Origin of the sequence: Chromatium okenii, assembly GCF_016583745.1 — a bacterium.
Classification (GTDB): Bacteria; Pseudomonadota; Gammaproteobacteria; order Chromatiales; family Chromatiaceae; genus Chromatium; species Chromatium okenii.
Genome location: NZ_NRRQ01000026.1, coordinates 1 through 45,621, shown reverse-complemented (window position 1 = coordinate 45,621; position 45,621 = coordinate 1). Strand labels below are relative to the sequence as shown.

Sequence of the window (45,621 nt, the reverse complement as noted above, 5' to 3'; positions counted from 1 at the left end):
TGTGTTTAGCCGCGCAGGGCGAATCATACCGCGAAGCTCGCAAGCAACTGGATAGTCAAATTGATAGCTATGTGTTTGATGCAGTTGAAGGTGAAGATCAACAAGATGCAGACCAATTGCTTCACCGCCAAGCACCATTAAAACAACAGCTCAAATATCATCTGATTCGGTTACGCTTATCTGGTTTGCTATTTCGACATAAAATGTGTAATTTTATGCGCTTAACGCCGCGTATTCATGTCGCATGAGTCGTTGGCCGCCGCTCACTTGCGATGATGTGAAACGCGCTTTGAAGGTGTTGGGATTTAGTTCACGCCCACAGCATTCTGGAACATCGCATGAATACTGGGAAAAGCGCGTTAATGGTCGTTTGTTAAAAGTCACGGTGGACTGTCCAAAAGCGCCATTTAGTTTAACTTTATTGGATTCAATGAGCGCACAAGCTGGAATTAGTCGGAGCGATCTGTATCGCGCTATAGATAAAAAACGCAAATGGCACTGGCTTTGGTAACGCTATAGCGCCGCCTGAACTGTATAAAAACGATCAATTTGATCATCCGTTTTCTTTTTTGCTGGTCGGGAGTTTGGTAAATACAACACCGGTGCAAATCGGAAATAACCATGCGGTACCTGTAGCCGTCTGACCCTCCCGACCGGCATCATCATTACTGTGTTTATAGCGCAGATCATTGTCCTTTCAATTCGCTGTCTCATCGCCATCAGCAATCGCACTTGACACCGCAGCAGCATTCGTGTTTTTATCCACTTTAAGAGGTGTCAGACCCTCTGTTACAGGCGGAAATGCCCCCGACAGACAGGCAATTTTTAATACCCATCAGTTCTAACTTTTTTGAATTGCTGGTCGGGAGTTTGGTAAATACAAAACCGGTGCAAATCGGAAATAACCATACGGTGCCTGTAGCCGTCTGACCCTCCCGACCGGCGTCGTCTTGACGCTAACAGTCAGAAAAGCAGGTGGTTTATGAATCCCATCGTTCCATCCCTCAGCATGACTTCCCGCGAGATTGCTGATATCACCGATAAACGTCACGATCACGTTTTGCGTGACATCCGCACCATGATCTCCAGCCTAGAATCTGTAAAATCAGCCGATTCAACTTTGGATTGGCATTGTAAATCAGAGACTTACAGTGACGCACAAGGTAAATCGCGTAAACAATACCGTCTCAACGAATTTTCCTACAATTTAATGTTAGAGCGTTACAAAGGGTTGCAGCGTGTTCCCAATAGACTGCAAGAGGAGGCTGCATTAAAAACGATAGAGCAGCTTTTGAAAATAAAACTCATAAGACAATATAAAGTGTTGTCTTATCGTATTGATGGTTATGATCCTATCAATAACATTGCTTATGAAATAGACGAGCCAGATCATAAGCACAACAGATCAAAGGACAACGATAGACAAAAGCATATAGAAAAAATACTAGGCTGTTCCTTTGTTCGTATTCAACTGTAATTGCAACATCGCAATGGCGTTCCGAAGGGTTATTTATCTCGCTCGCAGGCGCATGGTTTATACGGAGTGGGATTATCGGAGAAGGTTTTTCATCTCGCTTTACAGCGTCTTGAAGTGCCAACCACGCCTTATATTCATCATGCTGAAGATGGCAATGAAGTCGCCACCTATGGTTATCTTGAGAGTGATATTGCTGCCGCAGTGCAGGTATTCCTTGATGATGCCATTCAAGCCACGCGCTATATGTGTGAATCGCCGTTATTGGAAGGCAAACGCTTTCGTTATAACAAATCTACAGTAACGCGCCGAACCCCACCGCAGCAATAATTCAATACGACTTGCGCTGTTATGAAAATATCAGCGCAATCTTTCCGCCAGATCAAGTGAATAAATGACAATGAAACATGCGATTGATCCTAAAATTGATAGTGTTTCCGACGATACTGCACCAGCAGATACTGAAATAGTGCCGTCATGGACAGAAACAACTGAGATGAGGCAAGCGACGCCTACTTTAAGAGGCTTTTCTGAAAAGGAAAAGGCTTATCATGAGTATCAAGCGCGTCAAAATTATTTGCGGGTACAGCACAGCATTCAAAGTGAACTGGATAAATTGCGTACTGGTGAGATGAGGCAAGCGATGACTACTTTAAGAACCTTTTCTGAAAAGGAACAGGCTTATTATGTTTATCAAGCCCGTCAAAATTATTTGCGGGTACAGCGCAGTATTCAAATTGAAATGGATAAATTGCGTACTGGACAAGAATTGGCGTTAGCGCGTGAGGAATCGGCGTTACAGCGTGAAGAATCGGCATTACAACGTGAGGCAGCAGCATTGGCTGAGAGTGAACGGGAACGACTGGCTAAAGAATCGGCATTGGCTGAGAGTGAACGGGAACGTTTGAAAGCTGAACAGGAACGCTTGGCTAAAGAAGCAGCATTGGCTGAACTGGCGCAACTCAAAGCGCAATTAGCTGGCAACTCTCAAAAAGAATGACCTGCGACTGCGCTGTTATAAACTAGCAGCGCAATTGTTATGATCACAACATGCAGTTGTGAATTCTAAAAGAGAACCATACAGCAACGCTTTAATGCACTGTTTTCTAAACTCTCACAATAAAGCGGTGAAACGCAAGCGGCGCTAAAATGCGCAATCTTTTTTATGGCTGACAAATAGCTTGCAAATGCACAGCAATACTAGATACACTATTACTGTGCCAATTGATGGAAGCGTTAATCAAAGCACTGCTGAAAACCCATCAAGGTGAAATGAACGCGAACGGCTTGATTTGAGGATGCTCCAAAATGCCTATTTATGAATATCGCTGTGAACAATGCGGTCACACGTTAGAAAAATTGCAAAAAATCAGTGATCCGCTATTAACGGATTGTCCCGTCTGCAATCAGCCCGCACTCAAAAAACAACTCTCCGCCGCTGGTTTTCGGCTCAAAGGCGGTGGCTGGTATGAAACCGATTTCAAAAAAGAGAATCAGAAAAATCTGCACGATAGCGGCGAAAAACCATCCAAACCGGCTGATGCTGGCGGTGCGAGTGCGACTAGCGGCAGTGAAGCAGCCAAGCCAGCCGCGACCGCCCCGGCAGCTCCCAAACCAGCCGCGTCATAACGCCATCTGCTTGCCACTCACCGCCCTCAATTGCGCCGGATGTCGCCATGACCGTTCAATTTGCTGACTTTTCTTTCCCCGAAGCGTTGCTGCGCGGACTCGCCAGTGAAGGCTATGAACAGCCATCGCCAGTGCAGGCGCAGGTCATTCCGCTGGCACAACAGGGGCACGATCTCCTCGTGTCGGCCGCCACCGGCTCCGGCAAAACCGCCGCTTTTTTGCTGCCGATGTTGCAACGGTTCCTCGCCATTCCTGCTCACGCCGGCGGCACACGGGCGTTGATTCTGGTGCCGACCCGCGAATTGGCGCGACAAATTTATATTCATTTCATGCGGTTAGGGAGTTTTACCCGCCTGCGAGCGGCCGTCATCACCGGCGGCGATCCCAAAACGCGGCAAGTTGCGGCGCTGCGCAAAAACCCCGAAATCGTGATTGCTACGCCGGGGCGGGCGCTGGAATTGTTGCAACAGGGACAGCTTGATCTGCGCGATCTGGAAGTGCTGGTGTTGGATGAAGCGGATCGGATGCTCGACATGGGTTTTGCCGACGACGTGCTTCTCATCATTCAGCACTGCCGTCCGCAGCGACAAACACTTTTATTTTCAGCGACTTTGCAGCAGCGCGGGCTGGAAACGTTCATCGCGCAGATTTTGCGCGAGCCGCAGGTTGTCACCGTCAATCCGGTGCGCGAGCAGCATCCGCACATCACGCATCAACTATTGTTGAGCGACGGTTTGGCGCATAAACAACAGCAAGTGCTGCGCCTGTTGCAACAGGAAACCTTTGATAAAGCACTGGTTTTCACCAACACCCGCGACGGCGCAGTCGCGCTCGGCAACTTTTTGATGGGCGCACAACAACGGGTCGCGGTCTTGCACGGCGAACTCGAACAGCGCGAACGCAATCGCGTCATGGGTTTGCTGCACAGCGGGCGCGTCAACATCCTGATTGCCACCGATCTTGCCGCTCGCGGACTCGACGTGCCGGGCATCCAGCGCGTGATTCATTTTGATTTACCGCGCTCCGGCGACGACTATTTACATCGCAGCGGGCGCACCGGACGCGCTGGCGAGGTGGGCGTCGCCCTGTCATTGGTGGCTAAAAACGAATGGAATCGTTTAGAAAGTATTGCCCGCTACTTAAATATCACCTTTGAAACGCGCAGTTTAGACGGATTAAAAGCGACATTTAATGGCGTAGTAAAGTCCAAAAGTAAAGCGCCGTTAGCAGTGCGTAAAGCCCGCGCCACCGCCGATAAACCTGATGCGCCTAAAGTGAAAGAACGCTGGCGCGACCGTAAAAACATCGGCAAACGGCGGCAGCCCAGCACTCCCGCAGTGCCAGCAGGTCATACCCCGCTGGCAAAGCGCCCGCCTAAAACGCCAAAACCTTCTGCTTAAACAAAGGTTTTGAGAATCGCCTGCGTCTCGGCAGTCGCCAAGCGCGGGCCAAATTGCGTCACCAACTGCGCCGCAGCCGTCACCGCTAACGCGCCAGCGCGTTCATAATTCCAACCCTGACTTAATCCGAATAAAAACGCTCCCGCGAATAGATCACCAGCTCCGAGCGTATCAATTGCCGTCACTGGCACCGCTGGAATTTCAAGCAATTGTTGTCCATCCCACACCAGCGCCCCTTGCGCTCCGCGAGTAATAGCAAAGGTCGTGCTGATGTGTTTTAACGCCGCCACCGTCGTTGTTAAATCATCACTGCCTGCCATGCCCATTGCCTCGAATTCATTGGCAAATAATAAATCAACGCCACTGCCAATCATCTCCAATAAACCCGCTTTGAAAAACTTCACCATATTCGGATCAGATAATGACAGCGCCGTTTTGACTCCGGCTGCATCCGCTACCTGTTTGGCAGCAATTGCCGCTTGCCGCGCCGTATCGGAAGTGACTAAATAACCTTCGCTATAAAACCAATCAGAATCGCGCAGCGAATCAAATAACAATTCATGCGCTGATAACTGGCTACTCACGCCCAAAAAGGTACACATGGTGCGCTCGCCATCGGGAGTCACTAATACCACGCAACGTCCGGTATGTCCTTGATCTTTCACCGTATGATGATTGGTATCCACGCCACCAGCGCGGAGATCATCCATATAAAAATGTCCCAATTCATCATCCGCTACTTTGCACGAATAAAAGCCTTTGCCGCCGAATTGACTACACGCAATAATCGAATTGGCTGCCGAGCCACCTGCATTGCGGTGATGCGGACGATCATTGAAATACTCCATGATGCTCGTTTGTTGCTGGTCATCAACGAGCGTCATCACGCCTTTATCAATACCCAGCGCATCTAAATCATGCTGCGTGACGGTATATTCCAAATCAACCAGTGCATTGCCGATGCTATAAACGTGATAGTGTGCTGTCATGTGTTGTGCTGCCATACAGTCTTATGAAGGTGAAAAAAACCGCACCTGAATTGGTGCGGTGCGTATCGTACACAATTGCGGCGCTGGTGGCGCTGCCGGGTGTCAGTTAATAACGAACGCGCAAAATTTGCATAGCAACGCCGCGCTGTTCAAATAAAAATTCAATAATACCTGTTTGGGAAGTTGGTTGCTGTTGCGCGGTATGATAACGGACTTGATATAACGCAACGGCGGCGCAGTGATGACCGGTTTGTTTAATATGCAGTTTGGTGAATTGAATCTGGCGCTGGCTGGTTGTGCGAAACCAATCTGTATAGGTTTGGCGAATACTTTCCCAATTCGCTAAATCGTTTTCACGCGCTGCCGGGCTATACAACGTCATTAACTGTTCCACTGCGCCTGCGTTATAGGCGTGTTGGAATTGTTGCAATTGCGCGGGCACCACGCGGCAATCCAGCGCGGTAGTGGTGAGCGTCGGCGGTGGTGGCGGCGCAACGGTCGCTGCCGCCAGCGGGGCGGTGAATTCCGGTTGTGCCGGAGCTGTGGGCGGAATGGGCGTTGGGATCGTCACTGCCGGAGCGGCAGGTGGCGATTCTTCAGCAGCGTGGGGTGGCAATTCCGCTGGCGGCGCGGGCAATGCCGGTGCTGTGGACACGGGCGCGGCGACGTTTTCGGCGGGAGCGAGTGCCGCAGGTGGTGCGATCACTGCCGGTGGTGGCGGTGCCGGTTCAGGTTCCGCAGCGGCGATGATGGGTGGCGCAGCAGGCGGCGCGATCACGGGCACTTCCGGTGGCGCAGTGACAATGAGCGGCATATTTAACGGCGGCGGTCGCGGCGGAGTGGTTGCGGTGAGCAATAACACGCTGCTGATGAGCACGACGCTGGTGGTTGCCAATCCCAAGCCGATGATTTTCCAGCGGCGGGGCAAGCGCAGGCTGCGCCAATGCCAAGCGCGTAACGCTGGCGCGGCAACTGGTGACGGTGCGGTGCTTGCCGGCGATGTCCAGCCGTGCGTGCCGCGCCGATGCGCCTGAAATGCCAGATTGATGCGTTCGGTGCGTTGCGTTGCCCACAGTGGGCGGGTGGCGTGACGGTCGGGGTGATAGACCTGTAGCAGCCGCCGATAGCGTTGTTTCACCAACGCGGGCGCGGTGTGCGGCGCTACTCCGAGCGTCGTCGGCGCTTGTGCCAGACCAGAAAATAACAGTTGATCGAGGAGGAGATAGGCTTGCCGCGCTGCGGTGGGGCGCGTCAAACCGGCGCGTTCCAGCGCCAGCGCGAGCGTCGCCACCTGCGGATGATCGGGATGACTGAGCCACAGCAACAGCGGATCGAGGTGGGCGGTGAGGACGGGGGTCAACTGCCCGCTGACCAAGGTCTGCGCGAGTTGCTGTGGCCAGCGGTTCAGCATGGCGATGGATTATGGGTTTACTTGGTCAAATTCATCTTTCCCCACGCCACATTCGGGGCATTTCCAATCTTCTGGCACCTCTTCCCAGCGCGTCCCGGGCGCGATGCCTGCTTCGGGAAGACCTTTGGCTTCGTCATAAACCAAACCACACACGAGACATTCATACAGATTCATCTGGCACTCCTGATGACACATGACAACGACATTGATATTGAGCACTGATTTTGGCAAAAAATCCTGCTCGGTGGATAGCGTCCTAACGTGAAGTTGGCAACTGAGTTTAACAAAATCAAGCAGTTATCAATTCAGCGCCGAGAAAGTCAACGCTCGGTTTATGATCTGCTGCCCGGCAGCGCAATTGTTGAGCAACTGTGAAGCGGTGCGCACCGCTAATCAATATCTCATTAGTGGATTTGAAAACTGTTGGGTAATTTTATGCTGCATCGCGTATTTGGATGTCAACGTGCAAACCAGCCGCTGCTGCCATATTGACCAAAGCATCTAAATCAAAGAGATTGATTTTGCCACTTAAAAGATCGGAAACACGCGGCAATGTTACAGCAAATAACTGCGCGGCTTGCAGTTGAGTGAGACCTTGATGCGTCATGTGGTTTTTCAATGCCATCATTAGCGCCGACCGAAGCCGCATCATTTCGGCTTCTTGAGGCGTGTCTTCAATTGCATCCCAAACGCTGATAAATTGTTGATGACTCATTAACTGTGCTCCTGAATCAAATCTCGATAGCGTTTTTTAGCGATACTCAAATCAGAGATACTTGTTTTTTGCGTTTTCTTTTGAAAGCAATGGAGAACATAAATGGCGTTTGCAAATTTCGCCACATAAATAATGCGAAATCCACCGGAAGCATCCCGAATCCGAATCTCTCGTACACTTTGTCCAACCGTTACCATTGGTTTCCAATCGTCCGGTTCATGACCGTGCTGCACTTGGTCAAGTTGATAACCAGCTTCACGCCGTGCTGACACAGGAAAAGAACGTAGATCATCAAGAGAAGTGCCGAGAAATTGAATGGGTTTCAAATCAGACATTGCTATAAAATATAACTCTTAATTTAGACTAAAAAACCAAATATAAAACAAGCAGCAAACGAAAATCCAATTGACTGGATTTGATGACGCAATGCGCATAAAGCATAATTGTAGGTTGGGTTGCTGCTGTTGGCAACCCAACAACTGACACCAACATGACTGGAATCAAATTGAACCCTCATCATAGCAAGATCAACCATGCGCAGTAGCGTGATCACAAATCCTGTAATATGTAAAAATCTAAGCAATTTTATTGAGACCATCAATGCCAGATTCCTACGTTGATCGAATTCTGAAAGCGCGAGTATACGACGTTGCGCATGAAACCCCACTCACTCGCGCTCCGCAATTATCGGCGCGGCTGGGCAATACTGTATTCTTAAAACGCGAAGATTTGCAGCCAGTTTTTTCATTCAAATTGCGCGGCGCGTACAATAAACTCATCAATTTAGATGTTGAGATTCGTGCTCGCGGTGTCATTGCAGCCAGCGCCGGTAATCATGCGCAAGGTGTCGCACTCAGTGCGAAAAAACTCGGTATTCCGGCATTGATTGTCATGCCGCGCACCACGCCCGCAATTAAAGTGCGTTCGGTGCGAGCGCATGGCGGTAAAGTGATTTTGCACGGCGATTCGTATGATGACGCCTATGCTCACGCAATGGAATTAGTGACTGAAAAACAATTAACCTTTATTCATCCGTTTGATGATCCTGATGTCATTGCCGGGCAAGGCACCATCGGTATGGAAATCCTGCGCCAGCATCCCGAACCACCAGCGGCAATCTTCGTGCCGGTTGGCGGCGGCGGCTTGATCGCTGGCATCGCTGCGTATGTCAAGTGGCTGTATCCGCAAGTAAAAATCATCGGTGTCGAACCCGCAGAAGCGCCCACGCTCCACGCTGCGCTGGCGGTCGGTCGCCGCATTACGCTGCCGCGAGTGGGATTATTTGCTGATGGTGTGGCGGTGCGTTTAATTGGTGCGGAGACTTTTCGTATTGCCCGCGAGCGCGTCGATGAAGTGGTTTTAGTGAGCACCGATGAAATCTGCGCAGCAATTAAAGACATCTTTGATGATACTCGCGGCATTGCCGAACCAGCAGGCGCATTAGCGGTTGCGGGATTAAAACGCTGGGTAGAAACGACCGGCATTCGTGACGCGCATTTGATCGCCATTGAAAGCGGTGCGAATATCAATTTTGATCGCTTGCGCCATGTCGCCGAACGCGCTGAATTGGGCGAACATCGGGAAGCATTATTAGCGGTGGAAATTCCCGAACGTCCGGGCAGCTTTTTGAGCTTTTGTAAAACCATCGGCAAGCGTCAAATTACCGAATTTAATTATCGTTATGCCGATACGCAGCGGGCGCAAGTTTTCGTTGGCATTGAATTGACGCGAGGCGATGAAGAACGCGCCGAGTTAATTGAAAAATTGATCGAAAAGCATTTCAAAGTATTGGATATGACTGATAATGAAACCGCCAAGCAGCATATTCGCTTTATGGTGGGTGGTCATGCACCGACGATTGAACACGAGACGCTCATTCGGTTTGAATTCCCAGAACGCCCCGGCGCATTATTGGACTTTTTAACCGGTTTGGGAAAACGCTGGAATATCAGTTTATTTCATTATCGCAATCACGGCGCAGCCTATGGGCGCGTGTTGATGGGCGCACAAATTCCACCACTTGAACAACAGGATTTTCATCACGCTTTGGATGCGCTCGGTTATCGTTATTTTGATGAAACCGGCAATCCCGCTTATCAGATTTTTGCTGGCGGCAATGAGCCAGAGTCTGCGCTATGAATTCACGGCAGTGTTCAATTGATTGAATACGCAATTGACACTGATAACTGATAACTGATAACTGACAACTTAAAAACAATGGATAAACTTCTCATCAGCGGCGGTGCGCAATTGCAAGGCTCCGTCAGCGCATCCGGCGCAAAAAACGCTGCGCTCCCGATTCTGGCGGCGACCTTGTTGGCCAGCGCCCCGGTGACGCTCACCAACGTCCCGCGTCTGCGCGACATCACCACCACGTTGGAATTATTGCGGCGCTTAGGTGCTGATTTATCACGCGAAAATGCCGCCGACGGCAGCACCCAGATCGTCACCCAACCGACGTCGCTGACCAATTTTGCTGCGCCTTATGAACTCGTCAAAACGATGCGGGCGTCGATTCTCGTGCTCGGCCCGCTGGTCGCTCGCTACGGCAAGGCCGATGTGTCGCTGCCCGGCGGTTGCGCGATTGGGGCGCGACCGGTGACGGTGCATCTTGACGGACTGCGGGCGCTGGGCGCGAACATCAGCGTTGACGGTGGTTACATCCGAGCTCGCGCCGAGCGGCTGCGCGGGACGCGGCTGGTGATGGAGATGGTGTCGGTCACGGGCACCGAAAATCTGCTGATGGCGGCGGCGCTGGCGCAGGGTGAAACGGTGATTGAAAATGCGGCGCGTGAGCCAGAAATCGTTGATTTAGCGGAATTTTTAACCACGCTCGGCGCAAAAATCAGCGGCGCAGGCACGGCACAAATTCAGATTCAGGGCGTGAACCAGCTCGGCGGTGGAACCCATCGCGTGATGCCGGATCGCATTGAAACCGGAACCTTTTTAGTCGCAGCGGCGATGACCGGCGGGCGGGTGCGGGTGACGCAGATTTGCCCCGATTGTTTGGACGCGGTGCTGCGCAAATTGCGCGATGCCGGCGCGGTCATTACCACCGGCGCGGATTGGATTGAATTGGACATGCAGGGGCAGCGACCGCGAGCGGTGGATATTCACACTGCGCCACATCCGGCGTTTCCCACTGATATGCAAGCACAATTTTGTGCGCTCAACGCGATTGCGGACGGCGTGGGCACGGTGACGGAGGCGATTTTTGAGAATCGGTTTATGCACGTTCCCGAATTGCAGCGCATGGGCGCGGATATTCGCGTGGAGGGCAATATCGCCATTTGTCGCGGCATCAAACAGTTGACCGCTGCGCCGGTGATGGCGACCGATTTACGCGCTTCGGCTGGACTGGTGCTGGCGGGATTGGTGGCGAAGGGCGAGACGTTGATTGATCGCGTCTATCACCTAGATCGCGGCTACGACAACATTGAAGCGAAATTGCGCGGACTTGGTGCGCAAATTCAACGGGTTAAGTGAGGAATTGCGCGATGAATCTCAACGCTCCATTAACGATTGCGCTGTCGAAAGGGCGCATTTTTGAGCAGACGCTGCCGCTGCTCGCGCACGCGGGAATTGCGCCGCTCGACGATCCTGAAACCAGCCGCAAATTGATTTTAGAAACGACCAATCCGCAGGTGCGTTTCGTCATCATCCGCGCCAGCGATGTGCCGACGTATGTCGAATATGGCGCGGCTGATCTCGGCGTGGCGGGGAAGGATGTGCTGCTCGAACACGGCGGCGACGGGCTGTACGAACCGCTTGATCTCGGCATCGCCCGCTGTCGGCTGATGGTCGCCGGTCGCCCCGACCAGCCAGAACCGAGCAATCGTCGCCTGCGCATCGCCACCAAATACGTTCACAGCGCCGAGCGTTATTTCGCCGCCAAAGGGCAACAAGTTGAAATCATTAAACTTTACGGGTCGATGGAACTCGCGCCGCTGGTGGGGCTGGCGGATGTGATCGTCGATTTGGTGGAGAGCGGCAGCACGTTGAAAGCCAACGGACTGGTGCCGCTCGAACACATCGCCGACATCAGCTCGCGGCTGGTGGTGAATAAAGCGAGTTGGAAAATGAAACATGAAGCGGTGACAGCATTGCTGGCGCTGCTGCGCGAGGCGGTCGGTTAAATCGGATTGTTGGGTTGCTAACTGCGGCAACCCAACCTACGGTGCTCATCAATTTCTTTCTATAGGATGTTGACATGGCTTCTATTATTTCCACCATGAGTCCCACCAGAATTGCTGCGCTCAAAAGCAGTCAAATCGCTGGTTTCCAAACCGCAGACGTCGCCGCGTTGACTGCCGCGATGATCGATGCGATGGATTTGAATCCCAGTGACGGTCAATTTGAAGCATTTTCCGCTACGCAAATCACTGGGTTGACCAATGTCGCAGTAGCGGCGTTAAGTTCAACCCAGTTAAATCAGTTGGCAACCGCGACTTTTGCAGCATTAACCAGTGTACAAATCAGTTTTATTGCAACCAGTGAAATTGCTGGTATTGATAACGCCCACATCAAAGCTCTGACTTCGACACAAATATCTGGATTAACGACTGCTGAAATTGCACAACTAACCGCAACACAAATTCCGGCAATTTCTATTGAAGTTATTCCCAGTCTGACCACGACGCAGATTTCCGCACTGAATTTTCCTGCGATTCAAAGTCTAACCGTAGCGCAAGTTGATACGCTGTCTGACGAACAATTCGCGGCATTGAATTTCACAGGCGGCGGTGGAACTTCAGACAATCACGCGCCTACTGCCAGCAATCAAACGCTCACCGCCAGCGCCAATACCGCCACGATCCTGACGCTTGCCGACTTTGGATTTGGTGACGCTGATCCCAGCGATACCCTGCAATCCGTCACCATCACCAGTTTGCCAGCGACCGGCAGCCTTACGTTGGATGGCGCAGCAGTCACCCGCAATCAAGAAATCACCGCCACTGATATTGCTGCCGATGGTTTGGTCTTTACTGCTCCGCCCAGCGGCAAGGTAAATTTCAGTTTCAAAGTCAGTGATGGCGTCGCGCTATCTACTTCGGCCGCCACGCTCACTTTCAACATTGAAGCGGCGCTTGAGAATTTGATCATCGGCACGACTGGCAATGACACGCTGAAAAGCGATGTCAACGTCGCTAGTAACGATCTATTAAGCGGTCTGGATGGCAACGATCAATTATCCAGTTTTGCCGGCAACGACACGCTCGATGGCGGGGCAGGCAATGACATTCTCGCCGGTGGTGCAGGTGCCGACAGCATGATTGGCGGGGCAGGTAATGACATCTATTTCGTTGATAACATTGGCGATGTGGTGGTCGAAACCGGCGCGGGTGGCATCGATATAGTTGCCAGCAGTCTGCCCAGCTACACCTTGGCTGCCAATGTTGAAAACGGACGCATTGTCAGAATTGGACCCTCTGATCTCACCGGCAATGCGCTTAATAATTTTTTGACTGTGAGCGCAGGCAACAACGTCATTGACGGCGGTGCGGGCATTGATACGGTTGTTTACAACACGGCAATGAAAGCCGTTACTGTTAGCCTCGCTATCACTGCAACACAAATCACTGGCGGTTCTGGAAATGATCGCTTGATTGCAATTGAAAACCTCACTGGCTCACATTTCGATGACACATTAACTGGTAGCAATGGCGCGAATATGCTGGCTGGCAATGGTGGCAATGATAAGCTGACCGGTGGTGCAGAAATTGACACCTTCCGTTTTGATAGTGTGCTCAAAGCCGGCAACGTTGATACCATTACTGATTTCAGTCATGCTTATGATGTAATCGAATTAGATAACGCGATTTTTACCCGATTAAAAACGACTGGCGGGCTTGATGCAGACAATTTCTATGCCAATACCACCGGCATTGCTAAAGACGCTAATGATTTTATTGTGTATGACACTGATAATGGCAATCTTTGGTATGACGCCGACGGTTCTGGCAGTACTGCTGCAATTCAATTTGCCATCATTTCTGGTGCTCCAAAGTTAGATGCTGCTGATTTTATTATCATGTAAGAATTAGAATTGATGCAGTTGAAAAAAGCTGGGTTGCCAACAGCGGCAACCCAACCTACGCTTTTAATAAATATGAAATAACCGTTGATAATTTTCCCGCACAACGGCAGCAAATTCCGGCAATGTCATTTGATGAATATCTGCTAAACACTGGGCAATGAGCGGTATAAAATGTGGTGAATTGGGTTTGCCGCGATGGGGTGTTGGTGCTAAATAAGGTGCGTCGGTTTCCATTAAAATCCGCTCTAATGGAACCCGCCGCGCTACTTCGCGCAAAGCCTCAGCAGTTTTGAATGTCACCACGCCAGAAAATGAAATATAAAACCCTAATTCCAATCCCAGCTCGGCAATCTCCCAACTGTCTGTAAAGCAATGAATCACGCCGCCAATCGCATTGGCGCGTTCCTCAGTTAATACGCGAATAATGTCAGCGCCCGCCTCGCGGTTATGAATAATCAACGGTTTACCGCAAGCCCGCGCTGCGGCAATATGAATGCGAAACCGTTCATGCTGCCAAGTTAAATCGCCGCTGCTGCGATAATAATCCAATCCGGTTTCACCAATTGCCACACAACGCGCATCAGTCGCTAATACAACTAATTCTGCAACTGTCACTTGAAAAGTGCTGTCGTGATTGGGATGAACGCCAACGGAAACTGCAATCTGCGGAAATGGATCAATCAATTGTCGCATCGCTGGATAATGCTCAAGGTCAATCGCAACGCAGAGCATTTGTGTTACGTCAGCAGCAGTGCATTGTGCAATAAAACGCGCAAAATCGCCGTTATAGGGCGTTAAATCAATGCGGTCTAAATGGCAGTGGGAGTCGATTAACATGGCAGTTCTAAAACCTGAAATTACATCGTGTGCGTGGGACGATCAGAATTACTGGTGCCAGCTAAATAAGCCTCAATTTTACGTCGTGCGCCACCTTTATCTTGTTCACTAAATTGCACCCCAACGCCGATAGAACGATTCCCTTCTGCGCCCGGCGGCGTCACCCAGATCACTTTGCCTGCAACAGGTAAACGGTCAACTTCTTCCATCAATTGCAGCAACAAAAAAATTTCATCGCCGAGTTGATAGTTTTTAGTTGTCGGAATAAACAACCCGCCATTTTTAATATATGGCATGTAAGATAAATACAGCGCACTTTTATCTTTAATCGCAAAGCTGAGAATGCGTTGCTGACCGCCTAATGAACTTGGAGTTGACATGCTGTTAATTTCTCCGCTGTCGCACTGCGTGATTGCAACGTGCCCAATCAAGCGCCAGCGCTTCTAATAACAATTGTGGATTGATATTCGCCGCTAATTGTTGACGTGCAGTGAAAATTTGCTGCAAAAAACGATGCGCATCTGCCGCATTAAAGCGCGTCGCTAATGACGCAAATTCATCGCGCCGATCTGGATTATTTAAGCGCGGCGGCGCGACGCTCACATGCAGCCGCAATAAATCGCACAGCCAGCCCGCCAGCCAATCCAATAGCTGCGCTGCGCCCACCGTGTGCCACGCGGCGGCCTCGCGCACCGGATCGCGGGTGCCGGCCGCCAGCGCCAAAAATCCATTCAAGCAGTCGCGGCGCTGCGCCAGCAGTGCGTCGTCATAACCACTCAGCGCCAGCAGCGGCGCTCCGTGCGCCAGCCGCAGGCGCAGTGCCAGATCGCGCTGTTGACTGTGGCGCTGTAACCACGCCAGCGCCTCCGCCTCCGCCGGCAGCGGCACCTTGAGTTGTTGGCAGCGACTGCGGATCGTCGCCGGTAACTGTCCGCTGCGCTCGCCGATCAAGCACAAAATCGTGCGCCCCGCCGGTTCCTCCAGCGTTTTGAGTAGCGCATTGGCGGCGGCGGTGTTGAGGCGATCCGCCGGATCAATCAACGCAATTTTCCACGCCGCCCGACTCGGCGTCAGCGCCTCGCGCCCGGTAAAAACACGAATGGTATCAATCGTGATCGTGTCGGATTTGCTGTCTGGATCGGGGCCAATTTGGATCAAATCAGGATGATTGCCCGCCGCGAGCAGTTGGCAATCCGCGCAGCGTCCGCAGGCAAACCCATCCGCCAGCCGCGCTGTACACAGCAGCGAGTGGGCGAAATGGGCGGCCAGCTGGCGCTTGCCCACGCCGCGAGCGCCGGTAATCAGCAAGCCGTGCACGAGGCGCTCGGCAGCGCGGGCTGCTTGCAGCCGTGCCCAAATCTCATGCAACCACGGTGGTAAGGGTTCAAGGCGCATTTTGTGATTCGCTTTTAGCAATAAAATCAGTGAGATAATCGTTGATTTGCGCGGTGACGACAGCGGGCGCGGCGCTGGCGTCGATGAGGCGATACCGCGCTGGCTCTGCCTGCGCTCGTGCCAGATAAGCGGCGCGGACGGCAGCAAAAAAGATTTCCGCTTCCTGTTCAAACCGATCCGCCGCACCCACTCGTCGGGCTCGTGCTCGCGCCAAACCGACGGCGGGTGCGACATCAAACAGCAGCGTTAAATCTGGGCGCAAGTCGCCCTGCACCAGCGTTTCCAAAGCTGCGATCTGCGCGGGTGCGACGCCGCGTCCGCCGCCTTGATAGGCGTAGGTGGCGTCAGTGAAACGGTCGCAAATTACCCATTGCCCCGCCGCCAGCGCCGGGCAAATCGTGTGCGCGAGGTGTTCGGCGCGGGCTGCAAACATCAGGAGCAATTCCGCCGTCGCCGTCATGCCGCTGTTGCGCGGATCAAGCAGCACCTCGCGGATGCGCTCGGCATTGGCTGAACCGCCCGGCTCGCGGGTGGTCACGCAACGATAGCCGCGCTGTTCCAAAAACTGCGCGAGCGGGGCGACCTGCGTGGATTTGCCCGCACCTTCAATCCCTTCGAGGGTGATGAAGCGCCCGGGGGCGCTTAAATCCCCCCAACCCCCCTTTTTCAAAGGGGGGCTTTTAAGGTGTTTTTTTTTCAGTGGGGGATTTTTGATGCAATCCTTCTCCAACGGGGAATTTTCAACGCAGTTCTCCCCCCTTTGAAAAAGGGGGGCGGGGGGGATTTGTGAGATAGAACTCATTGTTTTTTATCCAAAATGTAGCGCCGCACCGCTTGATTGTGTTCGTCGAGCGTCCGCGAAAAGACATGGCCACCCGCGCCGGTCGCCACAAAATACAGGCTATCGTCAGCACTGGGATGCAGCGCAGCATGAATCGCAGCGCGTCCCGGCAACGCAATCGGCGTCGGCGGTAAGCCATTGATGACATAAGTGTTATATGGATTGACATCGCGCAAATCGGCGCGGCTGATGTTGCCGTCATAACGCTCGCCCAGCCCATAAATCACGGTCGGATCCGTTTGCAGCCGCATTCCCAGCCGCAGCCGCCGCTGAAATACGCCGCTGATGCGGGCGCGTTCCGACGCCTTGCCGGTTTCCTTTTCGATAATTGACGCCAAAATCAGCGCCTCGTCCGGCGTGGTCAGCGCCAGCTCCGGGTGACGTTGCGCCCATTCTGCCGCCAAAATCTGCTCCATCCGCGCCAGCGCCCGCCGCACCACCGCCAGCCGCTCGGTCTGCGCGGGAAAGCGATAAGTATCTGGAAATAAACGCCCTTCCAGCGGCATCTCCGCTCGTCCCAACTGGCGCAGCACCTCGGCGTCGCTCTGCGGTGCCAGCGGTGCGCCGCGCAGTTGCGGATGCGCGTCAATGGCGGCGAGCGCCTGCCGCACCGTGCGCCCTTCAATCAAAGTCACCGTATATTCAATCACTTGCCCGCCAGTCAGCCGCGTGAGCAAGTGCGCCGGCGTCAGCTCCGGTGTCAACGCAAATTCACCAGCTTTGATGCGGGTTTGATCGCCCTGCCAATACGCTAACAGCATGAAATAATAGGGATGTTTGAGCACACCCAGCGCCGTCAACTGCGCTGCGACCGCGTGCAGTGACTGCCCGCGCTCGATGTCAATACGCGAGACGGGCGTCGGCAGCGGCGTGGCGAGAAATTGGCGATAGTCGTTGATGACGATACTGATGAGCAGATTCAGCGCCAGCACCGCCGCTGCAATCTTGAGCCAGCGGCGGTTCATGTCGGTGACTGCGCGGCGAGGCGCACGGCAGTCAACAGCGCGACGGGCAAGGCGCTGCGGTCGTACTGCCGTCCGGCGAGTTCGCGCACTGGCCAAACGCCGATGATGGCGTTGGTGAAAAATAAGCCGCTGGCGCTGGTCAGCGCGGTCAGCGTGAGCGGTGCTTCTGCGCAGGTGATGCCGAATTGTGCTGCAAATTCAAGCGTTACAGCGCGACAGGTTCCAGCAATACCGCTGTGCGTCACCGGCGGCGTGAGCAAGCGTTCATCCGTCCAGACGAACAAATTGCTCATGGTGCCGCCGACCACTGCGCCCTGCGGATCACACATCACGCCCTCGCTGATTGCCGGATCGTCCCATTCGCGTCGCGCCAGCACGGCATCTAAACGGTTGAGATGTTTGAGACCGGCAAGCGCGGGATTGCTGGAAGCTGGCGTGTGACAGTGGCGAGCGACGATGCCATCTGACCACGCGGCTGCTGGCGCGGGTGGCAACGGATAGAGCAACAGAATCCGGTGCGGTGTGGGTTGCTGCGGGGGGCGATAACCGCGTCCACCGCTGCCGCGAGTCAGGATCAGCTTCACCACGCCGCTGTTGATATTCTGTGTGAATTCAAACAGTTCAGCGGTCAGTTGCGCCACGTCCGGCAGTGGAATGCCGAGCCGCGCTGCGCCAACGCTGAGACGGTGCAGATGCCGCGTCCATTGACACAGTTGGCCGTTGTGAAGCAGGAGGGTTTCAAACAGCCCATCGCCGTAGTGCAGCCCGCGCTCGGTGACGGGGAGCTGGTGTTGCGGCTGACCATCAATAAAAACCCGCAGCGGGTCAGTGCCTGCTGCGGGAGTGTTGTGCATTGAAACCATTGGGTTAGGTTTCAACCAAGCGATAACTGCTGGCGCTCAGAGCCGCCGAAACACGAGGGTGCCGTTGGTGCCGCCGAAGCCAAACGAGTTCGACATGGCGATGGTGATTGGCATTTCTCGCGCCGTGTTGGGCACGCAGTCGAGATCGCAAGCCGGGTCGGGCGTGTGGTAATTGATCGTCGGCGGTGCGGTTTGATCGCGGATCGCCAACACCGTGAAAATCGCCTCAGCGCCGCCCGCTGCGCCCAGCATGTGCCCGGTCATCGACTTGGTGGAACTGACCGCCAGTTTGTAAGCGTGGTCGCCAAAAGCGCGTTTAATCGCCATCGTTTCGGCGATGTCGCCCGCAACGGTGGAGGTGCCATGCGCGTTGATGTAATCCACCTGATCGGTGTTGAAACCGGCATCGTTAAGCGCCAGCAACATGCAGTCGCACGCACCAGCGCCATCTTCAGAAGGGGCGGTCATGTGATAAGCATCAGAATTCATGCCCACGCCAGCGAGTTCGGCGTAAATGGTCGCGCCCCGTGCTTTGGCGTGTTCGTACTCTTCCAACACCATCACGCCTGCACCGTCGCTCAATACAAAACCATCGCGGTCTTTATCAAACGGACGGCTGGCACCTTCGGGATCATCGTTGCGACTCGATAACGCCCGCGCTGCCGCAAAACCGCCGAGTCCGACTGGTGAAGTGGCCATTTCTGCGCCGCCAGCAACCATGACATCGACATAGCCATGACGAATCATAATGGCCGCTTCGCCGATATTGTGGGAACCGGTGCTACACGCCGAGACGATGGAATAATTCGGCCCTTTTAAGCCAAATTTAATTGATAAATTACCGGCGACCATATTGATGATATTTGCCGGTACAAAGAATGGTGAAATTCGGCGCGGCCCTTTGTCTTGATAGGCTTGGTAATTGTTTTCAATGCCGGTAATACCGCCAATTCCTGATCCAATCGCAACCCCAATCCGCCGCCGATTAGAATCATCAATCACTAATCCAGAATCAGCAATCGCCCGACAGCCAGCAACCATGCCGTAATGAATAAACTTATCCATTTTTTTCGCTTCTTTTTCCGAGATAAATTCCCCCGGATCAAAGCCATAAATCGGCCCGCCGAAGCGGGTGCTGAACGGTGCGATATCGAAGTGGGTAATCGGTTTAATCCCACTCCTGCCGGCCAAGATGCTGTCCCATGCAGACTTCACGTCCAGACCAACCGGAGCTACAAGGCCCAACCCAGTGACGACTACCCTTCTGCCTGTCATTACGTACCTCTATCGTTCAGAACGCCACCATCGACGCGCCCAGACTGCGCGGCAGGTGATGCCTTATGAAAAGGCATCCTCTGGCGCATTTCGACATAAGAAACTGTTATGCCTTATGTGCGTTGATGTAGTTAATAGCCTGTTGAACCGTCGTGATCTTCTCAGCATCTTCGTCTGGAATCTCGGTTTCAAACGCTTCTTCCAGCGCCATCACCAATTCAACGGTATCAAGAGAATCCGCGCCCAGATCGTCAACGAAAGACGCTTCTGGAGTCACTTCTTCTTCTTTGACGCTTAATTGCTCAATAACGATTTTGCGCACCCGCTCTTCAACGCTACTCATAAAAATGACTTCTCCAAGTGAAAAAAATGATCCTCACGGGATCACGCTGCATTCTAGTGACAAACGACAAGCGATGAAAGCTGCGATCAATATCACCGCGCCCGCCCGCTCAACCCATGTGCATTCCGCCATTCACATGCAAGGTCTCGCCCGTGATATACGCCGCCGCCGCTGACGCCAAAAACACCACCGCGCCAGCAATTTCTTCCGGTTGTCCCAACCGCCCCAACGGAATCGAACCCAGCAACCCCTCGCGCTGCGCCTCCGGCAAAGCGCGGGTCATATCGGTATCAATAAAGCCCGGCGCAACGCAATTCACCGTAATTGCCCGCGAACCGACCTCCCGCGCCAGCGCCTTGGTAAAACCGATCATGCCCGCTTTCGCCGCCGCATAATTGGTCTGACCGGCGTTGCCCGTCGCGCCAATCACCGACGTGATGTTGATAATCCGCCCTTTCCGCGCCTTGGTCATCCCGCGCAGACAGGCTTTTGATAACCGATAAACCGACGTGAGATTGGTATCAATCACCGCATCCCACTCATCATTTTTCATCCGCATCAATAAGTTATCACGAGTAATGCCCGCGTTATTGACCAGAATCGTAGGCGCACCAAACTGCGCAGTCATCTGCGCGAGCAGCGCATCCACCGACGCCTGCTCGCCAACATTCAGCACCAGCCCGCCGCCGATATAACCCGCATCGCTCAACGCCTGCGTAATTCCCGCAGCACCAGCATCTGTCGTCGCCGTGCCCACCACCGTCGCACCTTGCGCTGCCAGCGCCAGCAACAGCGCCCGCCCGATGCCCCGCGACGCGCCCGTCACCAATGCAATTTCACCGTTCAACATGAGCCATCATCTCCAGCGCCACATCCAGCGTCTTCGGATCGAAGACCGGCAGCGTCGTCAAGTTGTCATCAATGCGTTTACACAAACCCGTCAACACCTTACCGGGACCGCATTCCAGCGCCAGCGTCACGCCCTGCGCCGTCACCGCTCGCACCGTCTCCACCCAGCGCACCGGACGATACAACTGCTGCACCAGCAACTCGCGCAGCGCGTTCACGTCGGCAGCGGCAGTCACGCTGACATTGTGCAACACCGGCACCGTCGGCAGCGTCAGCGGCACTGCGGCCAGCCGCTCGGCTAACCGCTCGGCTGCCGGACGCATCAGATCGCAATGCGATGGCACACTCACCGGCAGCAGCATCGCCTTCTTCGCGCCAGCACCCTTGGCGGCTGCGACGGCACGATTCACTGCCGCCGTTGCGCCAGCAATCACGACCTGACCGATGGAATTGAAATTGACCGCTGCCAGTACCGCGCCTTGTGCCTGTTCTGCGCAGAGCGCGATCACCTGTTCATCGCTCAAACCCAGCACCGCCGCCATCGCACCCTCACCAGCCGGCACTGCTTCCTGCATGAATTGCGCTCGCTCGGCAGCCAAGCGCACCGCATCAGCAAAGGCTAACGCGCCCGCAGCAACCAGCGCCGAGTATTCGCCCAAACTGTGTCCCGCCATGAGCGCGACGGGTTGCGCGGTCTGCGCTTGCCACACCCGCCACACCGCCACACCCGCCGTCAACATCACCGGCTGCGTGTTTGCGGTTTGGTCGATCTCCTCTTTGGAGCCTTGAGTGACGAGGTGCCACAGATTCCGACTCAGCGCATCAGACGCCTCTTCAAAGGTGTGCTGCACACTGGGATAAACGGCGGCGAGGGCATCAAGCATTCCGACGGTTTGCGAGCCTTGCCCGGGGAAAAAAATTGCAGGTGGGTGAGCCATGAACAATGTGCTGTCTGTATAAAAATCAAAAAGTTAATAACGGAGCAACACCGAGCCCCAAGTAAAGCCGCCGCCAAATGCTTCCATTAACACCGTCTGACCGCGCTGAATGCGCCCATCGCGCACCGCTTGATCGAACGCCAGCGGAATCGATGCCGACGACGTATTGCCGTGTTCAGCGACGGTGATGATCACGCGCTCCAGCGGCAAATCCAGCTTGCGGGCAGTGGCTTGAATGATGCGGATATTGGCCTGATGCGGAATCAGCCAATCAATGTCGTCGCGGGTCAAGCCGTTAGCTTCCAGTGTTTCCTCCACAATCCGCCCCAGCGTGGTGACGGCGATCCGAAACACCTCGTTGCCCTTCATTTCCATAAACGCAGCTTCGGGACGACCGTTGCCGTGCCCGCCGGGAATTTGCAGCAACTCTTTATAAGCACCGTCGGCGTGTAAATGGCTGGAAATAATGCCCGGCTCATCCGCCGCGCCGAGAACGACTGCGCCCGCGCCATCGCCGAATAACACGCAGGTGGTGCGATCCGTCCAATCCAGCACCCGTGAAATGGTTTCTGCGCCGACGACGAGAACGTGTTTTGCCGCGCCCGTGCGGATGAATTTATCCGCCACATCCAGCGCATACACGAAACCGGCGCACACGGCCTGCAAATCAAACGCCGCGCAGCCGTGAACATCAAGCCGTTGCTGCAATAAACAGGCGGTGCTAGGGAAAAACTGATCGGGCGTGGTGGTCGCCACCAGAATCAAATCAAGCTCAGTTGCCGCAATCCCCGCTGCATCCAACGCATTCCGCGCTGCCGCCTCAGCAAGATCGCAGCACGTCTCGGTGTCGCCAACGAGATGGCGCTTCTCAATGCCGGTGCGCTCCAGAATCCAACTGGCGCTGGTGTCAACAATCGACTCCAAATCCGCGTTAGTCATCACCCGCGATGGCAGATAGCTCCCCGTACCAAGCACCCGTGAATACTGCATCAGGCGATTTCCCTGTGTTGTGCGCTGCCGAGATGACGACCGACCTGCTCGCTGATGCGCTGCGGGATGTTGGCGCGGATTTCTTTTTCGGCAATATAAATGGCGTTTTCAAAGGCGAGCACGTCGGCACCGCCATGACTTTTAATCACGATGCCGCGCAGCCCGAGCAGGCTGGCGCCGTTGTAACGACGCGGGTCCATCGTGCGGCGAAAACTTTTGAGAATCGGCAGTGCCGCCAAACCTGCCAAGCGCGTCCACCACGTCCGTTTGAACTGCGCGGTGAGCGAATGGCGCACGAATTTGGCCACCCCTTCGCTGCATTTGAGCGCGACATTGCCGACAAATCCGTCGGACACGACCAGATCAAGATCGCTCAAAAAGATGCCGTCGCCTTCAACATAACCGATGTAATTCAAGCCGCTATGCGCCAGCAGTTCGTGCGCCTGCTTGACTTGATCGTTGCCCTTGATGTCTTCCTGTCCGATGTTGAGCAGCGCCACTCGCGGGCTGGCAATGCCATCAACTGCCGCCACCAATTCGCTGCCCATCACCGCAAACTGAAAGAGATGCTCGGCGGTGCAATCGACATTCGCGCCGAGATCAAGCATGTGGGTGTGTCCGTAAATCGACGGCACGGCCGTGATAATCGCCGGGCGATCCACATTCGGCAGCATTTTGAGGACGAAACGCGCCGTTGCCATCAGCGCCCCGGTGTTGCCGGCGCTGACGCAGGCATCCGCCACACCGTCTTTCACCAGATCAATGGCGACGCGCATCGAGGAATCTTTTTTATTGCGCAACGCTTTGGCAGGCGACTCATCCATCGCCACCGTTTGCGTTGCCGGATGCACGCGCAAACGCTCGTGAGTGACTGCGCCGAGATGGGGCGCGATCTGCTCCGGTTGACCGACCAGAATCAAGGTGACGTGCGGATTGTCCGCATGAAACCGCAGCGCCGCTGGCACCACGACCTGCGGGCCGTGATCGCCGCCCATCACATCTAAAGCGATGGTGCAGGGCGGCGCGGCGGGGGTGTTGTCGTGACGAGAACGCATTAAATGCACAATGCCGCTACGACTGGATTGACTCACTCAACTGCTTCCGCAGCCTTATCAATCACCTTGCGCCCGCGATAAAAACCATCAGCAGTGATGTGATGACGGCGATGGGTTTCGCCGCTGGTCGGATCAACCGACAACGTGGGCTTGGTGAGCGCATCGTGAGCGCGGCGCATTCCGCGTTTGGACGGGGTTTTACGATTCTGTTGGACGGCCATTTGAGTTCTCCGCGCAGCGCATTGAAGTGGTGAATGCCAATAAAAATGCGTGCATAACGTGTATTAAAAAAACAGGATTTAACATCCTGTTACGGCACCGCGATCAGTATTCTCTGCATCGCGCATTTCATTCAGTATCATCAGGTGTTGGCTTGGATTTGAGCGTGCGCAAAATAGCAAACGGATTGGGTGCGAGTTGCGCGGGTTCCGGTATTTTTTCTGCAAGTGGCGAATGATGAATTGCGGCTGCGATGGGCGGTTGGCAATCACCATCTTGATGACGCGCAACAATTGGCAGTGCCAATAACAATTCATCTTCAATCACTAACAACGGTTCCACTACATCATCATTAACCAACAACGGTTCCAGCGCGGTGGGCAAGGCTTCAGCGGCAGCTTCCGTTTTTACTAATGCCAATTGCACCGGCACATCAATTGCAACGTCAACCACTCCAAAACAGCGTTGGCATTGCAGCGGCAATTGCGTTTGAATGCGTCCCGTGAGCAGAAATCGCCCTTGACTATCACGCGCGAATTGCAATTGATATTGCACAACGCGGGCACAAGCGGCAGAGCTGACAATGACGTCGCTTAATCGCGCAAACGCACTGAGCGCCACTTCACCAGTCAATAAAAGACCGCTGCGTGCCGCTCGCCAAGGATCAAGAGATTCGGGTAATCCGGTTGACATAAGCGCGTAAATCTAACCGATTGGCAGCGATTACGTCAATTGCTGTTACTGTCATCTTCACGATAATGAGACCATTGAGTTTGCAATTCACTTCTGGCTGCACCATGACCGACTCAACCCGCATCGCCTGTTTTTTCTCCACCTCCGGTCACAGCGGCGTTGATCGCGCTGCCGCCCATCTCATTCCCGCCTTGGCAGGGCGCGGCTATCAGGTCGACGTGCTCAAGGTGCGCCAGCATGGCCCGTATTTGCGCGAACCGTTGCCGCCGCGAGTGCGCGTGATCGATCTCGGCGTCAGCCACACTTATGCCAGCGTGCCGGCGCTCGTGCGTTATCTGCGGCGCGAGCGTCCCGTTGTGCTGTTGTCGGATAAAGATCGCGTCAATCGCACGGCGTTGTTGGCGCGAACGTTGGCGCGAGTGCCGACGCGGTTGGTGTTCAGTTCGGGCACGACAATTTCGATTGATCTCGCCACGCGGGGCGCGGTGGAACGCTGGATGCAGCGGGCGTCGATGGGACGGCTGTATCCGTTGGCAGATCAAGTGATTGTGACCAGCGCCGGCGTCGCTGACGACATGGCGCATTACACCGGGCTGGCGCGAGAACGCATCCGCGTGGTGCCCTCGCCGGTGATTCCAGCGGAGCTGTTCACGACCACGCTGCCGCGTCCGCCGCATCCTTGGTTGGGGCAGCCAGACTGGCCGCTGATTCTCAGCGCCGGTGAACTCTGTCATCGCAAAGGATTTGACACGCTGCTTGACGCTTTCGCCCGCCTGCGAGCGCAGCGCCAATGTCGGTTGATGATTGTCGGACGCGGCGCAGCGCGAGAACGGTTGCTGGCGCAGGCAGCGGCGTTGGGCGTCGCCGCCGAGGTGGTATTGCCGGGCTTTGTCGCCGAGCTGTACGCCTACATGGCACATGCCGACGTGTTTGCATTTGCCTCACGCTGGGAAGGTTTGGGCTTTGTTTTGATTGAAGCATTAGCCGTCGGCACGCCGGTCGTCTCAACCGATTGTCCGAGCGGCCCCCGCGAGATTTTGGCAGATGGGCGTTATGGACGGCTGGTGCCGGTGAACGATGCGCCGGCGCTGGCGGACGCGCTGTTGGCAACGCTGGCGCAGCCGTTGCCAAAGCAAGAATTACAATTAGCGGCGCGACCGTATGACATTGAAATCAGCACGACTGCGTATTTAGCGGCGCTGGGTTTGCCGCCATTTCAACCGCATTAAACGTCATTGTCATTTAACGTTAATTCCTGCTGCGTTTCCTCAATCACGAATTCCGATTTTTTTAATACATCGCGCACATGCGGCAGATCAAATCGTTGCTTTTGTTCCAGCATTGCGCGAATGGTCACGATTTGAATACATGGATAATCACGGCGCAACAAAGGATGATGATAAATGCCAGACATCAACGCTTCTTCAACCATATCTTTCGTTGGTTCATTCAGCGTAATTAAAAACGCCATCACCGCTTTTTCACGCGCTTGATCGCCTTTTAATTTCGCAATATCGCCGCGTCCCACCTTGCCAGATTTCACCTGAAAAACGACCTTTTCACTGCTATTGCTTCCAGTCGCAGTATAAGCAACGCCATCAATTCCCTTATCTGCGCCTTTCTTTTCATTGATCGCAGCTTGATTATTGGTGTAGGTCAACACCGCCCACTTCTCAAACTCTTTGCGCAAGCGATCATCTTTTTTGAGCGCCAACGCCTGCGCGGATGCCATATCTTTGGGAATGCCAGATAATATGATTGCGTTCGCAACTTCAGCGCCAAACTTTTCTGTCATGCGCTTGAGAATCACCGCAATACTTTGATAAGTAATATCAATCCCAATCCATTGCCGGTTTAAGCGTTGCGCAACCGCAATGGTCGTGCCGCAGCCGCAATACGCATCCAACACCACATCGCCCTCATTGCTGCTGGCTTGAATAATGCGCTCCAATAACGCTTCGGGCTTTTGCGTGGGATAACCGAGGCGTTCTTTAGATTGAGCTTGAATTGAAGATATATCACCCCAGTCATCACAAATGGAAACACCGCTCATTTCATCCAAATAGCGTTTATATCTAGGCACAGCTCCTTTTTTACTCTGAATGATTCTTCCATCTTTTAACAACTGCTCCATTTTTTCCTTGTTATATCGCCAAAATCTAGTGACTCCCATAAACTCATAACTTGGATGACCACGACTCCCAGCACCCGGAGCTGCAAGATTATCAAGTGCATATCGACGTCCATCTGCATCTTGGTGTTTATAAAACTTCTCTAAATAATCATCACTATATTCTGTGAATTGTTGATTAAAAGTTCTTTTCAAGTTCGCGTTTTTAGCATAGGTAAAAATAACATCTCTCACTCTACCCCAATTTTGCGCACCTTGTTTGTAGTCGTTCTTCGTATTTGTCCTTCGCCAACTAATCTCGTTCACATAATCCCCACCACGCGGACAAAACACGCTATCCAACACCAATTTAAGATAATGCGATGCGGTGGGATCGCAATGCAAATAAAAGCTGCCGGTGGGTTTTAACACGCGCTGAATCTCATTCACCCGCTGCGTCATGCTGAGTAAATAAGACATCAATCCGCCCGCACCCAACACGGCATAAAGTCCTTTTATCAACTCAACTGTTTGCGTCGTATAGCGCCCGTTGTCATTGCCGATGATTTCACGCAAGGCTTGCTCGGCCAGCAAATTCCATGTCCAAGTATCAATAAACGCCTGCGCTTGCGCCTGATCTTCTGTGCCGACATTGGTATAAATCTGGAAATAATTGCGTTTAGAATTAAACGGTGGGTCGATATAACACAAATCAACGCTGTCTCGTGCAATTTTGTTGCGCAATACTTCCAGATTATCGCCATAATACAGTTCGTTCATTGTTAAGACTCACTCTAGCGTGATAGGTGGCAAGCGATTGATTGCGTTGTCAATTGGCGATAAAACCGTTGTTTTTAGTGCCAACTGACAACTTTTTTGCAATTGTGCCACGCTTAAGGTGGTTAGTAAACGCAAAATTCAACTGAGGAAAAATTGGAAGCCGAAATAACCATTATTTCATAATCGCCTTTAGCGGTAGTGCGATAGTGAATTTCATTGTTGCCAACGGATTCTCCCGCAATTTGTCCGGTCGGTCCGGTGACATAGACATCCAGTTGATTGCTGTTGCTGGTGTTACGCGAGATGAACGTTTGATCGCGCCCTAAACGCAATACAAACTGCTTTCCGCCGGCAAAGTTACCGCTGTAGCTTCCACAATAACTGCCTTTAGCAAACTGAATACGGGTTGCGTTACCAGCAATCGCTGTAGCCGCCAGCATGATGCTGGTGACAATGAAAAAGCTGTACAGAAAGAGTTGTTTACGATTCATGTGAAACTCCTGTGTGGATCAAGCTGATTAGCAATGAGCTGTAAATTCTAAATGTTGACTGCGAATAAACAGCATAAACATCAATTTAGTTGTAGTTAGCAATTATCGGTGACAACGCTGTTTTTTACTGACAACTAAACGTCTTTTCTGTAGCGCCACCATTAAAAAATGGCAGCGCCGATCCTGAAAACTTAACGAAACCGCCGTAAATAAAGCCACTCAAAAAAGCGTTTTAATAAGTGAAACACCCGCAGCGACGGTAAGACCAGATTGTAATTCTCAGTACGCGCCACCAGCATTCCGCTGTCATTTGTATCCACGATACAAATCAATTCCACCTTAAATGTTGCTTTGGGTTCACGTCCAGCAAATTCCGCCGCCAAGTTTTTCGCCGCTGCCCGTGCCTGTAAATCCGCCATGTGCGCCTGCTTTGGCATCCAATCCGGTCCCGGAAAACTGCCAGCATCACCGGCGATATACACGCGCTCCAAACCCGGGACACGGCATTGGGCATCTCCTTGAATTAAACCACCCGCCGAGCGCGGCAATTCCGTATTATCAAACCATGTATTGCCGGTCAAGCCGGGCATAAAGACAATCAATTCCGCTTCAAATTCTCCGCCTTCTGTAATCACGGCACGGGGGGAAAAACTTTTGAGTTTATGCCCCAGATGCGTGGTGATATTACGGCGCTTCATTTCCGCTAAAATGCCCGTTACCGCTTTGGGCCCCAACCGATTGCCGGGACGCTCTGCCGGCGTAAAAAACGTCAGATGAAATTGCTCGCGCCGTTGCTCTTTGCGCAACTGGCTATCCAGCCCGAATAAAAACTCAAAGATCGGTCCGCCGCGCATCGAACTGGGTTCATTCGGATTGCTCGCAAAACCCATCGCAATATGTCCGCCTTCCATCGTGCGTACCCGCTCCCGAATTGCTTCGGCAGCAGCAATCCCTTCACAAGGCGTAATCGCGTGTTCAATGCCGGGTAACTTCTTTATAAATCGCCCACCGCTGGCGATGATTAACCCGTCATTGCGAATCTCGCCCGCTGTCGTTTTCAAAAAGCGGCCGTCAGCACTTAAACCAGTTGCTTCTGCTGCCACATGTTTAACGCGCATTCGGGCAAAAAATGCGGTTAAATCAATCCGCAAATCGTCACCGGTGCGCAAGCGACATGGAATCCAAATCAAACCCGGAGAATAAATAAACTCTGGCTTTTGACTCACAACGGTGATCTCACAATTCAATTTGCGCTGTTGCCGCAAAGTTTGAATGGCGGTGAGCGCAGCAAAACCGGCTCCAACAATGGTGATTTGTTTCATCTCTCACTCCTTAATAAAGATCAGTGTTGACCTGCTCAATGCGCAGGTCGGTTCTTGACTATCAATACAATCACGCGCAGTTCAATCACTTCAACAGCAATAACACGCTGATTCCGCTTTGCGCAGAATAACGCGAGTTTATACGGCACTTTTGAGAGGATTTTCCCAATTGAGAATTGCACCGCAGCCCGGCGTTTCATACACATCAATCCGATCTAATTGCGGCAACTGTGTCCCGCAGCGTTCCCGCAGCCATTGCGCCAGCAGTCCGGGATCCGCCGTTGGCAGGTGCGGCAATTCATCAAGGCGCTGGTGGTCAAGCTGTTGATAAATTGGCATAAATAACGCTTTCACGTCGCCATAATCAACCGTCCAGCCGCGCACGGTGTCCAGCGGGGCGCTGAGGTGCAGCCGCAACAGATAACTGTGCCCGTGCAGGCGGCGGCGCGGCTCGTCGGGCGGTGCGGCTGCAAATTGCACTGCACTTTCAAAGCGTTGCGCTTTCCAAATCCGAAACCGTTGCCCGTCGTAATGACAGCCCGCCGTCGCCGTTTCATGCACCGTCACCCGCGTCAGCGCCGCCAGTTGCGGGTGCAGCCGTTGCCACAGCCACTGCGCCAGCAGTTCGCTGGTCGGATTTTCCAAACCCGGGATGTCGTTGAGACAACGGTGCGCGAGGGCGGCGTGGCAAGGCTGCCAGAGCGCATCAAGCGGTTCAAAAGTCACCGCTGATGGCGGCGCGATAGCGTGAAGAACGACCTCAAAACTGTGCCCGTGCATTCGCCCGCACGGATGCCCCGGCGGTACCTGCGGCAGCCGATGTGCGGCTTCAAAACGAAAGCGTCGCCACAGTTGCACCACTCCCGCAGCCGTCACCACTGCGCCTTGCTCCGGCGTGCTGCGCACCGCGACCGCCGCTGCTGGCAACGCCAACTGCGTTTGCAGCCACTGCGCCAGCGCCGCATCGCTCGGTTCTGGCAGCAGCGTGTTGAGATCGCGGTAATCCAGCGCGGCAACGCCGGCAGTCACGGCGGCAGTCAATTGTCCCGTCGCCGCTCCCGCAAAATCCGCCCAATCTGGCGGCAGTTGCGCCCGCACTTGCGCAGAAAAGCCGTGTCCGTGCAGGCGCTGGCTGGGATGGTTTGATGGCACAGTGGTTAAGCGGCGGGCGGCTTGAAAGGGCGCGGTGGCGACATACAACAGTTGTGCGGTCATGGCGCACTCCGCGCCAGCGCCGTCAGTAGCGGATCGGCAACGCCCACTTCGGCAAATCCTTTGGCGCGGAGCAGGCAGGAATCGCACTGACCGCACGGACGCCCGCTCGCATCAGGGTCATAACAACTGCACGTCACGCTGTAATCCACGCCCAACTCCAGCCCGCGCCGGATGATGTCAGCCTTGGTCAAATGCAGCAGCGGCGCGTGAATGCGGAAGTGCGCTCGTCCCTCGACCGCTGCCGCTGTCGCCAAATTCGCCAACTGTTCAAACGCTGCCAGATACGCGGGGCGACAGTCGGGATAACCGGAATAATCCAGCGCATTCACGCCGATAAAGATCGCCTCCGCGCCGAGCACTTCTGCCCACGCCAGCGCAAACGATAAAAAGACGGTGTTCCGCGCTGGCACATAGGTGATCGGGATGCCGCTGCTCATCGCCGCTGCATCGCGTCCTTTTGGCACTGCCAATTCCGCCGTCAACGCTGAGCCGCCGAAGCGGCGTAAATCAATGTCGGCGATGACGTGTTCTGCCACTCCCGCTGCGGCTGCGACTCGCGCTGCGGCTTCCAATTCGACGACGTGACGCTGGCCGTAGCGAAACGACAGCGCATAGGGCGTGAATCCTGCTGCGGCTGCCAGCGCCAGCGTGGTGGCTGAATCTAGCCCGCCGCTCAACAGCACGACGGCGCTGGTCTGTTGTCCGGGTTGCCTTTGCTCCACAATTGAATCCTTCTTAACTAGATGAAATAACGTTGAAAAATTGAGGTGACACGCTGTGATTTATGTTTGGGATCTTCCCACCCGTGTAAGCCATTGGCTGCTAGTCGTGCTGGTGAGCGCCGCAGTGTTCACCGGCCTGAGTGGCGGCAATTGGATGTTTTGGCATGGACGGCTGGGAGTGGCCATTTTAGGGCTGCTCACCTTCCGCCTGCTGTGGGGCGTGCTCGGTTCGACTTACGCCCGGTTTAGACAATTTGTGCCGACGCTCACGACGCTACGCGCTTATCTGCGCGGCAACTGGCATGGCGTTGGTCACAATCCGCTCGGCGCATTATCGGTGCTGGCGCTGCTGACGGTGCTGCTGTGCCAAGCAGTGACGGGGCTATTCGCGGATGACGACATTGCATTTCAAGGGGCGCTGGCGGCGGTGGTGAGCGGGGAGATGAGCCAGTGGTTCACCGGGCTGCATCGGCAATGGTTCTGGCTGGTGGTGGGCGTTGTGGCGCTGCATCTCAGCGCGGTGCTGTTTTATAGCCTGATTCGTGGCGAAACGCTGATTAGGGCGATGCTGACGGGCAACAAAACCGTTACCGATCCGACGGCGACGGCAGCGAGCGGAGGTGGCTGGCTGGCGCTGGTGGTGGCGCTTGCTGGCGCGGCGATGGTGATGTGGCTGGCAGATGGCGGGCTGGTGCCGGTTGCCGCGCCAGTGCCAGCGAGTGCGGTGCCAAGCTGGTGAGCGGTTGTCACCAATAACGGACAACCAATAAAAAAGCCGCCCTAAACGGGGCGGCTTTCACTTACAAAATCAACACAATCAAACCATTATTGGTTCAATCGTCATCGTTGAGACGGAATTTCTCGTGACAAGATTTGCAGGCTTTGCCCACGTCACCAAACGCCGTTTGCACTGCTGCCTTGTCTCCTTCGGCCGCCACTTCCGCCAAGTTATCAGCGGCAGCTAAAAACTCGTGCGCAATGCGCCCCACTTCTTCAGCATTCTCCGGCTTGAACAGCTCCGGCTTGACGCGGGTTTTATGTCCACCAGCCGCTTTATCCGTGCCCGGTCCGTACAACGCACCCATGCCGGAATTGGCGACAGCGGCGATGGCGTTGGCAGCCTTAATCACCTGCTCTTGGTTGAAATCGCCCTGCAAGTTGTCTTTGATCTTGCCCATATTCCACGCCATAAAGCTGTAACCGGCTTGGCGATATTCAATCTGGTCGCCCGGCTTGAGTTCAGCAGACGCAGGGCTGGCAAGTGCGGCGGCGATCACGCCGATGGCAGTACTGGCAATCAGTCGATTCATTCTAAAAGTGCTCCTTTTGGTGATGGTTCAGAATTCGTGGCTCGCAGCATCTGCCGCGAGTCGCACAAGATTAGGCGAAACACGGGGCGCATCAAAGTGACCTGCTGCCAAAATTTTCCAAGTGGCTATGCTAATTTGCAACGGCAACTGGCACCCTTTTTTCTCAAATCACCGCGGACGGCATGATGAACAAGGCGCTTGCCCTCGTCGTCGATGACGAGACCGACATTCTTGATCTGCTCAAGATCACGCTCAAACGCATGGACATTCAGGCGCTCACTGCGACCAGCCTCACCGAAGCGCGAGCGCAGTTGGAGCGCAATCGCTTTGATCTGTGCCTCACCGATATGAACCTCAGCGATGGCTCCGGTCTTGATCTCATTCGCCACATCAGCGAGCACTATCCGCAATTGCCGGTAGCGATGATTACCGCGCACGGCAGCATGGATTCGGCGGTGGAGGCGATGAAAGCGGGCGCGTTTGATTTCGTCGCCAAGCCAGTTGATTTGCAATTGCTGCGGCGCTTGGTGCAGTCGGCACTGAAGTTGCGCGGGCGCGACGGCACCATCACGGCAGAGATGCAACTGTTGGGCAATTCGGCGGCGATGGAGCAGATTCGGCGCTTGATTCTCAAGCTGGCGCGGCATCAAGCGCCGGTGTTCATCACCGGCGAAAGTGGCACCGGTAAAGAATTGGCAGCGCGGCTGATTCACGCGCAAGGCTCGCGCAGCGAGGGGCAATTTGTCGCCGTCAATTGCGGCGCGATTCCACAGGAATTGGTGGAAAGTGAATTGTTTGGACACAAAAAAGGCAGCTTCACCGGCGCAGTGAGCGATAAAGAAGGACTGTTTCAAGCTGCGGAAGGTGGGACGTTATTTTTGGATGAAGTGGCGGATTTACCGCTGCTCGCGCAGGTCAAGTTATTGCGGGCGATTCAGGAAAAGCGGGTGCGCCCAATTGGAACGCAGCGCGAAATTGCGGTAGATGTGCGAATTATTAGCGCCAGCCATCGCAATTTAGATATTGAAGTCGCTGAAGGGCGATTTCGCCAAGATTTGTTTTATCGCATCAATGTGATTGAATTACGGATGCCGGCGCTGCGCGAGCGTCCCGAAGATATTCCGCAATTAGCCGCGCAAATTGTGCAGCGTCTCGCGCCCGCTGCCGTGCAATTAACGCCATTGGCGCTGGCGGCGCTTCAGCAGTATTCATTTCCCGGCAATGTGCGCGAATTGGAAAACATTTTGGAGCGGGCGCTGGCGCTGGGTGATGGCAATATGATTGATGTCGATGATTTATATTTGAAAACTGCGCCGTTAAATCCCCAGCTTTTGACAAATCCACCTAACCGCCCGATCTCAAATCCCCCCAACCCCCCTTTTCCAAAGGGGGGCTTTGATGTGCCTTTTGCAACGGGGGGCGATGTAGAAGACTCTTGTTCAAATTCAAACAGAGAAGATGAAGCGTTTCCTTTAGAAAAGTCGCATCAAAGCCCCCCTTTGGAAAAGGGGGGTTGGGGGGATTTATCAATCGGCAGTTGGGTTGATTCAGCAACAGAGTTTCCCGTTGAACAAGAAACATCTGAAAATCCTCATTTAGAAAAAGGCGCAGCAGATAAGCCCCCCGTTGAAACAGTCACCTCAAAGCCCCCCTTTGAAAAAGGGGGGTTGGGGGGATTTGAAAAAGCATTTGATTTCCCCGCCGTCGCCCGCGCTCTCAATATCAGCGAACGCTCGCTGCGCTGGCGTTTAATGGCGCTGGATTTAATTCCGCGCCCTCCTCCGCTCGCTGCACCCCGCGCATCCGCCAATAAAAAGAAATAGCTGTCATGTCCGAACCTGATCCTTTTGTCGCTTGGATGCGCCAAGCCACGCCGTACATTCACGCCCATCGCGGCTGCACCTTCGTCATCGCTTTTGGCGGCGAGGCGGTCGCCGATGCGCAATTTCCCAGCCTCGTTCACGACATCGCCCTGCTGCACGGCTGCGGCATTCGGCTGGTGTTGGTTCACGGAGCGCGGCCGCAAATTGAGGAGCGGCTGGCGCAGCACGGGGCGCAACTGCGCTACGTCAACGGGCTGCGCGTCACCGACGCCACCGCGCTGCGCTGCGTCAAAGAAGCCGCCGGCACCGTGCGGGTGGAGATCGAAGCGTTGCTGTCGCTCGGTCTCGCCAACTCACCGATGGCGGGTGTTCATATTCCGGTCGTGTCTGGCAACGTCGTGACAGCGCGACCGCTCGGCGTGATTGATGGCGTCGATTACGGGCACACCGGCGCGGTGCGGCGCGTGAATCAGCAGATGCTGCGGGCGCTGCTCGACCAAGGCGCAGTCGCGCTGATGCCGCCGTTGGGTTATTCGCCGACCGGCGAGGTGTTCAATCTCAGCGCAGCCGATGTTGCCCGCAGCGCAGCGGTGGCGCTGGAAGCCGATAAATTGATCTTTTTATTGGAAAATATCGCCGCCACCAGCACGCCGCAGGTGCTGGCGCGAGATGTGGAGGCGGTGATCAGCGCGACGCCGGACTTGCACCCGGAAGTGAGCGCCTGTCTACGCGCTGGCGCAGATGCCTGTCAGCATGGCGTGCGACGGGTGCATCTGGTGGCGCGACAGCAGCCGGGGGCGCTGCTGCGCGAATTGTTCACCCGCGACGGCAGCGGCACCCTGATTTCCGCCGAGCCGTATGAACCGCTGCGCCCGGCGCGAATTGAGGACGTGACTGGCATTTTGGCGTTGCTGCGCCCGCTGGAGGAACGCGGCGTATTGGTGCGGCGCGAGCGCGAGCGGTTAGAAACTGAGATTGAGCGTTTTGTGCTCACTGAGCGCGATGGTTTGATTACTTCGTGCGCGGCGCTGTACGACTATCCCGCTGATAGCATGGCGGAATTAGCGTGTTTAGTGGTGCATCCTGATTATCGCGGCAATCAGCGCGGCGAGCGGTTATTGGAACATTTAGCGCAGCAAGCGCGAGCGCGAAACATTAAGCAGTTATTTGTATTAACGACGCAGACGGCGCATTGGTTTCAAGAGCGCGGATTTCAAGCGGCTGAACTCAATGCGCTGCCAATGGCAAAACAGGCGCTGTATAACTTTCAACGGCGCTCTAAAGTATTTATGAAACCGTTGTAAATTTTACTGATTATTTGAAGGATTAACGTGATTTATCTGCGCAACTTTTTCTATTTCATTGCCCTCGCGCTCGCGTTCCTCACCGCGCCAGCCGCCGCTGAATTGCCCACTGTCGCCAAGCTCACCAGCAGCCTCAATGAAGTGCAGGCGGCAACCAATCTGGATGAGGCGCTCAAAACCAGCGTGCTGGAGCACTACCGGCGGGCGCTGTCCAATTTAGAGGCGGCGACCGCTTTTGATGCCAAGGCTGCCGCGTTTACCGCCGCACTCAAAACCGCGCCGCCAGCGACCGCTACGCTTTTGAAACAATTGAAAAATGCGCCGCCCAGTGCGGTTGAAAGCGGTTTAGATCAGCTTGCCAGTGCTGAAATCACGCAGCGGTTGAGCAAGGTGTTGGCGGAGGTGGCGTTGGCGGAAACGCAGATGACGGAGTTGGAGCAGCGGCTCAATGCCAACATTGAACGTCCAGCAACGGCGCGGGCGCGTTTAAGTGAATTAAAACAAAAACTTGAAGCAGAAAATACGCCCGCGCCAGCGTCGCAGGAAGCAACGGAGTTGGCGCTGGCACGGCGGCAGGCGGCACTGACGCAGCGCGAAGCGTGGTGGGCGGAAACGCGAATGCTGGAGCAAGAACTGCTCAGTCAGGCGGTGCGGGAAGCGTTGGAGCGAGCGCAGCGCGATCAGGTGGCGCAAACGTTACAGGGTTTGAAACTGCGCCAGCAGGCGTTGGAAGAACAGCATAATCAACGGCGCAGTGCGGAAGTGGCGGCCGCGCAGCGGGCTTCGGAACAGGCGCAGCGACGGGCAGAAGATCAGCATCCGCTGGTGCAGGCGTTCACTTCGGAAAATGCTCAGATCGTCGCTTCCGGGGCGCAGTTGGCAGAACAGCTCAATGGCTTGACGGCGGAATTGACGGCGCTGGAGAGCGAGCGCAAACGCATTGAAGCCGATTTTCGCAGCTCTAAACAACGGCTGGAGGTGGCCGGTTTGAGCCGGGCGCTGGGACAGATTTTGCTCGATCACCGCCAACAATTGCCAGACCTGCGGCAGTTGCGCACAACCATCGAGGAGCGTGAAAACGCGATTGCGGAAGCGACCTTGCGGCAAATCCGCTACCGCGAAGAAGAGCGGCAGTTGCGGCATCCTGATGACTATTTGGCGCAGCGGCTGGAGCGGGAACTGGACACGGTCGTCACGCCGCCCAGTGCAGTGGTGCGCCAACAGTTGACGACGGCGTTGGCGCAGCGCCAGCCGGTGTTGGCGCAGGCGCTGAAGGTGGAAGATGATTTTATTCGCCAACTCAGTGAGTTGAATTATGCCGCCGAGCAGGTGGTGCAGGTGACGACGGCGTATGACGATTTTTTAGCCGAGCGCCTGCTGTGGGTGCGCAGCGCCTCGATGCTCAATTGGCAGACGCTCACCGCGTTGCCAGCGGCGCTGGTGTGGCTCAGTTCGAGCGAAGGCTGGTGGAGCGTGGCGATGACGCTGTGGACGCAGCTACAGATTAACCCGCTGTTTTGGTTAGGGTTAATTGTCACAGCGGGATTATTTTGGCGACAACCCGCCGTGATTCGCGCCATGCGGCTTTGCGCGGAACCGGTGCGGCAAGCGCAGACGGATCGCGTGAGTTTTACCATGCAGGCATTGGGCTTGACGCTGTTGGCAGCACTCCCCGGCGCGTTGCTGCTGTGGGTGCTCGGTCAACAATTGCAGGCACCAGAAACCACTGGTTTTGCGCGAGCGGTGGGCATGGCGCTGACGGAAACCGCGTTGGGGCTGTATTACCTGCGGGCATTTCGCCTGATTTGCAGCAGCGGCGGCGTTGCCGAGCGCCATTTCCGCTGGCGCAGCGAAACCTTGAAACGGCTGCGGCGCGATGTTGACGGTTTTACGCTCTACATCATTCCGGTCGCGCTGCTGACGGTGATGGTCTTTCACGATAACGACGCCGAGCGCACCGCCAGCCTCGGACGGCTGCTGCTGGTGGCGAGCATGATCGGCTTTACGGTGCTGTTTGCGCGGTTGCTGCACCCGCGCCGTGGCGTGTTGACGCCGATCTTGGTCGCAGCGCCGCACGGCTGGCTCAATCGCCTGCGCTATCTGTGGTTTCCCGCCAGCATCGCGCTGCCGCTGTTATTGGCAGGGCTGGCGCTGGTCGGTTACGGCTACACCGCCAAAATTCTATTTCAATCATTGGTTTATCAAATATGGCTGGCGCTGGCGCTGCTCGTGATTCAACAATTGATCGTGCGCTGGCTGATGGTGACGCGCCGGCGCTTGGCGGTGCAGGCAGCGTTGGAACGGCAAGCAGCGCGGCAAGCCGACGACGAAGACCCGCTGCTGGACTTGCCAGAGCCAGATTTAGCCGCATTAGATGAACAGACGCGCCATTTAATTAACGCCGCAATTTTTTTTAGTGCCCTTGGTGGCATTTGGCTGACATGGTCAGAAGTATTACCGGCGCTGACTTTATTTAAGCAATTTGCTTTATGGTATTACAACGGCATCGTTGATGGACAAGCGCAATTAACAGCGGTCACGGTAGCAGATGCCGGACTGGTCGCAGTGATTTTGTTAATTGCGATTATCGCCGCGAAAAATCTACCCGCGTTATTAGAAATTCTGTTGCTGCAAAGTCATTCCGTATCGGCGGGTGAGCGTTATGCAATTAAAACCTTAGTGCGTTATGCCATCGTCGCCCTTGCCTTCATCTTTGCATTTAGCGCGATGGGGTTTAGTTGGTCGCAAGTGCAATGGCTGGCCGCAGCATTAAGCGTAGGAATTGGCTTTGGTTTACAAGAAATCGTCGCCAATTTTATCAGCGGCTTGATTATTTTATTTGAACGTCCGGTGCGGGTTGGCGATATTGTCACGATTGGCGATACATCAGGCGTGGTCACAAACATTCAAATCCGCGCCACCACCATTCGCAACTGGGATCGCCAAGAACTGTTAGTGCCGAATAAAGAATTTCTAACCGAACGCTTATTAAACTGGACGCTCACCGATCAACAAAACCGCATCAGCATTCCGATTGGGCTTGAATATGGCAGCGACACGCGACTGGCATTGCAAGTCTTAAAAGAGATTGCCCAAGCGCATGAGCGCGTCTTAACGGAACCGGAACCGATTGTGAGTTTTGATAGTTTTGCTGACAGCGCCCTCATGCTTATTCTGCGCTGTTATTTAGATACGATTGAAGGGCGCATTGATGTCGTGACTGAGCTGCACCAAGCAATTTATGACCGCTTTAGCGAACACGGGTTAATGATGGCATTTCCGCAGCGCGAAGTGCATTTATCTACGCGGCAGCCGTTGGCAGTGCGGTTACAGCAGGAATAAAGTTTGCGTCATTAAGCGTGACGCCGCTGAAAAAAAGTTGTCAGTTAGCGGTAACAACACTGCTGTTTACTGACAACTGACAACGCAATCAATAACCGGCAACTGCGTCAATCTCACCGACGACTCGAAGGACTCCGTCATGTCGCTACCGCTCACCCGTATCGAAATCAGTAAAGACTATCTCAACTTTAGTGCCGGTCATTTCACTATTTTTTCCGCTACGCAACGCGAAAACTTACACGGGCATAATTTCCAAGTCCGCGCTGCCGTGACGACTAGCATTGGCAGCGATGGTTTAACCTTTGACTACATTTTGTTAAAAAAGACATTAAAACGCTTGTGCGATGAATTGGATGAACGGGTGCTATTGCCGCAGCACTCGCCGCATTTACGTTTAGAACAGCAACCGGCGCAAGTGATCGCACATTTCGCCACCGAACACATTCCTTTTCTAAACCGCGATGTCTTGTTGCTGCCGGTGCGCAACGTCACCATTGAAGAATTAGCAGCATTATTACTGACACGATTACAAGCACATCCTGATTTAATTGATCGGGATATACGCGAGATTGAAGTTGGCGTCTCATCTGGTTTGGGACAATGGGCAGTGTCTTCTTGGAAATTAACATGAATGTATTGATGATCACTGGTGCCAGTTCTGGCATTGGATTAGCGATTGCGCAACGGTTTAGCAATAACGGCTGGCGCGTGATCAATATCTCCCGCCGCAGTTGTCCGGTGGCGGCAGTCAATTTAAGCTGTGATTTAACGCAGCCCGACGCGCTATTTGCGCATCACGACGCCTTAACGAACGCTTTAACAACTGCCACAAAAATTTGTTTAGTCCACAATGCAGCAGTGATGCACCTGCATCGTATTGACCAATTGCCCAGCGCCGATTTACGCAGCGTTTTAGAATTAAACATCATTGCTGCGAATCAACTCAATCAGATTGTGATTCCGTTGCTCCCGCCAACATCCAGTGTGATTTATATTGGTTCAACCTTGGCAGAAAAAGCTGTGCCCGGCGTCGCCAGTTATGTGATTGCAAAACATGCGCTGGTAGGAATGATGCGAGCTACTTGTCAAGATTTTGCTGGACGCGGCATTCATACCTGTATGATTTGCCCCGGCTTCACCAATACGCCACAATTACATGCTGTGATTGGCGATAATGCTGACATGCTGACCGGAATTAAAGCATTATCAGCATTTGAACGCCTAATTGAACCGGAGGAAATTGCCGCTACTGTTGCCTTTGCAGCAACAGCACCAGTATTAAATGGCGCAGTGATTCATGCCAATTTAGGACAACGGGAGCGATAAATGGTGAGAATAAAAACCCGTTGAACATTATATTTGCTTCAATCCTAACTGCGATAGTTCTATTCCCTGCAACGTCTTGATAGATTGATGATAAGCCTATGAGTATCAAAGAATATCGTACTGCAACCGAAGCGCGTGGTGGTTTGTTAGTCGTTAAAAATACGCCTAATGTGGCGTTTGGCGACCGCGTCCAAATTGAAGATCACGCTGGTAACTTCCGTAATGGACAGGTGATTCGCGCTGCCGATAACGAGGTATTAATCCTCGTCTTTGAAGGCACCGATGATATTGATTTAGAAAGCACTTGGATTCGCTTTCTTGATGAACCCGTAGAAATTGCACTGTCGCCAGAAATTTTAGGGCGCGAGTTTAACGGTTTAGGTGTGCCGCGTGATGGACGTCCGCCGGTATTATCGAGTTTGCGCCGTCCGGTGAGTGGTGCAGCAATTAATCCCGCAGCGCGAACATATCCGCGTGAATTTATTCAAACCGGTATTTCGACAATTGATGGTTTGAATAGTTTGGTGCGCGGACAAAAATTACCGATCTTTTCCGGTTCTGGTTTACCGCACAATCGCCTTGCCGCGCAAATTGTGCGACAAGCAAAATTAGTCGATCAAGAATCGAGCTTTTCCATTGTCTTTGCGGCAATGGGCGTGTCTTATGCTGATGCCAAATTTTTCCGCGATGAATTTGCCAGTTCTGGAGTGCTGCGCAATGTGGTGATGTTTGTCAATTTAGCTGATGATCCGCCAGTGGAACGCTTGACTTTACCGCGCACTGCATTAACCGCCGCCGAATATCTCGCTTATGATTTAGATCGGCATGTGCTTGTCGTTTTAACGGATATGACCAATTATGCCGAAGCCTTGCGCGAAGTAGCGACTGCAAAAGGTGATGTGCCAGCGCGTAAAGGTTATCCGGGATATTTGTATTCAGATTTAGCCGAGATTTATGAACGCTGCGGTCGTATTCATCAGCGGCACGGTTCAATTACGATGATGCCGGTGGTTTCTATGCCTTCGGATGATATTACCCATCCGATTCCTGATCTCACGGGTTATATCACGGAAGGGCAGATTGTCTTATCGCGGGAATTGCACAATCAAGGCATTTATCCGCCGGTGCATATTTCACCAAGTTTATCGCGGTTAATGAAAGACGGCATTGGCAAAGATGATACGCGTGAAGATCATCCGCGAGTGGCGGCACAATTATATGCGCTTTATGCACGAGCGCAGGAAACCCGCAATCTGGCGTCGATTATTGGCGCTGATGAGTTATCAGAACGGGATCGGCGTTATCTCAGTTTTGCAGATGCGTTTGATACGAAGTTTGTTGGGCAAGGTGAATCTGAAGATCGTTCGATTGAAGGCACGTTAAATCTGGCGTGGGAATTGATGAGCCAATTCCCCCGCGATACCTTGACGCGCATGAAAGAAACGGATTTAGCGAAGTATTATCGGGAAACCGAGTAACGTAAATCTCTCAACCCCCTTTTTTCAAAGGGGGGTTTTGACTGCTCTGTTAATAAAGGTGACATCATGTTAATTATTGATCACGATACCGAACAACGTTTATATCAAATTGCGCAACAAACAGGATTAAATGCGCAAAGTATTGTGCAGGAAGCATTGACAAATTATATTGAAGATATGCAAGACAGTTTGCTGGCACAACAAGCCTTAAATGAAATTGCAACCGGAGCAGCTCCACTCACTTTGGATGAATTAGATGCTTACTTGGACAGTTGCCATTAACGGAGCATTTTATGCCGCTGTCTTGGAATGAAATCAACGCACGGGCGCTGCAATTTTCGCAGAATTGGGCAACCGAAGGTGCTGAAGATGCCGAAGGAAAATCATTTCTTGATGATTTCTTTGCGGTGTTTGGCGTATCGCGGCGGCGCGTTGCCAGTTTTGAAGTGCGGGTGAATAAAGCTGGCGGGCGCTGCGGTTTTATTGATTTATTGTGGCAAGGCGTGTTACTCGTTGAACAAAAATCACGCGGCAAAAGTTTAACGCGGGCGTATGAACAAGCCATTGATTATTTTGCGGGCTTAAAAGACTGTGATTTACCGCGTTATATTTTAGTCTGCAATTTTTCCCACTTCCGTTTATACGATCTTGAAATTGACACACAGCACGAGTTCGTTTTAAGCGAGCTGTATCAAAACGTGCATCTCTTTGGGTTTATTGCCGGTTATAAAACCACCGCTTATCAGGAACAAGACCCGGTTAATATCCGCGCTGCGGAAGCAATGGGCAAACTGCACAACGCGATGCAAGCCATTGGTTATACCGGCGCTGAAGTTGAACGCTATTTGATGCGGTTGGTGTTTTGTTTATTTGCAGATGCTACCACCATTTTTGAAGTGGGGCAGTTTCGTGATTTGATTGCCAATCGCACCGCCGAAGATGGGCATGATCTCGCGCAATGGCTGGATCATTTATTTCAAGTGTTGAATACGCCAGAACACCAACGCTTAATCACTTTAGATCAACAACTCGCAGCATTTCCTTATATCAACGGGCAGTTATTTTCTCAACGTTTGCCAACCGCCGCCTTTAATAGCGCAATGCGTGAGCAGTTATTAGCGTGCTGTCGGTTGAATTGGCGCGACATTTCGCCCGCAATTTTTGGCGCGTTATTTCAAGCGGTAAAAAGTAAAGCGCAGCGTCGCGCTGCGGGTGAACATTACACCAGTGAAGACAACATTTTGAAGTTGATTAACCCGTTATTTTTAGATGATTTGAAAGCTGAATTAGCGCAAATCGGCAAGCGCAAACAAAAGTTATTTGAATTTCAAGAAAAGCTGGCGGCGCTCACCTTTCTTGATCCCGCTTGCGGCTGCGGCAACTTTTTAGTGGTCGCATATCGGGAATTGCGGTTGTTAGAATTGGAAGTCTTAAAACGGTTATTTAGTCAGAAACAAACGTTGGCAATTGGTGTCGGTGAATTTAATGTGTTATGTAATGTGCAGCAGTTTTATGGAATTGAAATAGAAGAATTTCCCGCTCATATTGCCCAAACCGCGCTGTGGTTGACCGATCATCAAATGAATATGGAAGTGTCGAAAGTGTTGGGCGTGTATTACAAGCGCATTCCTTTAACCCAAACGCCGCAGATTCGTCATGGCAATGCGCTACAAATAGATTGGCGCGAGTTCATTCAGCCCAGTCAGTTAAACTTTATTTTGGGTAATCCGCCATTTGTGGGCAAAAATTATCAAACCGCACAGCAGAAACAAGATGTGGTGGCTATTTTCAGCGATGTAAAAGGTGTTGGCAATTTAGATTACGTCACGGCATGGTTTCGGAAAGCCACCGATTATATGGCGGACAATCACGCCATTAAAACTGCATTTGTCTCCACCAATTCAATCACACAAGGTGAACAAGTTGGCGTGTTGTGGGGCGATTTATTGCGGCGCGGGGTAAAAATTCATTTTGCTTATCGTACTTTTTCATGGACGAATGAAGCTAAAGGTCAAGCGGCAGTGCATTGTGTGATTGTGGGTTTTGCGCTGCATGATAAAGAAAATAAACAGTTGTTTGATGCCAATCACGGGCAAGTGCAATCCGTTGCAACGGTTAAAAATATCAATCCGTATTTAATCGCTGCGCCCGATGTCGTGTTAATGACCCGTTCTAAACCATTGTGCGCAGTGCCGCCAATGATAAACGGCAGTAAACCCACTGATGGCGGCAATTTATTATTATCGCCGCTTGAAAAAGATGCGTTGTTAGCGAAAGAACCCGCCGCCGCACAATATCTGCGCCGTTTTGTTGGTGCAGAAGAATTTATTAACGGCATTGAACGCTGGTGTTTATGGTTAGTTGATTGTCCGCCAAGCGCATTACGCGCTATGCCAACGGTAATGCGCCGAGTTGATTCAGTGCGAGAAATGCGGGCTGCCAGCAAAAAAGTTCCAACTCAAGCCCTTGCCGAATATCCCACGTTATTCGGTGAAATCCGCCAGCCGCAGCAGAATTATTTATTGATTCCCCGCGTATCTTCAGAAAATCGCACTTATATTCCTATTGATTATATGAAAAGTGAAGTGATTTGCGGTGATGTTAATTTAATGATTCTCGATGCCACGCTGTATCATTTTGGCGTGTTATCTTCTGTCATGCACATGGCATGGACTCGCGCTGTTGCAGGGCGTCTTGGAACTAGCTATCGCTATTCAGCCGGTATTGTTTACAATAACTTTCCGTGGCTGGACAAACCGACTGATAAACAGCGCCAAGCCATCGAAAGTGCTGCGCAAATAGTATTAGATGCGCGAGCAAAATTTCCCGCTCAATCGTTTGCTGATTTATATGATGTGTTGGCAATGCCGCTGGAATTGAAAAAAGCGCATCAAAGTTTAGATCGGGTGGTAGATAAAGCCTATTCTGCTGCAAAGTTAAATAATGAGCAGGAGCGGGTAGCGTTGTTGTTTAGTCTTTATCAACAGTTGACGACACCGCTGGTCGTTGAAACCGCGCCCACAATCAAACGTTCGCGCTCGCGTTCAATCACCACAAACACCTAAAATCTATTCACAATTTGAATTGATATGATGAGCATTTCATCATATATTTGCAATTATTGCGCTGCCGCATTTATTTACAGCGACCACTTGCAGCACAGCTATGAGTTAATTTATTACCGCGTATTTTATTTGCAGTGCCTTAACGGAGCATTTTATGCCGCTGTCTTGGAATGAAATCAACGCACGGGCGCTGCAATTTTCGCAGAATTGGGCAACTGAAGATGCCGAAGGAAAATCATTTCTTGATGATTTCTTTGCGGTGTTTGGCGTATCGCGGCGGCGCGTTGGCAGTTTTGAAGTGCGGGTGAATAAAGCTGGCGGGCGCTGCGGTTTTATTGATTTATTGTGGCAAGGCGTGTTACTCGTTGAACAAAAATCACGCGGCAAAAGTTTAACGCGGGCGTATGAACAAGCC

General features: G+C 53.2%; 46 protein-coding genes and 1 pseudogene. 22 read left to right on the top strand and 25 right to left on the bottom strand.

The features are described 5' to 3' along the window. From CKO12_RS10545 to CKO12_RS10515, 7 genes are all read left to right on the top strand, one after another. Positions 1–248 (top strand): hypothetical protein (locus tag CKO12_RS10545; protein WP_200154703.1); only part of this gene is annotated, 248 nt, incomplete at its 5' end. Next, complete coding sequence (locus CKO12_RS10540; protein ID WP_200154702.1) at positions 245–511, top strand: type II toxin-antitoxin system HicA family toxin; 267 nt, start codon at positions 245–247, stop codon at positions 509–511. The genes CKO12_RS10545 and CKO12_RS10540, both read left to right, overlap by 4 nt. 471 nt (positions 512–982) lie before the next feature. Continuing rightward, the gene (locus CKO12_RS10535) at positions 983–1,477 is read left to right on the top strand and encodes a Rha family transcriptional regulator (RefSeq protein ID WP_200154701.1); all 495 of its coding nucleotides are present in this window, start codon (positions 983–985) and stop codon (positions 1,475–1,477) included. Continuing rightward, positions 1,478–1,804 (top strand): hypothetical protein, encoded by a 327-nt coding sequence (locus CKO12_RS10530; RefSeq protein WP_200154700.1) that lies wholly within the window; start codon positions 1,478–1,480, stop codon positions 1,802–1,804. 64 nt (positions 1,805–1,868) lie between these two features. Beyond that, the gene (locus tag CKO12_RS14975) at positions 1,869–2,474 is read left to right on the top strand and encodes a hypothetical protein (RefSeq protein ID WP_242466298.1); all 606 of its coding nucleotides are present in this window, start codon (positions 1,869–1,871) and stop codon (positions 2,472–2,474) included. Between the two features lie 308 nt (positions 2,475–2,782). Continuing rightward, on the top strand, positions 2,783–3,103 hold the full coding sequence (locus tag CKO12_RS10520) for an FmdB family zinc ribbon protein (RefSeq protein ID WP_200154699.1): 321 nt from the start codon (positions 2,783–2,785) through the stop codon (positions 3,101–3,103). 47 nt (positions 3,104–3,150) lie between these two features. After that, positions 3,151–4,503, top strand: coding sequence for a DEAD/DEAH box helicase (locus CKO12_RS10515; protein ID WP_200154698.1), 1,353 nt, complete (start codon positions 3,151–3,153; stop codon positions 4,501–4,503). On the opposite strand, the gene CKO12_RS10510 is transcribed toward CKO12_RS10515, so the two are convergent. The 5 genes from CKO12_RS10510 to CKO12_RS10490 form a co-directional block, all read right to left on the bottom strand. Further along, a complete protein-coding gene (locus tag CKO12_RS10510) occupies positions 4,500–5,492 on the bottom strand; it encodes an adenosine kinase (RefSeq protein ID WP_200154697.1) in 993 nt (330 codons plus the stop codon). The two genes, CKO12_RS10515 and CKO12_RS10510, sit on opposite strands and share 4 nt — an antisense overlap. A 106-nt stretch (positions 5,493–5,598) precedes the next feature. Continuing rightward, complete coding sequence (locus CKO12_RS10505) at positions 5,599–6,903, bottom strand: J domain-containing protein (protein ID WP_200154696.1); 1,305 nt, start codon at positions 6,901–6,903, stop codon at positions 5,599–5,601. A 9-nt stretch (positions 6,904–6,912) separates the two neighbouring features. Continuing rightward, a complete protein-coding gene (locus CKO12_RS10500) occupies positions 6,913–7,077 on the bottom strand; it encodes a rubredoxin (protein ID WP_200154695.1) in 165 nt (54 codons plus the stop codon). A 259-nt stretch (positions 7,078–7,336) separates the two neighbouring features. Beyond that, entirely contained in the window at positions 7,337–7,618 is a 282-nt protein-coding gene (locus CKO12_RS10495; RefSeq protein ID WP_105074429.1) for a helix-turn-helix domain-containing protein, read from the bottom strand. Further along, entirely contained in the window at positions 7,618–7,953 is a 336-nt protein-coding gene (locus CKO12_RS10490; RefSeq protein WP_105074430.1) for a type II toxin-antitoxin system RelE/ParE family toxin, read from the bottom strand. Before CKO12_RS10490 ends, CKO12_RS10495 begins: the two co-directional genes overlap by 1 nt. A gap of 265 nt (positions 7,954–8,218) precedes the next feature. Here CKO12_RS10490 and ilvA point away from each other — a divergent pair, with 265 nt between their 5' ends. The 4 genes from ilvA (at position 8,219) to CKO12_RS10470 (ending at position 13,655) form a co-directional block, all read left to right on the top strand. Continuing rightward, the gene (gene ilvA, locus CKO12_RS10485; RefSeq protein WP_105074432.1) at positions 8,219–9,757 is read left to right on the top strand and encodes a threonine ammonia-lyase, biosynthetic; all 1,539 of its coding nucleotides are present in this window, start codon (positions 8,219–8,221) and stop codon (positions 9,755–9,757) included. Between the two features lie 78 nt (positions 9,758–9,835). Beyond that, entirely contained in the window at positions 9,836–11,104 is a 1,269-nt protein-coding gene (gene murA, locus CKO12_RS10480; RefSeq protein WP_200154694.1) for a UDP-N-acetylglucosamine 1-carboxyvinyltransferase, read from the top strand. Between the two features lie 11 nt (positions 11,105–11,115). Then, positions 11,116–11,754: an ATP phosphoribosyltransferase gene (hisG, locus tag CKO12_RS10475; RefSeq protein ID WP_200154693.1), complete on the top strand. Its 639-nt coding sequence runs from the start codon at positions 11,116–11,118 to the stop codon at positions 11,752–11,754. A 74-nt stretch (positions 11,755–11,828) separates the two neighbouring features. After that, positions 11,829–13,655, top strand: a complete 1,827-nt coding sequence (locus tag CKO12_RS10470) for a calcium-binding protein (protein WP_200154692.1) — start codon at positions 11,829–11,831, stop codon at positions 13,653–13,655. A 63-nt stretch (positions 13,656–13,718) separates the two neighbouring features. Here the strand turns inward: CKO12_RS10470 and CKO12_RS10465 are convergent, their stop codons facing one another. The 14 genes from CKO12_RS10465 to CKO12_RS10400 all read right to left on the bottom strand — a co-directional run bounded on the left by CKO12_RS10465 (position 13,719) and on the right by CKO12_RS10400 (position 24,918). Next, a complete protein-coding gene (locus tag CKO12_RS10465; protein WP_200154691.1) occupies positions 13,719–14,492 on the bottom strand; it encodes a TatD family hydrolase in 774 nt (257 codons plus the stop codon). Positions 14,493–14,512: 20 nt separating this feature from the next. Beyond that, positions 14,513–14,872 carry a PilZ domain-containing protein gene (locus tag CKO12_RS10460; RefSeq protein WP_200154690.1) on the bottom strand — a complete coding sequence of 120 codons (360 nt, stop codon included), beginning with the start codon at positions 14,870–14,872 and terminating at the stop codon, positions 14,513–14,515. Between the two features lie 4 nt (positions 14,873–14,876). After that, positions 14,877–15,887: a DNA polymerase III subunit delta' gene (gene holB / locus CKO12_RS10455; protein WP_200154689.1), complete on the bottom strand. Its 1,011-nt coding sequence runs from the start codon at positions 15,885–15,887 to the stop codon at positions 14,877–14,879. After that, positions 15,877–16,689, bottom strand: coding sequence for a dTMP kinase (gene tmk / locus CKO12_RS10450; protein WP_200154688.1), 813 nt, complete (start codon positions 16,687–16,689; stop codon positions 15,877–15,879). The genes holB and tmk overlap by 11 nt, the downstream gene beginning before the upstream one ends. Next, complete coding sequence (gene mltG, locus CKO12_RS10445; protein WP_200154687.1) at positions 16,686–17,693, bottom strand: endolytic transglycosylase MltG; 1,008 nt, start codon at positions 17,691–17,693, stop codon at positions 16,686–16,688. Before mltG ends, tmk begins: the two co-directional genes overlap by 4 nt. Beyond that, positions 17,690–18,547 (bottom strand): aminodeoxychorismate lyase, encoded by an 858-nt coding sequence (gene pabC / locus CKO12_RS10440; protein ID WP_200154686.1) that lies wholly within the window; start codon positions 18,545–18,547, stop codon positions 17,690–17,692. Before pabC ends, mltG begins: the two co-directional genes overlap by 4 nt. 45 nt (positions 18,548–18,592) lie before the next feature. Beyond that, a complete protein-coding gene (gene fabF / locus CKO12_RS10435; protein ID WP_200154685.1) occupies positions 18,593–19,831 on the bottom strand; it encodes a beta-ketoacyl-ACP synthase II in 1,239 nt (412 codons plus the stop codon). A 106-nt stretch (positions 19,832–19,937) separates the two neighbouring features. After that, positions 19,938–20,174, bottom strand: a complete 237-nt coding sequence (gene acpP / locus CKO12_RS10430; protein WP_200154684.1) for an acyl carrier protein — start codon at positions 20,172–20,174, stop codon at positions 19,938–19,940. 109 nt (positions 20,175–20,283) lie between these two features. Continuing rightward, the gene (fabG, locus tag CKO12_RS10425; protein WP_200154683.1) at positions 20,284–21,024 is read right to left on the bottom strand and encodes a 3-oxoacyl-ACP reductase FabG; all 741 of its coding nucleotides are present in this window, start codon (positions 21,022–21,024) and stop codon (positions 20,284–20,286) included. Continuing rightward, positions 21,011–21,961 carry an ACP S-malonyltransferase gene (gene fabD, locus CKO12_RS10420; RefSeq protein ID WP_200154682.1) on the bottom strand — a complete coding sequence of 317 codons (951 nt, stop codon included), beginning with the start codon at positions 21,959–21,961 and terminating at the stop codon, positions 21,011–21,013. The genes fabG and fabD overlap by 14 nt, the downstream gene beginning before the upstream one ends. 33 nt (positions 21,962–21,994) lie before the next feature. Beyond that, complete coding sequence (locus CKO12_RS10415) at positions 21,995–22,951, bottom strand: beta-ketoacyl-ACP synthase III (RefSeq protein WP_200154681.1); 957 nt, start codon at positions 22,949–22,951, stop codon at positions 21,995–21,997. Beyond that, entirely contained in the window at positions 22,951–24,006 is a 1,056-nt protein-coding gene (plsX, locus tag CKO12_RS10410) for a phosphate acyltransferase PlsX (protein ID WP_200154705.1), read from the bottom strand. Before plsX ends, CKO12_RS10415 begins: the two co-directional genes overlap by 1 nt. A gap of 32 nt (positions 24,007–24,038) precedes the next feature. Continuing rightward, on the bottom strand, positions 24,039–24,227 hold the full coding sequence (gene rpmF, locus CKO12_RS10405; protein ID WP_200154680.1) for a 50S ribosomal protein L32: 189 nt from the start codon (positions 24,225–24,227) through the stop codon (positions 24,039–24,041). A 127-nt stretch (positions 24,228–24,354) separates the two neighbouring features. Next, a complete protein-coding gene (locus CKO12_RS10400; protein ID WP_200154679.1) occupies positions 24,355–24,918 on the bottom strand; it encodes a YceD family protein in 564 nt (187 codons plus the stop codon). Positions 24,919–25,022: 104 nt separating this feature from the next. Between CKO12_RS10400 and CKO12_RS10395 the strand changes: the two genes are divergently transcribed. Further along, a complete protein-coding gene (locus tag CKO12_RS10395; RefSeq protein WP_200154678.1) occupies positions 25,023–26,147 on the top strand; it encodes a glycosyltransferase in 1,125 nt (374 codons plus the stop codon). Here the strand turns inward: CKO12_RS10395 and CKO12_RS10390 are convergent. From CKO12_RS10390 to queC, 5 genes are all read right to left on the bottom strand, one after another. Next, positions 26,144–27,808 carry a DNA methyltransferase gene (locus CKO12_RS10390; protein WP_200154677.1) on the bottom strand — a complete coding sequence of 555 codons (1,665 nt, stop codon included), beginning with the start codon at positions 27,806–27,808 and terminating at the stop codon, positions 26,144–26,146. The two genes, CKO12_RS10395 and CKO12_RS10390, sit on opposite strands and share 4 nt — an antisense overlap. A gap of 122 nt (positions 27,809–27,930) precedes the next feature. Continuing rightward, entirely contained in the window at positions 27,931–28,299 is a 369-nt protein-coding gene (locus tag CKO12_RS10385; protein ID WP_200154676.1) for a hypothetical protein, read from the bottom strand. Between the two features lie 191 nt (positions 28,300–28,490). Further along, a complete protein-coding gene (locus tag CKO12_RS10380; RefSeq protein ID WP_200154675.1) occupies positions 28,491–29,621 on the bottom strand; it encodes an NAD(P)/FAD-dependent oxidoreductase in 1,131 nt (376 codons plus the stop codon). A 138-nt stretch (positions 29,622–29,759) separates the two neighbouring features. Further along, positions 29,760–30,836, bottom strand: coding sequence for a 6-carboxytetrahydropterin synthase (locus CKO12_RS15510; protein ID WP_200154674.1), 1,077 nt, complete (start codon positions 30,834–30,836; stop codon positions 29,760–29,762). Further along, entirely contained in the window at positions 30,833–31,558 is a 726-nt protein-coding gene (gene queC, locus CKO12_RS10370; protein WP_200154673.1) for a 7-cyano-7-deazaguanine synthase QueC, read from the bottom strand. The genes CKO12_RS15510 and queC overlap by 4 nt, the downstream gene beginning before the upstream one ends. A 55-nt stretch (positions 31,559–31,613) precedes the next feature. On the opposite strand from queC, the gene CKO12_RS10365 reads away from it, so the two are divergent. Further along, positions 31,614–32,297 (top strand): cytochrome b/b6 domain-containing protein, encoded by a 684-nt coding sequence (locus CKO12_RS10365; protein ID WP_200154672.1) that lies wholly within the window; start codon positions 31,614–31,616, stop codon positions 32,295–32,297. A gap of 94 nt (positions 32,298–32,391) precedes the next feature. On the opposite strand, the gene CKO12_RS10360 is transcribed toward CKO12_RS10365, so the two are convergent. Then, entirely contained in the window at positions 32,392–32,868 is a 477-nt protein-coding gene (locus CKO12_RS10360; protein WP_200154671.1) for a c-type cytochrome, read from the bottom strand. A gap of 185 nt (positions 32,869–33,053) precedes the next feature. Between CKO12_RS10360 and CKO12_RS10355 the strand changes: the two are divergent. The 9 genes and pseudogenes from CKO12_RS10355 to CKO12_RS10315 form a co-directional block, all read left to right on the top strand. Further along, positions 33,054–34,295, top strand: a pseudogene (locus CKO12_RS10355) (sigma-54-dependent transcriptional regulator); the annotation flags it as partial. A 401-nt stretch (positions 34,296–34,696) separates the two neighbouring features. Next, the gene (gene argA / locus CKO12_RS10350; protein ID WP_200154669.1) at positions 34,697–35,995 is read left to right on the top strand and encodes an amino-acid N-acetyltransferase; all 1,299 of its coding nucleotides are present in this window, start codon (positions 34,697–34,699) and stop codon (positions 35,993–35,995) included. A 27-nt stretch (positions 35,996–36,022) separates the two neighbouring features. Continuing rightward, positions 36,023–39,337, top strand: coding sequence for a mechanosensitive ion channel domain-containing protein (locus tag CKO12_RS10345; protein ID WP_338032736.1), 3,315 nt, complete (start codon positions 36,023–36,025; stop codon positions 39,335–39,337). Between the two features lie 139 nt (positions 39,338–39,476). Beyond that, a complete protein-coding gene (locus CKO12_RS10340) occupies positions 39,477–39,968 on the top strand; it encodes a 6-pyruvoyl trahydropterin synthase family protein (RefSeq protein WP_200154668.1) in 492 nt (163 codons plus the stop codon). Continuing rightward, positions 39,965–40,663 carry an SDR family NAD(P)-dependent oxidoreductase gene (locus CKO12_RS10335; protein ID WP_200154667.1) on the top strand — a complete coding sequence of 233 codons (699 nt, stop codon included), beginning with the start codon at positions 39,965–39,967 and terminating at the stop codon, positions 40,661–40,663. The genes CKO12_RS10340 and CKO12_RS10335 overlap by 4 nt, the downstream gene beginning before the upstream one ends. Before the next feature lie 98 nt (positions 40,664–40,761). Then, complete coding sequence (locus CKO12_RS10330) at positions 40,762–42,141, top strand: V-type ATP synthase subunit B (RefSeq protein ID WP_200154666.1); 1,380 nt, start codon at positions 40,762–40,764, stop codon at positions 42,139–42,141. Positions 42,142–42,207: 66 nt separating this feature from the next. Beyond that, positions 42,208–42,423, top strand: a complete 216-nt coding sequence (gene relB / locus CKO12_RS10325; protein ID WP_200154665.1) for a type II toxin-antitoxin system RelB family antitoxin — start codon at positions 42,208–42,210, stop codon at positions 42,421–42,423. 11 nt (positions 42,424–42,434) lie between these two features. Further along, entirely contained in the window at positions 42,435–45,206 is a 2,772-nt protein-coding gene (locus CKO12_RS10320; RefSeq protein WP_200154664.1) for a DNA methyltransferase, read from the top strand. Positions 45,207–45,360: 154 nt separating this feature from the next. Beyond that, a partial coding sequence (locus CKO12_RS10315; RefSeq protein WP_200154663.1) for a type IIL restriction-modification enzyme MmeI occupies positions 45,361–45,621 on the top strand: 261 nt, incomplete at its 3' end.

Bases quoted from the DNA above. Each gene is read 5' to 3' on its own strand.
- CKO12_RS10540 (WP_200154702.1), top strand. From the start codon at position 245: ATGAGTCGTTGGCCGCCGCTCACTTGCGATGATGTGAAACGCGCTTTG.
- CKO12_RS10535 (WP_200154701.1), top strand. From the start codon at position 983: ATGAATCCCATCGTTCCATCCCTCAGCATGACTTCCCGCGAGATTGCT.
- CKO12_RS14975 (WP_242466298.1), top strand. From the start codon at position 1,869: ATGACAATGAAACATGCGATTGATCCTAAAATTGATAGTGTTTCCGAC.
- CKO12_RS10520 (WP_200154699.1), top strand. From the start codon at position 2,783: ATGCCTATTTATGAATATCGCTGTGAACAATGCGGTCACACGTTAGAA.
- CKO12_RS10515 (WP_200154698.1), top strand. From the start codon at position 3,151: ATGACCGTTCAATTTGCTGACTTTTCTTTCCCCGAAGCGTTGCTGCGC.
- CKO12_RS10510 (WP_200154697.1), bottom strand. From the start codon at position 5,492: ATGACAGCACACTATCACGTTTATAGCATCGGCAATGCACTGGTTGAT.
- CKO12_RS10505 (WP_200154696.1), bottom strand. From the start codon at position 6,903: ATGCTGAACCGCTGGCCACAGCAACTCGCGCAGACCTTGGTCAGCGGG.
- CKO12_RS10500 (WP_200154695.1), bottom strand. From the start codon at position 7,077: ATGAATCTGTATGAATGTCTCGTGTGTGGTTTGGTTTATGACGAAGCC.
- CKO12_RS10495 (WP_105074429.1), bottom strand. From the start codon at position 7,618: ATGAGTCATCAACAATTTATCAGCGTTTGGGATGCAATTGAAGACACG.
- CKO12_RS10490 (WP_105074430.1), bottom strand. From the start codon at position 7,953: ATGTCTGATTTGAAACCCATTCAATTTCTCGGCACTTCTCTTGATGAT.
- ilvA (WP_105074432.1), top strand. From the start codon at position 8,219: ATGCCAGATTCCTACGTTGATCGAATTCTGAAAGCGCGAGTATACGAC.
- murA (WP_200154694.1), top strand. From the start codon at position 9,836: ATGGATAAACTTCTCATCAGCGGCGGTGCGCAATTGCAAGGCTCCGTC.
- hisG (WP_200154693.1), top strand. From the start codon at position 11,116: ATGAATCTCAACGCTCCATTAACGATTGCGCTGTCGAAAGGGCGCATT.
- CKO12_RS10470 (WP_200154692.1), top strand. From the start codon at position 11,829: ATGGCTTCTATTATTTCCACCATGAGTCCCACCAGAATTGCTGCGCTC.
- CKO12_RS10465 (WP_200154691.1), bottom strand. From the start codon at position 14,492: ATGTTAATCGACTCCCACTGCCATTTAGACCGCATTGATTTAACGCCC.
- CKO12_RS10460 (WP_200154690.1), bottom strand. From the start codon at position 14,872: ATGTCAACTCCAAGTTCATTAGGCGGTCAGCAACGCATTCTCAGCTTT.
- holB (WP_200154689.1), bottom strand. From the start codon at position 15,887: ATGCGCCTTGAACCCTTACCACCGTGGTTGCATGAGATTTGGGCACGG.
- tmk (WP_200154688.1), bottom strand. From the start codon at position 16,689: ATGAGTTCTATCTCACAAATCCCCCCCGCCCCCCTTTTTCAAAGGGGG.
- mltG (WP_200154687.1), bottom strand. From the start codon at position 17,693: ATGAACCGCCGCTGGCTCAAGATTGCAGCGGCGGTGCTGGCGCTGAAT.
- pabC (WP_200154686.1), bottom strand. From the start codon at position 18,547: ATGCACAACACTCCCGCAGCAGGCACTGACCCGCTGCGGGTTTTTATT.
- fabF (WP_200154685.1), bottom strand. From the start codon at position 19,831: ATGACAGGCAGAAGGGTAGTCGTCACTGGGTTGGGCCTTGTAGCTCCG.
- acpP (WP_200154684.1), bottom strand. From the start codon at position 20,174: ATGAGTAGCGTTGAAGAGCGGGTGCGCAAAATCGTTATTGAGCAATTA.
- fabG (WP_200154683.1), bottom strand. From the start codon at position 21,024: ATGTTGAACGGTGAAATTGCATTGGTGACGGGCGCGTCGCGGGGCATC.
- fabD (WP_200154682.1), bottom strand. From the start codon at position 21,961: ATGGCTCACCCACCTGCAATTTTTTTCCCCGGGCAAGGCTCGCAAACC.
- CKO12_RS10415 (WP_200154681.1), bottom strand. From the start codon at position 22,951: ATGCAGTATTCACGGGTGCTTGGTACGGGGAGCTATCTGCCATCGCGG.
- plsX (WP_200154705.1), bottom strand. From the start codon at position 24,006: ATGCGTTCTCGTCACGACAACACCCCCGCCGCGCCGCCCTGCACCATC.
- rpmF (WP_200154680.1), bottom strand. From the start codon at position 24,227: ATGGCCGTCCAACAGAATCGTAAAACCCCGTCCAAACGCGGAATGCGC.
- CKO12_RS10400 (WP_200154679.1), bottom strand. From the start codon at position 24,918: ATGTCAACCGGATTACCCGAATCTCTTGATCCTTGGCGAGCGGCACGC.
- CKO12_RS10395 (WP_200154678.1), top strand. From the start codon at position 25,023: ATGACCGACTCAACCCGCATCGCCTGTTTTTTCTCCACCTCCGGTCAC.
- CKO12_RS10390 (WP_200154677.1), bottom strand. From the start codon at position 27,808: ATGAACGAACTGTATTATGGCGATAATCTGGAAGTATTGCGCAACAAA.
- CKO12_RS10385 (WP_200154676.1), bottom strand. From the start codon at position 28,299: ATGAATCGTAAACAACTCTTTCTGTACAGCTTTTTCATTGTCACCAGC.
- CKO12_RS10380 (WP_200154675.1), bottom strand. From the start codon at position 29,621: ATGAAACAAATCACCATTGTTGGAGCCGGTTTTGCTGCGCTCACCGCC.
- CKO12_RS15510 (WP_200154674.1), bottom strand. From the start codon at position 30,836: ATGACCGCACAACTGTTGTATGTCGCCACCGCGCCCTTTCAAGCCGCC.
- CKO12_RS10360 (WP_200154671.1), bottom strand. From the start codon at position 32,868: ATGAATCGACTGATTGCCAGTACTGCCATCGGCGTGATCGCCGCCGCA.
- argA (WP_200154669.1), top strand. From the start codon at position 34,697: ATGTCCGAACCTGATCCTTTTGTCGCTTGGATGCGCCAAGCCACGCCG.
- CKO12_RS10340 (WP_200154668.1), top strand. From the start codon at position 39,477: ATGTCGCTACCGCTCACCCGTATCGAAATCAGTAAAGACTATCTCAAC.
- CKO12_RS10335 (WP_200154667.1), top strand. From the start codon at position 39,965: ATGAATGTATTGATGATCACTGGTGCCAGTTCTGGCATTGGATTAGCG.
- CKO12_RS10330 (WP_200154666.1), top strand. From the start codon at position 40,762: ATGAGTATCAAAGAATATCGTACTGCAACCGAAGCGCGTGGTGGTTTG.
- relB (WP_200154665.1), top strand. From the start codon at position 42,208: ATGTTAATTATTGATCACGATACCGAACAACGTTTATATCAAATTGCG.
- CKO12_RS10320 (WP_200154664.1), top strand. From the start codon at position 42,435: ATGCCGCTGTCTTGGAATGAAATCAACGCACGGGCGCTGCAATTTTCG.